This window comes from Brevibacillus sp. AG (genome assembly GCF_028369215.1).
Taxonomy (GTDB): domain Bacteria; phylum Bacillota; class Bacilli; order Brevibacillales; family Brevibacillaceae; genus Brevibacillus; species Brevibacillus porteri.
The window spans coordinates 230,687-288,357 of sequence record NZ_JAQMYO010000005.1 but is presented as its reverse complement, the minus strand read 5'-3'; the positions used below and the strand labels follow the sequence as shown (position 1 = coordinate 288,357).

General features: G+C 48.0%; 56 protein-coding genes (2 of these 56 running past the window's edge). 41 read left to right on the top strand and 15 right to left on the bottom strand.

Translation table 11 applies throughout. The annotated features are described in order from the left end of the window. Positions 1-942: the 3' portion of a DUF4179 domain-containing protein gene (locus tag POF51_RS15235; protein WP_271755677.1), read on the top strand. The gene continues 132 nt to the left of window position 1, outside the view; the window shows 942 of its 1,074 coding nt (coding positions 133-1,074); the start codon falls outside the window, past its left edge; the stop codon is at positions 940-942. Between the two features lie 65 nt (positions 943-1,007). On the opposite strand, the gene POF51_RS15230 is transcribed toward POF51_RS15235, so the two are convergent. Together POF51_RS15230 and POF51_RS15225 are read right to left on the bottom strand one after the other, a co-directional pair. Next, on the bottom strand, positions 1,008-1,238 hold the full coding sequence (locus tag POF51_RS15230; RefSeq protein ID WP_007722824.1) for a DUF1128 domain-containing protein: 231 nt from the start codon (positions 1,236-1,238) through the stop codon (positions 1,008-1,010). 31 nt (positions 1,239-1,269) lie between these two features. After that, positions 1,270-3,762, bottom strand: a complete 2,493-nt coding sequence (locus tag POF51_RS15225; RefSeq protein ID WP_069847904.1) for a DUF3656 domain-containing U32 family peptidase — start codon at positions 3,760-3,762, stop codon at positions 1,270-1,272. Positions 3,763-3,944: 182 nt separating this feature from the next. Between POF51_RS15225 and POF51_RS15220 the strand changes: the two genes are divergently transcribed. Genes POF51_RS15220 through POF51_RS15210 form a run of 3 tightly spaced genes read left to right on the top strand, consistent with a single transcriptional unit; the run spans position 3,945 to position 7,086 of the window. After that, entirely contained in the window at positions 3,945-5,273 is a 1,329-nt protein-coding gene (locus tag POF51_RS15220; RefSeq protein ID WP_271755676.1) for an ATP-binding protein, read from the top strand. Further along, the gene (locus POF51_RS15215) at positions 5,233-5,406 is read left to right on the top strand and encodes a hypothetical protein (RefSeq protein ID WP_017250660.1); all 174 of its coding nucleotides are present in this window, start codon (positions 5,233-5,235) and stop codon (positions 5,404-5,406) included. Before POF51_RS15220 ends, POF51_RS15215 begins: the two co-directional genes overlap by 41 nt. Before the next feature lie 3 nt (positions 5,407-5,409). Then, positions 5,410-7,086 (top strand): peptide ABC transporter substrate-binding protein, encoded by a 1,677-nt coding sequence (locus POF51_RS15210; RefSeq protein WP_069847902.1) that lies wholly within the window; start codon positions 5,410-5,412, stop codon positions 7,084-7,086. Positions 7,087-7,125: 39 nt separating this feature from the next. Here the strand turns inward: POF51_RS15210 and POF51_RS15205 are convergent, their stop codons facing one another. Next, positions 7,126-7,719 (bottom strand): TetR/AcrR family transcriptional regulator, encoded by a 594-nt coding sequence (locus POF51_RS15205; protein WP_017250658.1) that lies wholly within the window; start codon positions 7,717-7,719, stop codon positions 7,126-7,128. 200 nt (positions 7,720-7,919) lie between these two features. On the opposite strand from POF51_RS15205, the gene POF51_RS15200 reads away from it, so the two are divergent. The 14 genes from POF51_RS15200 (at position 7,920) to POF51_RS15140 (ending at position 22,134) form a co-directional block, all read left to right on the top strand. Then, positions 7,920-8,393 (top strand): N-acetyltransferase, encoded by a 474-nt coding sequence (locus POF51_RS15200; RefSeq protein WP_007722846.1) that lies wholly within the window; start codon positions 7,920-7,922, stop codon positions 8,391-8,393. 121 nt (positions 8,394-8,514) lie between these two features. After that, positions 8,515-10,596 (top strand): methyl-accepting chemotaxis protein, encoded by a 2,082-nt coding sequence (locus POF51_RS15195; RefSeq protein WP_069847900.1) that lies wholly within the window; start codon positions 8,515-8,517, stop codon positions 10,594-10,596. Between the two features lie 133 nt (positions 10,597-10,729). Beyond that, on the top strand, positions 10,730-11,461 hold the full coding sequence (locus POF51_RS15190; protein WP_017250656.1) for a GTP pyrophosphokinase: 732 nt from the start codon (positions 10,730-10,732) through the stop codon (positions 11,459-11,461). Then, positions 11,448-12,884 (top strand): dipeptidase PepV, encoded by a 1,437-nt coding sequence (gene pepV / locus POF51_RS15185; RefSeq protein WP_069847898.1) that lies wholly within the window; start codon positions 11,448-11,450, stop codon positions 12,882-12,884. Before POF51_RS15190 ends, pepV begins: the two co-directional genes overlap by 14 nt. Before the next feature lie 150 nt (positions 12,885-13,034). Further along, positions 13,035-13,637, top strand: a complete 603-nt coding sequence (locus tag POF51_RS15180; RefSeq protein ID WP_017250654.1) for a TetR/AcrR family transcriptional regulator — start codon at positions 13,035-13,037, stop codon at positions 13,635-13,637. 74 nt (positions 13,638-13,711) lie between these two features. Next, positions 13,712-15,013 (top strand): MFS transporter, encoded by a 1,302-nt coding sequence (locus POF51_RS15175; protein WP_069847896.1) that lies wholly within the window; start codon positions 13,712-13,714, stop codon positions 15,011-15,013. 141 nt (positions 15,014-15,154) lie between these two features. Next, positions 15,155-16,231 (top strand): M42 family metallopeptidase, encoded by a 1,077-nt coding sequence (locus POF51_RS15170; protein WP_069847894.1) that lies wholly within the window; start codon positions 15,155-15,157, stop codon positions 16,229-16,231. A gap of 284 nt (positions 16,232-16,515) precedes the next feature. Beyond that, a complete protein-coding gene (locus POF51_RS15165) occupies positions 16,516-18,006 on the top strand; it encodes a DEAD/DEAH box helicase (protein WP_069847892.1) in 1,491 nt (496 codons plus the stop codon). Between the two features lie 63 nt (positions 18,007-18,069). After that, entirely contained in the window at positions 18,070-18,216 is a 147-nt protein-coding gene (locus POF51_RS32190; protein WP_083261642.1) for a PadR family transcriptional regulator, read from the top strand. 250 nt (positions 18,217-18,466) lie between these two features. Further along, the gene (locus POF51_RS15160; protein WP_083261641.1) at positions 18,467-19,039 is read left to right on the top strand and encodes an SDR family NAD(P)-dependent oxidoreductase; all 573 of its coding nucleotides are present in this window, start codon (positions 18,467-18,469) and stop codon (positions 19,037-19,039) included. Between the two features lie 215 nt (positions 19,040-19,254). After that, positions 19,255-20,424 carry a hypothetical protein gene (locus tag POF51_RS15155; RefSeq protein ID WP_271755675.1) on the top strand — a complete coding sequence of 390 codons (1,170 nt, stop codon included), beginning with the start codon at positions 19,255-19,257 and terminating at the stop codon, positions 20,422-20,424. A gap of 232 nt (positions 20,425-20,656) precedes the next feature. Beyond that, the gene (locus POF51_RS15150) at positions 20,657-21,091 is read left to right on the top strand and encodes an Lrp/AsnC family transcriptional regulator (protein ID WP_069847884.1); all 435 of its coding nucleotides are present in this window, start codon (positions 20,657-20,659) and stop codon (positions 21,089-21,091) included. 5 nt (positions 21,092-21,096) lie between these two features. Beyond that, positions 21,097-21,735, top strand: coding sequence for a LysE family translocator (locus tag POF51_RS15145; RefSeq protein WP_069847882.1), 639 nt, complete (start codon positions 21,097-21,099; stop codon positions 21,733-21,735). Between the two features lie 153 nt (positions 21,736-21,888). Next, positions 21,889-22,134 carry a hypothetical protein gene (locus tag POF51_RS15140; RefSeq protein WP_017250648.1) on the top strand — a complete coding sequence of 82 codons (246 nt, stop codon included), beginning with the start codon at positions 21,889-21,891 and terminating at the stop codon, positions 22,132-22,134. Positions 22,135-22,211: 77 nt separating this feature from the next. Here the strand turns inward: POF51_RS15140 and POF51_RS15135 are convergent, their stop codons facing one another. Then, positions 22,212-23,624, bottom strand: coding sequence for an RsmF rRNA methyltransferase first C-terminal domain-containing protein (locus tag POF51_RS15135; protein WP_069847880.1), 1,413 nt, complete (start codon positions 23,622-23,624; stop codon positions 22,212-22,214). A gap of 84 nt (positions 23,625-23,708) precedes the next feature. Between POF51_RS15135 and POF51_RS15130 the strand changes: the two genes are divergently transcribed. Together POF51_RS15130 and POF51_RS15125 are read left to right on the top strand one after the other, a co-directional pair. Further along, the gene (locus POF51_RS15130; RefSeq protein ID WP_069847878.1) at positions 23,709-24,464 is read left to right on the top strand and encodes a hypothetical protein; all 756 of its coding nucleotides are present in this window, start codon (positions 23,709-23,711) and stop codon (positions 24,462-24,464) included. A 24-nt stretch (positions 24,465-24,488) separates the two neighbouring features. Beyond that, on the top strand, positions 24,489-25,433 hold the full coding sequence (locus POF51_RS15125; protein WP_069847876.1) for a methyl-accepting chemotaxis protein: 945 nt from the start codon (positions 24,489-24,491) through the stop codon (positions 25,431-25,433). A 221-nt stretch (positions 25,434-25,654) separates the two neighbouring features. Here the strand turns inward: POF51_RS15125 and POF51_RS15120 are convergent, their stop codons facing one another. After that, the gene (locus POF51_RS15120) at positions 25,655-27,328 is read right to left on the bottom strand and encodes a M14 family metallopeptidase (protein WP_069847874.1); all 1,674 of its coding nucleotides are present in this window, start codon (positions 27,326-27,328) and stop codon (positions 25,655-25,657) included. A 133-nt stretch (positions 27,329-27,461) separates the two neighbouring features. On the opposite strand from POF51_RS15120, the gene POF51_RS15115 reads away from it, so the two are divergent. The 6 genes from POF51_RS15115 (at position 27,462) to POF51_RS15090 (ending at position 34,353) form a co-directional block, all read left to right on the top strand. Next, positions 27,462-28,880: a hypothetical protein gene (locus POF51_RS15115; protein ID WP_271755674.1), complete on the top strand. Its 1,419-nt coding sequence runs from the start codon at positions 27,462-27,464 to the stop codon at positions 28,878-28,880. Positions 28,881-29,037: 157 nt separating this feature from the next. Continuing rightward, positions 29,038-29,697, top strand: coding sequence for a response regulator transcription factor (locus POF51_RS15110; protein WP_069847872.1), 660 nt, complete (start codon positions 29,038-29,040; stop codon positions 29,695-29,697). A 1-nt stretch (position 29,698) separates the two neighbouring features. Further along, entirely contained in the window at positions 29,699-31,141 is a 1,443-nt protein-coding gene (locus tag POF51_RS15105; RefSeq protein WP_271755673.1) for a sensor histidine kinase, read from the top strand. Between the two features lie 15 nt (positions 31,142-31,156). Beyond that, positions 31,157-31,690 carry a hypothetical protein gene (locus POF51_RS15100; protein ID WP_271755672.1) on the top strand — a complete coding sequence of 178 codons (534 nt, stop codon included), beginning with the start codon at positions 31,157-31,159 and terminating at the stop codon, positions 31,688-31,690. A gap of 28 nt (positions 31,691-31,718) precedes the next feature. Beyond that, the gene (locus tag POF51_RS15095; protein ID WP_271755671.1) at positions 31,719-32,909 is read left to right on the top strand and encodes a hypothetical protein; all 1,191 of its coding nucleotides are present in this window, start codon (positions 31,719-31,721) and stop codon (positions 32,907-32,909) included. A gap of 169 nt (positions 32,910-33,078) precedes the next feature. Continuing rightward, on the top strand, positions 33,079-34,353 hold the full coding sequence (locus POF51_RS15090; RefSeq protein WP_271755670.1) for a hypothetical protein: 1,275 nt from the start codon (positions 33,079-33,081) through the stop codon (positions 34,351-34,353). Between the two features lie 60 nt (positions 34,354-34,413). Here the strand turns inward: POF51_RS15090 and POF51_RS15085 are convergent, their stop codons facing one another. Next, a complete protein-coding gene (locus tag POF51_RS15085; protein ID WP_271755733.1) occupies positions 34,414-35,094 on the bottom strand; it encodes a class I SAM-dependent methyltransferase in 681 nt (226 codons plus the stop codon). A gap of 89 nt (positions 35,095-35,183) precedes the next feature. Continuing rightward, positions 35,184-35,600 (bottom strand): RrF2 family transcriptional regulator, encoded by a 417-nt coding sequence (locus POF51_RS15080; protein ID WP_069847860.1) that lies wholly within the window; start codon positions 35,598-35,600, stop codon positions 35,184-35,186. A gap of 290 nt (positions 35,601-35,890) precedes the next feature. On the opposite strand from POF51_RS15080, the gene trxA reads away from it, so the two are divergent. The 6 genes from trxA to POF51_RS15050 all read left to right on the top strand — a co-directional run bounded on the left by trxA (position 35,891) and on the right by POF51_RS15050 (position 41,811). Further along, positions 35,891-36,208 carry a thioredoxin gene (trxA, locus tag POF51_RS15075; protein WP_069847856.1) on the top strand — a complete coding sequence of 106 codons (318 nt, stop codon included), beginning with the start codon at positions 35,891-35,893 and terminating at the stop codon, positions 36,206-36,208. Positions 36,209-36,433: 225 nt separating this feature from the next. Then, complete coding sequence (gene hppD, locus POF51_RS15070; RefSeq protein ID WP_017250633.1) at positions 36,434-37,525, top strand: 4-hydroxyphenylpyruvate dioxygenase; 1,092 nt, start codon at positions 36,434-36,436, stop codon at positions 37,523-37,525. Positions 37,526-37,693: 168 nt separating this feature from the next. Continuing rightward, positions 37,694-38,296 (top strand): RNA polymerase sigma factor, encoded by a 603-nt coding sequence (locus POF51_RS15065; RefSeq protein WP_069847854.1) that lies wholly within the window; start codon positions 37,694-37,696, stop codon positions 38,294-38,296. Positions 38,297-38,338: 42 nt separating this feature from the next. Continuing rightward, positions 38,339-39,166 carry a GNAT family N-acetyltransferase gene (locus POF51_RS15060; RefSeq protein WP_069847851.1) on the top strand — a complete coding sequence of 276 codons (828 nt, stop codon included), beginning with the start codon at positions 38,339-38,341 and terminating at the stop codon, positions 39,164-39,166. Positions 39,167-39,326: 160 nt separating this feature from the next. Beyond that, positions 39,327-41,054 carry a sensor histidine kinase gene (locus tag POF51_RS15055; protein ID WP_017250630.1) on the top strand — a complete coding sequence of 576 codons (1,728 nt, stop codon included), beginning with the start codon at positions 39,327-39,329 and terminating at the stop codon, positions 41,052-41,054. Then, on the top strand, positions 41,029-41,811 hold the full coding sequence (locus POF51_RS15050) for a LytR/AlgR family response regulator transcription factor (RefSeq protein ID WP_069847848.1): 783 nt from the start codon (positions 41,029-41,031) through the stop codon (positions 41,809-41,811). Before POF51_RS15055 ends, POF51_RS15050 begins: the two co-directional genes overlap by 26 nt. Positions 41,812-41,874: 63 nt before the next feature. Here POF51_RS15050 and POF51_RS15045 read toward each other — a convergent pair whose 3' ends face one another. Next, positions 41,875-42,360 (bottom strand): LPXTG cell wall anchor domain-containing protein, encoded by a 486-nt coding sequence (locus tag POF51_RS15045; protein WP_069847846.1) that lies wholly within the window; start codon positions 42,358-42,360, stop codon positions 41,875-41,877. Positions 42,361-42,617: 257 nt separating this feature from the next. On the opposite strand from POF51_RS15045, the gene POF51_RS15040 reads away from it, so the two are divergent. From POF51_RS15040 to POF51_RS15025, 4 genes are all read left to right on the top strand, one after another. Then, on the top strand, positions 42,618-44,708 hold the full coding sequence (locus POF51_RS15040; protein ID WP_069847844.1) for a carbon starvation CstA family protein: 2,091 nt from the start codon (positions 42,618-42,620) through the stop codon (positions 44,706-44,708). Beyond that, positions 44,705-44,917, top strand: a complete 213-nt coding sequence (locus POF51_RS15035) for a CstA-like transporter-associated (seleno)protein (protein WP_017250626.1) — start codon at positions 44,705-44,707, stop codon at positions 44,915-44,917. The genes POF51_RS15040 and POF51_RS15035 overlap by 4 nt, the downstream gene beginning before the upstream one ends. A 268-nt stretch (positions 44,918-45,185) precedes the next feature. Continuing rightward, positions 45,186-46,010, top strand: coding sequence for an inositol monophosphatase family protein (locus POF51_RS15030; RefSeq protein ID WP_017250625.1), 825 nt, complete (start codon positions 45,186-45,188; stop codon positions 46,008-46,010). 167 nt (positions 46,011-46,177) lie between these two features. Then, a complete protein-coding gene (locus tag POF51_RS15025; protein ID WP_069847842.1) occupies positions 46,178-47,260 on the top strand; it encodes a glycoside hydrolase family 15 protein in 1,083 nt (360 codons plus the stop codon). Positions 47,261-47,362: 102 nt separating this feature from the next. Here POF51_RS15025 and POF51_RS15020 read toward each other — a convergent pair whose 3' ends face one another. Further along, complete coding sequence (locus POF51_RS15020) at positions 47,363-48,265, bottom strand: DMT family transporter (protein ID WP_069847839.1); 903 nt, start codon at positions 48,263-48,265, stop codon at positions 47,363-47,365. Between the two features lie 165 nt (positions 48,266-48,430). Here POF51_RS15020 and POF51_RS15015 point away from each other — a divergent pair, with 165 nt between their 5' ends. Then, on the top strand, positions 48,431-49,876 hold the full coding sequence (locus POF51_RS15015; protein ID WP_271755669.1) for an aminotransferase-like domain-containing protein: 1,446 nt from the start codon (positions 48,431-48,433) through the stop codon (positions 49,874-49,876). A gap of 48 nt (positions 49,877-49,924) precedes the next feature. Here the strand turns inward: POF51_RS15015 and POF51_RS15010 are convergent, their stop codons facing one another. Beyond that, complete coding sequence (locus POF51_RS15010) at positions 49,925-50,806, bottom strand: LysR family transcriptional regulator (RefSeq protein WP_069847834.1); 882 nt, start codon at positions 50,804-50,806, stop codon at positions 49,925-49,927. Between the two features lie 125 nt (positions 50,807-50,931). On the opposite strand from POF51_RS15010, the gene POF51_RS15005 reads away from it, so the two are divergent. After that, on the top strand, positions 50,932-51,714 hold the full coding sequence (locus POF51_RS15005) for a SagB/ThcOx family dehydrogenase (protein ID WP_271755668.1): 783 nt from the start codon (positions 50,932-50,934) through the stop codon (positions 51,712-51,714). 45 nt (positions 51,715-51,759) lie between these two features. Here POF51_RS15005 and POF51_RS15000 read toward each other — a convergent pair whose 3' ends face one another. Then, complete coding sequence (locus POF51_RS15000; protein ID WP_069847830.1) at positions 51,760-52,476, bottom strand: GDSL-type esterase/lipase family protein; 717 nt, start codon at positions 52,474-52,476, stop codon at positions 51,760-51,762. 157 nt (positions 52,477-52,633) lie between these two features. On the opposite strand from POF51_RS15000, the gene POF51_RS14995 reads away from it, so the two are divergent. Beyond that, positions 52,634-53,185 carry a nitroreductase family protein gene (locus POF51_RS14995; RefSeq protein WP_170831592.1) on the top strand — a complete coding sequence of 184 codons (552 nt, stop codon included), beginning with the start codon at positions 52,634-52,636 and terminating at the stop codon, positions 53,183-53,185. Between the two features lie 42 nt (positions 53,186-53,227). Here the strand turns inward: POF51_RS14995 and POF51_RS14990 are convergent, their stop codons facing one another. After that, positions 53,228-53,710, bottom strand: coding sequence for a DinB family protein (locus POF51_RS14990; RefSeq protein ID WP_271755667.1), 483 nt, complete (start codon positions 53,708-53,710; stop codon positions 53,228-53,230). A 144-nt stretch (positions 53,711-53,854) separates the two neighbouring features. Here POF51_RS14990 and POF51_RS14985 point away from each other — a divergent pair, with 144 nt between their 5' ends. Then, positions 53,855-54,778, top strand: a complete 924-nt coding sequence (locus POF51_RS14985) for a LysR family transcriptional regulator (RefSeq protein ID WP_271755666.1) — start codon at positions 53,855-53,857, stop codon at positions 54,776-54,778. A 162-nt stretch (positions 54,779-54,940) separates the two neighbouring features. Further along, complete coding sequence (locus POF51_RS14980) at positions 54,941-55,711, top strand: ANT(4')-I family aminoglycoside nucleotidyltransferase (protein WP_271755665.1); 771 nt, start codon at positions 54,941-54,943, stop codon at positions 55,709-55,711. A gap of 89 nt (positions 55,712-55,800) precedes the next feature. On the opposite strand, the gene POF51_RS14975 is transcribed toward POF51_RS14980, so the two are convergent. From POF51_RS14975 to POF51_RS14965, 3 genes are all read right to left on the bottom strand, one after another. Then, on the bottom strand, positions 55,801-56,175 hold the full coding sequence (locus tag POF51_RS14975) for a YybH family protein (RefSeq protein ID WP_069847820.1): 375 nt from the start codon (positions 56,173-56,175) through the stop codon (positions 55,801-55,803). A gap of 531 nt (positions 56,176-56,706) precedes the next feature. Then, positions 56,707-57,441, bottom strand: coding sequence for an amino acid ABC transporter ATP-binding protein (locus POF51_RS14970; protein ID WP_069847817.1), 735 nt, complete (start codon positions 57,439-57,441; stop codon positions 56,707-56,709). 17 nt (positions 57,442-57,458) lie between these two features. Continuing rightward, positions 57,459-57,671 carry the end of an amino acid ABC transporter permease gene (locus POF51_RS14965; protein ID WP_017250607.1) on the bottom strand. It continues 483 nt past the right edge of the window, so 213 of the gene's 696 nt are visible here — the last part of the coding sequence; its start codon lies beyond the right edge, outside the window; the stop codon is at positions 57,459-57,461.

Sequence of the window (57,671 nt, the reverse complement as noted above, 5' to 3'; positions counted from 1 at the left end):
CTGGTGTATAGCACAGGGGCTGCAGTCGTTGCTCTAGGTATCTTGTTTAGCTCAGCGGCTGTCTCGCCCGCGATGGCAAACCTAGTCTCCAAGGTGCCATTGATCGGATCGATATTCGCGACTTACGGTGACAGCGGATTGAAGCAAGCGAGTGAAAAAGGCTTAACGACTGTCATCGGCGAGTCGCAGGACGTGGGTGGCAATGCGATAACCGTCAATGAAGTCTACTATGATGGGACACGCTTTACGATTGGGTACACATTGGAAACGAAGGAGGCAGTCGGAGAGCATTATTTAGGCTCCTCACCAGATTTGACAGTGAACGGGGAAGCGTTTGGATACGCAGGAAGCAACAAGCAAACACAAATCACACCGACACTTGCGACCGGAATTGTCGATATCGACGCAATGAATGACTTGCCTCAGGAGTTCAAGCTAGGGTTGAGCTTCCAGGGGGAGGACGGCAAGAAGTGGAGCTTCTCCCTACCAATCAGTGAACGTACAGATACGAAACGCATTCCGATTAATCACCAGCAACAAGCTGGAGGCATTGACCTGACCGTTTCGGATGTCACACTGGGTCCAGCAGGGCTGGTTGTGAGCTTCCAGGCAGTAACCGAGGAAATTGGGTATTTATCGAGCTATTTGGAATTCAAGGTGGTTGATGAAAAAGGGAACGAGCTGGGAGCGTACTCAGGCGGTAGCCAAGGCAAAAAGTCCGACGGCAAAGAGTATCTCACGGGTACAAGACGTTTCGACCCAGTGACAGCAGATGTAAAAGAATTAACGATCACGCCATATATGTCATTTCCTACGAACGGTGGTGGTGTCGAAATGGATGGCAAAGGGAAAGAAACACTGATCCAATCAGCAATCGAGACGATACAAAAGCATGGAAAGGACATCAAGTTCCATACGTTTACCATTTCCTTGCAAAAATAAAACCACACAAAAAAGCGTCCCTCCACATACTGGAGCGACGCTTCTTTACTTGATCAGGGCAAAAACTAGGATTGCTTTCTCATCGCACCTAGCTCTTCAACGATGGCGGTCATTTCATTGATACCAAACGCCGCTTTTTTCTGCACCATATTGTACAGGTACAGCAAATCCTCGTAATGAACGAGATCGAAATCCTCCGGGCGCATCACCGCCGTATTCGCCATGTTCAGCTTTGCTTTGATGCCCTCGATAATAACGGCCAGGTTTTCTACAGTAGGTTGATTCAGGTCAGCCATACTTTCTCTCTCCTCTCATCAAAGCTGGTATTTATTTCGTCAGTTGCCCACGTGTGACGCCCAACTGGTTGGTTGCCTTCAGGGTACGCCATACGTGTGTACCGCTAACTTCTCCGCGCAATGCCTTGCGATACAGACTGATTACTTCTTTCACGCGCTCTGGCTCTTCTTCCAAAAACTCGATGCGGTAGCTGCCGACATTCAGGGAGCGGAACTCGCTCAAGTACTCAGCACCGGACTGGTCAATCGCATTATAAACGGTATTGCGGCAACCGGTATCCACACGTATAGGGTGAGAGAAACCGACGCGGTCTTTCAAAGAAATGCGGGAGGTCTCACATGGAGTTCCGCAGTTTGTATGGTCAGTACCTTCACTCATGAATGTGCAGTATACGCAGTGCTCGGTGTGGAACATCGGCATGTGCTGGTGGATAACCAGCTCCATGTTCGCAGCGTTCGAGCGGCTGAGCAGATCGACCATCTGCTGGATGTTCAGATCGTACGATGGCGTAACGCGGTCAAGACCTGTTGCGAAGAACAGCTCAACTGCCTTGTGGTTCGCGACATTCAAGGAGAAATCGCCAATGAGCGGAATGTCGATTTCTTCACGGCGAGACAAGTAGTAATAGAGTGCTCCCGTGTTGCGCACCAAAATAGCGTCTGGCTTGCTTTTTGCGATCAGGGCAAGGACACCGTTTTCATCCGGCATATGAATGCGCATTGTAGCAATCCCGATCTTTTTCCCGTACTTATGGGCCAGCTTGACACCCTCTGGATATTGCTTGACGAATTCAAAGTCAGCGTAGAGGAAGTCCACATCTGTTTGCGCAGCTGCTTCCAATTGCTCAAGCGAGCGGCACAGAGCTGTCAGGAGTGGTTTTTCCACTGGTTTGCTCGTTGGTACGTCCGCGTATACATTGATATCGTGATGGTGGTAAATCGGCGGCTTGGAACGCAGGAACACGAGCTGCTCGACTGCGTCACGGCGCATCCGGTTCAACTCACTGACAGGTACGATGAGATCCCCTTCGAGATCGACAGTCAGATCGTGAGCTTCCAGGTGGAAAATAGTTCCGCCTAGACGGCTGAGTTGATCGTGCAGCAATTCCTTCGTCAGAGGACGCTTCAAAGCAGTCTCCAGCAGCACGTCGGAAGGAACACTGACAGCGTGATTCTCCTGTTTATCCACCCAAGTGACGCTGAGCTTTTCACCCAGCTTGCCGCTTACGTGAACGGACAGCGGGAAGGTGCGATAAGGCTTTTCCGTCTCAAACGTTTTGCGCAGGCGACGATCCAGCTCAGGATCGCTTGTCTTCCATACGCGATCACCGACGTGAAGACGTTTCAGATTTACGTCATTGCGTCCCATGACGATTTCGTACATGCCTTTGGAAACTTCGCCTTCTACTTTTTTACTGCGGCTCAAAATATCGTAGATGCGACCGCCTTCTTCTTTTTGCGTGGGGTCACCCGCGTCGAACACGATTCCGTCTCCGCGTTTGACAGGAGCAGTGATGTCCACCAGTACGCCTGTAGGAAGCAGTTTTTTCACGGTTCCCAAAAACACACCGCGGCTTTTCGGGAACGATCCATCTACGAGCTGCTTGTTGTTTGTCCCGGTCAAAAATCCGTGTGTAAACCCGCGAGAGAAGCTTTGTTGCAGCTCGCGTACTTCTACCTCGGATGGTCCTGTATCTTGTCCGGCAAAATAACGCTCGATGGCAGCGTTGTATTTACTCACGACGTTTGCAACGTATTCAGGTGTTTTTAGACGACCTTCAATTTTAAAGGAAGTCACGCCAGCTTCGATCAGCTCAGGAACCAAATCGATGGCAGCCAAGTCCTTCGGGGACAGCACATAAGCGATATTTCCCATATCCTTTTGCACACCATCTACCATCAGGTCATACGGCAAGCGACAGGCTTGGGCACACTCTCCGCGGTTTGCCGAGCGTCCACCCCACATTTCCGAGGTCAGGCATTGTCCGGAATAAGAAACGCACAAGGCGCCGTGGACGAATACTTCCATCGGCAGCTTTGCTTTTTCCCCGATTTTTTTGATCTCTTTTAATGAATTTTCACGACCAAGTACGACGCGTTCCATATCAAACGGCTTCGTGAACTCCACCGCTTCCGGAGAAGTAATCGTCATTTGCGTAGAGCCGTGAATCGGGAAGTCTGGAGAAATCTCGCGGATCATCTTTACAAGACCGAGGTCTTGTACGATCACAGCATCTACTCCAGCGTGAATACAGGCGTCTATCAACTCGCGTGCATCTTCTAGTTCATTTTCAAAAACGAGAATATTAAAGGTAAGGAAGCCCTTTACCCCGTACATGTGCAAATAAGCCATAATCTCAGGCAGTTCAGCCATTTGGAAGTTCTCAGCACGAGCACGCGCGTTGAACTTTTCTACCCCAAAAAAGATGGCATTGGCTCCGTTGGCCACGGCTGCCTTCAAACAGTCCCAGTTACCAGCAGGTGCCAACAGCTCGATATCTTCACGCTTTATACCATTTCGCATTTGTATGTCATTACCTCCAAGGTCTTCAAACAAGCTCTTCTTCATCATAGGGAAATGTGCTGGTCACCGCAACAAAAACATCCTTTCTGCCAGATGTTGAAAATGTGCCTTCCAGAAAGATACCTAGAGATGGTATTCTGTAAGAAAAATCGAAATATTCTAAGAGCCAGGGGAACCGATATATGTTAATCATCAAAGACATTTTGCTGCAGTTACTGTTCGTTATCGTCCCTGTTTTGCTGTATAGAAATGTTTGGCTGGGGCGATCAACCTCGAACAAGATGAGCGTCAAGTCATCAATGGTTATCGTTTGTAGCTCGATCAGCGTCATTTTTGCCATGAGCTTTCCAGTACAACTCAGTAATGGTATGGCGTACGATTTACGCTCGATACCAATCATTATTACCATTTTATACGCTGGGTATATCCCGGGCATTTTGACGATTTTGGTGATGTTTGTCGTAAGGATCGTTCTGGGTGGCGATGGCGTTCTCATAACGATTCTTGGAACGATGGTCTACGCGATCATACCGTTTTTGTTGGTCAATCGTTGGTATGGCTACTCTTTGCGAAAAAAACTAGCGGTCGTTCTCTTAATCGGATGTTTGAAGCAGCTATCCATCATCGGTGGCGGGATGGTTGTTTTGATCTGGAGAGGGTTCCCGTTGTCCATCATTAACGATTATCTGGAGCCGCTAGTGGAAATCGGCTACCTCGCTTTGATCATACTAGGTGGAGCCGTTTATTTCATCGAGTTTATTCGAGAATCTCATATTATCCGCAAGCAAGTCGAACGTTCAGAAAAGCTGAACCTGATTAGCGAGCTGGCAGCCAGTGTCGCCCATGAAGTGCGCAATCCACTCACAGTGGTACGAGGCTTTGTCCAATTGCTGCGTGAGGAGTCGAATCCGAAAAACATTGAATACATCCGATTGGTCTTAAATGAACTCGATCGGGCTGAATTTATTATTTCCGACTATTTGAATCTGGCCAAGCCTCATTCTGAGACGCTGGAGCGACTGGAGATTTCGCATACCGTGAAAGAAGTGACGGCCATCATGTCCTCTTACAGCGTCATGAACCGAGTGGAAATCGCCTGTGAGACCGAACCGGGCCTATTCGTTGAGAGCAACGCCGTTAAGCTCAAGCAAGCATTGATGAATCTGATGAAAAACGGTATCGAATCGATGGGGCAAGGTGGCGTACTGCACGTCACCGTACAAGCAGCCGGGAACTATCATGTGATTTCCATTAAGGATGAGGGAGAGGGGATGACGCTGGAGCAGATTGAACAGATTGGGCTTCCTTTTTATTCGACAAAGGAAAAAGGGACAGGTCTCGGATTAATGGTAACTTGCCGGATCATCGAGGCGATGCAAGGGACGATCCACTTTCAGAGTGAACGAGGACACGGAACGCAGGTGACAATTGAACTGCCTGCCGTGTATACGACCGAAAAAGGAGGCGAACATGGACAAAGATCAAGAGGTGTGGGAGCGACTCTTTCATGAGTTGGCTGTAATCAGAAGCGAATTAAAAGCGTTCAAGCTCGAAACACGTGCAGAGCTCTATCAAATCAAAAGCGAGCTGAAAGAATGGCAGCAGAGAGAAGAACAGCGAAGGCTCCCGAGCGAAGGGGAATAAACCATGCGACGTTCCATAAACCGATGGTGGCAACAAACAGGAAAAGCTGTTTTCGCAGCAGGCTTGGCTTTAGCTCTAGCTGCATGCGGACAACCACAGGAAGCAGCAAAGCCTGCCACACAACCAACGACAGAAGCTACGCCAGCTATTGCATCTGTGCAACCCGAACAAATACTTAAACTGAATAACTTTACAGAACCGCTTTCTCTTCATCCCGGACTCATTTCGGATGTTTGGTCATCCAATGTTATTTTTCAGACGTTTGAGGGGCTGACTCGCATTGACGACAAGGGCGTTCCACAGCCCGCCATGGCGCAGGAAATCAAGGCATCAGACGATTTGTTGACGTACACCTTCACGATTCGCGACAATGCGAAGTGGTCGAACGGCGACCCCGTAACCGCGCATGATTTTGAGAACGCCTGGAAATGGGCACTCGATTCCAAAAACGGTTCAGAGTATGCCTATCAGCTGTTTTATGTAAAAAATGCAGAGGCGGCCTTTGCTGGCAAAGCGAAGCCCGAAGAGATCGGGGTCAAGGCAACAGATGACAAGACACTTGTCGTCCAACTGGAAAATCCGACGCCGTTTTTCTTGGAGCTCACGGCTTTTTACAGCTACTTCCCGCTGAATACCAAAGTGGTGAAAGACAAACCGGACTGGGCGAAGGAAGCAGGACCAGCCTACACCTCGAATGGACCGTTCAAACTCGATACGTGGGAGCATAAAACCAAGCTGACGCTTACGAAAAATGAGCATTACTGGGAAGCAGACGCTGTTAAGCTGACCAAAATCGAAATGAATATGATCAATGACGCAAATACAGAGCTGTCGATGCTGGAGGGCGGCGATCTCGATTGGGCAGGTGCCCCAACTGGCAATCTACCACTCGACGCGATGCCGACTCTGAAGGAAAAAGGATTGCTGGTGATCACGCCAAAAGCCGGGACGTATTGGTATGAATTCAACACAGAGCAAAAGCCTTTCCACAACAAAAAAATTCGCCAAGCCTTTTCCTACGCGATTAACCGGAAAGACATCGTGGAGAACATCACGCAAGGAGGGGAATTGGTTGCGACAGCCGTAGTGCCGCCTACGATGTTTGCTGAGAACGAGCAAGGCTTGTTTCCAGGCAACGACATAGAAAAAGCCAAGCAGCTGTTGGCGGAAGGCATGAAGGAAGAAGGGTACGCTAGCGTCGACCAGCTCCCGCCGATTACACTGTCCTATAATACAGAGGAAGCACAGACCAAAATAGCGCAAGCCGTACAGGACATGTGGCAAAAAAACTTGGGTGTGCATGTCAAGCTGGAGAATCAGGAATGGAATGTCTACTATGAAAACGTGAAAAACGGGAAGTACCAAGTAGCGCGGATGGGGTGGACAGGGGATTTCAACGATCCGATCAACTTCCTAGAAATATTCCGAACGAAGGAAGGCAACAACCATACTCGTTGGGAGAATCGTCAATATGCCGATCTATTGGCGGCTTCTGCCAAGGAGAAGGATGCTGCCAAACGAAAAGCGATCTTGCAAGAGGCTGAGAAAATCTTGGTGGACGAAATGCCAGTCATTCCGTTTTATTTCAAGTCTACGGTGTATGCACAGAACCCCAAGTTGAAAGGCGTAGTCATTTCAGGTTTGGGATATGCACAGTACAAATGGGCGTATTTCGAATAAATCATACAGTAGTCACATTCGAAGGGCTGGTCAGTCGGATTATTCCACGACCAGCCCTTCGAATACGATAGAGACCTTCTCTTCCATGATTTCTTCGAGTGCCCAGGCGCCTTCGCTGCGTACCCAATCATAAAGAGCGTTATAGTAAATGTTTTCCAACATATTCGCAGCGACAAGAGGGTTGAATTTGCTTTTCAATTGATTCTTTTCTTGCGCTTCTTCAATCAGGTCAGCGAAAAGTTGACGCAATTCAAAGTACATGTTCTTTTCATTCTCAAGTACTTTCCGATGTTTCATCGAGGATTCTACGACGACTTTGATGAAATCGAAATTGGTGATGGTGACTTCATTCATGATCTTGTAGATCCGGAGCACCTTCGATTTGCATTCGTTACCATAATCCCACTCTTCCCGGCGCTCCTCGATTTCATGCAGACGCTCATATCCCCAGTTAGCGAGAATGGCTTCCTTTGAAGTGAAATGCAGAAAGATCGTACCGCGTGCAACATCGGCTTCTTCGGAAATCATGTCGATTGTGGTTGCTTCAAAGCCGTGCGTTTTGAAAAGCTTGATGGCAGCATTGAAGATTTTTTCGCGTGTTTCGCGTTTTTTCCGTTCCCGTCTCGTCGTCAAGTATGTAGCACCTCCTTATGAACTCGTACGCTTGATTATAACACAACCGTTACCTAACAAAAGAATAGTTCATGCAATTGAGCATAAATTAGGTGAAAAAAGGATAGACTTCTGCGCAGATCGAATGTATATTTATATACTATAATGAATAAATATTAAATCATGCCAGGCTCGAAATGCATGGGGTGGAGGAGAGTAGAATGGGTGTTGCAAAGGCACTGGCAGTACGTCAGGCTACGATGAAAGACGTGGATGCCATGTTGGAGATTGTTAATGAATATGCACAACAAGGCTTGATGCTACCACGTACGAAGCTGTCTTTCTTAGAAAACTTGCAATCCTTTATTGTCGCTCATGATGGAGATTCGGTCGTAGGTGTCGCAGGCCTACATATTTTGTGGGAGGATCTGGCTGAGATCCGCTCCTTGGCTATCTCGGAAAAAGCGAAGGGGATGGGCGTAGGGAAACATCTGGTTCTTCATTTGGTTGAGCAATGCCGCCTTCTGGGAATTAAGCGTGTACTGGCGCTGACCTATCAACAAGTGTTTTTTGAAAAGTGCGGGTTTTGGGTGGTTGCCAAGGAAACACTGCCGCAAAAAGCTTGGAAGGATTGTATTAATTGCTCCAAGCTGCCGATGTGCGACGAAATTGCTATGATTTTCGAAACAGCCTGATACTTTGGTCTAGCTTTCCTTTTTCCTTTTCTGGTACTATATTCATATGAATAGTAGAAATATAAATAATATTCTATAAGTATACCAGAAAATGAGATTGGAAAAAATGGGGGTCTTTTCCATGAAGTTGGGCGCTCGTATACTGCTCGTACTACTACTGGCAGGAAGTGTACCGCTGACGGCAGCGGGAGTGTTTGCTTATCAGGAATCCAAGCAGGAATTGTTGAACGGAAGCGCCGCTACACTGGAAGCGCTGCGTCACAGCAACAAGGAACAGGTGGAAAATTACTTTCGTGAGCGAGCCAGGAACGTGGATACGCTGGCTGCATCGGGAACAGTAATGTCTGCCCTTTCTTCGTTTGAGGACGTGTGGCGGCAAGGACGAGAATCGCCTACCTATGAAGAAGTGCAAGCGAGATATACCAACGAATTGAAAATGGAGGTCGCTCGCTACGGCTTCGTAAATGCTTTTCTGTTGAATGCACAAGGGGACATCGTGTACGAGACAAAGCCGCAGGCCGATTTTGGTACCAATCTCCTGACAGGCCCACACGCTGACTCTGTACTTGGCCAGACTGTGCAGCAAGTCAAGAAAACCCAAAGCGCAGAAATGTCAGATCTAGGCATTTACGAGCCATCTGGAGGAGCGCCAGGGGTATACATGGCAGCGCCGATCTACGAGCGAGGCTACATCATCGGGCAAATAGCAGTCGAAGTATCCATGGATTATATTTCTAGAATATTCAATCAACGAGAGGGGCTTGGGGAAACCGGGAAGATTTACTTGGTGGGTGGTCCGGACAAGCTCATGCGCTCACAACTGGGCAGTGAGCCAAATACGTTGTTACAGCAAAAAGTAGATACGCCCATCGTTGATCAAGTCTTGCTCACCCAACAATCCGAAGGAACGGTCGAAAGCATGGATTACTTAGGACAGCAAGTGCTCGTGTCCTATGATCAGGTCAAAGTGGGGAAGAAGACGTGGGCGATTTTGGCAGAGATGAATATGACTGAAATACTGGAGGGCCCAACCCGCATTCGGGATGCCATGATTGCCTTTAATGGTGCCGTCCTCTTGCTAATCGTCATCATCTCGCTATTTACAGCAAATTGGCTTCGCCGCTCGTTTCGCGGCATGCTTTCCGTGGCAGAGCGGATCGGACATGGGGATTTTTCGCGTGAGATTCCTGACAAACTATTAAAACGAAAAGATGAACTGGGGGAGCTTGCAGGGTCTCTCGTTACGATGCAGAAGCAACTGCGCAAAATTTTGTTTCAGATTCAGCAGGCAGCCGCTTCCGTTTCCGGTGCGGTGCGAAATATCCAGGGAAACACCAGTGAGATTGCCGCTTCCAGTCAGCAAATTGTCCTCGTCGTCGATCAAGTGGCTGCATCTGCTGACAGTCAGGTAGAAAAAATGGGACAAACCTTGAATCTAGCTGTTGATTTGACGAAAGATGTGGCGGTCGTAACGGAAAATGTAGAACGGGTGACTGTATCTGCGGAAGAAATGAAGCAGCATGCACACGCAGGCAGACACGCGATCGCAGATGTGATGGACAGCATGGACGAAATCAATCGTTCGGTAGAAGCTGCAACGGATGTCATTCATGTATTGGAAGGGCGATCGAAGGACATTTCGAGAATTATCTCCGTCATTACAGAAATTGCCCGACAGACCAATCTGCTAGCCTTGAATGCTGCGATCGAAGCAGCCAGAGCAGGAGAGCATGGCAAGGGATTTGCCGTCGTCGCTGGGGAAGTGCGCAAGCTGGCAGAAGATACCAACAGCGCTGCCCAGCAGATCGTAGGCATGATTGGAGACGTACAAAAGGATACGAGAGAAGCAGTCGCCAGGATGGTCGAGGGTGCCCAAACGACCGCCCGCGGCATAAAAACAGCACACCAATCGCAAGAGATGTTCCAGCACATCGAGGAAAACATCCTCGGGGTGTCGCAAGAAATTAATGGTGTCAGTGAAGCATTCAAGCGTATGGCGCCAGATGCCCAGCAGGTAGCCGTTGTCGCTGGTGAAGTATCGTCCGCATCGATGCAAGCGGCTGCCGGTGTCCAAAGCATCTCGGCTGCGGTAGAGGAGCAGAGTGCAGCGATGGAGCTTATCGCAGATGCTGCGAATCAGCTGGCCATTCTAGCAGAAGAGCTGAGAAGCTCACTTGCAACCTTTGTTTCGCGCGAAAATTAAGAAAAGAGGGACGGAGCAAAAGCCAGTGACAACTGCCTTTTCTCCCGTCTCTTTTTGTATTTTGGAAGGATATCTCACACAAAATGTTGAATGATAAGGACGATGGAGAGTTTCAAGCCGGAGGGACGTAAGCGTGCACAAACTAGATTGGGAACTATATCTGCTACCGTTCGAACAAGCTGTAGAAGAAATCAAAGTCAAAATTAAAAATATCCGTAACGAGCTGCGCAAACGCAAGGAGCATTCACCGATTGAGTTTGCGGTGGGCAGGGTCAAATCGATCCCGAGTATTTACAACAAGGCAAACCGCTTGCAGTTTCCGATTGATGAGAATATCTGCTGGGAAATTCGCGATATCGCAGGCATCCGCGTCATTTGCCAGTTTATTGATGATATACCTGCAGTCGTTGAGATGATCCGCAACCGCGGAGACATGCGTGTGTATTTGGAGAAGGATTATGTCTCTACCCCAAAAGAAAGCGGCTATCGCGGCTATCACCTTGCCGTGGAGTATCCGATCATGATGGCGGGTGGGCAAGTGACCATTCCGGTAGAAATTCAGATTCGCACATTGGGAATGAATTTTTGGGCGACGATTGAGCACTCGCTGAATTATAAATACGAGGGAATTATCCCATCCGATATACGGCAAAGATTGTTCGAGGCTGCCAAGGCGTCCTACAAGCTTGATAGCGAAATGAACAACATCCGGGACGAAATTAAAGACGCCCAAGCAGAATTTACGAAAAAAGAAGTGCCGATGGAGTCATTGTTATCGTTGGTGGAGCTGGATCTCGACGTCGATGCGGCAATGGACGAAGGAAGTATGAATGAGAGGACTGGAGAAGAGAATGACAAGCGTTAATTGGCTGGAAGAAACAAAAAAACGCAAGGACGAACTGATTGCGACGACACAACAGTTTTTGCAGATTAAAAGTGTATTGGACCCCGAGTCAGCACGGGAAGGTGCCCCTTTTGGAGAAGGGATTCGGCAAGCGCTTGACTTTGCTCTAGGCGTGTGTGAAAAAGCAGGCATGACAACCAAAGACGTCCGCGGGTATGCAGGGCACGCTGAATTCGGACAAGGTGAGGAATTGATCGGCATTCTGAGCCATGTCGATGTCGTACCGGAAGGCGATGGCTGGAGTACGCCTCCGTATGCAGCCGAGATCGTGGATGGACGCATGGTGGCCCGTGGTGCGATTGACGACAAGGGACCGACGATGGCGGCCATTTTCGCAGCGAAGATCGTGATGGAGTTGGGATTGCCGCTGTCGAAGCGCGTGCGCTTTATTTTCGGTACGGATGAAGAATCGAGCTGGCAGTGTGTGAACACGTATTTTGAAACGGAAGAAATGCCGACGATGGGCTTTACACCAGATGCAGACTTCCCGCTGATCTATGCGGAAAAAGGCTTGACCGATCTGTCATTACGGCAGACGCTTGCATCCTTCCAAAGCCTTGGAATACCTGCTGCGGATAATGTGGCGGCAAAGCTCGTTTCCTTACAGGCTGGCTTGCGGATGAACATGGTTCCAGACAAGGCTGTAGCAACGCTTGCGCCAATCGGCTTGAATAGTGAGGCGATTGCACAAAGTTATCGCCAGCACTTGGAAGCGACTGGCTTGAAAGGAAAAGTGGAGGAGCAGGACGGTCTCGTAGTGCTGCACATGGAGGGCGTTTCGGTTCACGGAATGGACCCGAGCAAAGGTGTCAACGCGGGTACTGAGCTCATTCACTTTTTGCGCACCTTGTCCTTGGATGAACGCGGAGCAGTATTTGTAAGCTTGGCTGATCGTTATTTGCACAAGCAGCATTACGGTGAAGCGCTTGGCATCGCGCATGATGATGAAGAAATGGGTGCGCTCACACTGAACACAGGTGTGATCGAGTATGACGAAAAGCAGGATGCGCTTTTCCGTCTGAATATCCGTTACCCACATTCTGTTGCCTTCGAAAAATGGTCGGCCGTTCTTGCTGAACGATTCAGTGAAGGGGCATACACGCTCGAAGTGGCTGAGCATCTGACACCGCACCGCGTCGACCCGAATCACCCTTTGGTGACGACACTGCAACGCGTGTATACGGAACAAACAGGCGAGGAAGCAGGTATCATTGCAATTGGCGGCGCTACCTACGGCCGTTCGCTGGATGTTGGGGTAGCATTCGGACCGCTTTTCCCAGGTCGTCCTGACAGTGCCCACCAGCGAGATGAATATATTTTCGTGGATGATCTGATCAAAGCGACAGCGATTTACGCGCAAGCGATCTATGAATTAGCGAAGTAGGAATAGCAAGCGGCTGGACACAAGTGCCAGCCGTTTTTATTTTTTGCTGAATCAGGAGAGACAAAACTCTTTGCAAATGCTGGAAGTCAGTACTATAATGCAAGTAACGATTGATCGATTAATCATTCATCAGCAAGGAGCCTGTACAGCATGCCACTTTCAGAAGAACAAGTGCTAAAAATGAAGCAAAAGCGGGAAACGATTCTTCAGCAGGCCGTTCTCTTGTTTGCCGAGCGCGGCTATGATGATACCACCATTGCAAAAGTCGCAAAGGCATCTGGAGTGAGCTTTGGCAGTGTTTTCACGTACTTTGAAAACAAGGATCAGCTCTTTCATGCTGCCGTCACGGAGCCATTACAAGAGCATTCGGTCAAACTGCTTGACTTTGATCCCCAAGCATCTGAGCCATTACTGGAATTAGAGAGAATGGTGACCAATCACATCAAGCTTTTCGCCGCGTTTGATTCGTACTTGCGTCTGGTCGTCCAAGTAGTTGGCTACTACAATCGTTTTGCCCATTCATTTGCTGAGTTAGATGCGTTTCACAACACATTTCGTACGAAAATTGCGGAGCTCTTGATCAATGGACAAGAGAAAGGACTCTTGCATGTCCAAGACCCCAAATACGTGGCGACAGCGTACATGAGTCTGTTAATTGGTCTGCGTGTGAATTTGACCGATGAGCCACAAAGCAACATGTGGGAAAAATTCGTTCCGTTTGCCATGCAGCTTTTTGGACCGAAGAATCGCTAGCATTCTCCATCGGTCTTTTTTTTGGAATATAAATGATTGATTAATCAATCGTTGAGAAAAGAGGAATGGTCACGATGAGTTTTTGGAAGTTCGACAGCAACATTCAGATCAGGCTGATGTTACAATTTTTGACGACGATGGCGAGCATGACTGTGACCCCGTACTTGATTGTTTTTTTCTCCAAGCAATTGGGGACGGTTGTAACGGGCTTCATGTTTTTAGGTGTGATGGCAGCGAGTGTCGCAGGCTCTTTTGCAGGGGGATATGTGGCAGACAGGATCGGGCGAAAAAAAGTCATCGTTGTGTGTGAGGCGGTCATCTTTCTCAGTTTTCTTGGTGTAGCCTTTGTCAACTCGCCCTGGATTCAGCTGCCTTACGTGACATTTATTTTGTTTCTGTTCAATAACTTTTGTTTGGGGGCGTCAGGTCCTGCATACCAAGCACTCATCATTGATGTGAGTCAGCCTGAGAACAGGCGAGCGATTTTTACGGCTTCCTATTGGTTGAATAATCTGGCGGTAGCTATAGGAGGATTGGTGGGGGCTTTTTTGTTCGACAAGCATTACTTTGCCCTATTTCTCGGTGTGGCTGTAAGCATCGCTATTTCGCTCGCTATTACGATCCTGTTTATCAAGGAAACGTATGAGCCAGAAAAAGGTGCACGCTCAGCGTCTGGCAAACAAAGACAAAAAGATTCGAGTTTTATGGCAGATGTCATGGGAGCTTATAAAGAAGTGCTCAAGCATCGGATTTTTCTGCTGTTTACCATAGCGAATCTGCTCATTATAGCTGTAGAGGAGCAATTGACCAATGTCATAGGCCTTCGTTTAGTGCAAGAAATCCCGGAGCCTGAGCAGTTATTTTCGTTTCTTGCTATTCAGGTGGATGGGATGAATTTGTTAGGCCTTTTAAAAACAGAAAACACGTTGCTGGTTGTTTGCTTGACCGTTTTGCTCTCCTATGTGGTGAAGGGCTTGAGAGATAGGGCCGTGCTCCTGTCAGGCCTGGTCCTGTACTTTTGCGGGTATGCCTGGATTAGCTTCAGCAGCTCTCCCGCTGTCTTACTCATTGCCATGTTCTTCGCGACGTTGGGTGAAGTGATGCACATTCCGGTAAAACAAGCGTTACTCGCCAATATGGTGCCGGATCATGCGCGGAGCACGTATATGGCTATACATTCCCTATTTAGCATTGTAGGGGTCAGTAGTGCTGGTGTGTTTATTCTTGTCAGTGCGTGGGTTCCCAACGTTGCGATCACCGGAATTTTTGCAGGGATGGGACTGATTTGTCTCGTGCTATTTCATCGGATTACGAAAAGGGTTGGGCAAGAACAAGAAGCTGCTACGAAGGCCACCCAATCAAATGCGACAGCATGAAGAAGTACTCGAGCGCATTCGGGACACTGGTTGGGGAAACAATAACAAATAGGGTGTCGGAAATTTGGGAATAAAAGGGTTTTGTAAGCGGTTTCTCGAAGTCATAAAGGGAATACGTCAGTATCGAAAAGGAGATAAAGGATGGACGATCTCACGAAATTGATCAAGGATTTGACGGAAACGGACGGAGTACCTGGGCACGAGCGCGAAGTCAGGGTGAAGATGGAGGAGTACTTACAGCCTCTCAGCGACGAGTTGGTAAAGGATCGACTGGGTGGGGTACTCGGGAAGAAGACGGGGGCAGAAAACGGTCCGAAAATTTTGCTCGCGGGACATTTGGATGAAGTGGGCTTCATGGTGACACATATCACGCCAAAAGGGTACTTGCGTTTTATTCAGCTCGGCGGATGGTGGACGCACAATATCCTCTCACAACGCGTGAAGGTCAAGACACGGAAAGGTGAGTATCTCGGGCTCATTGGTTCAAAGGCACCACACGCACTGGAAAAAGAAGAGCGGGAAAAAGTCATGAAGCTCAAGGATTTGTACATTGACATCGGGGCAAAAGATGAAGCAGATGCGAAGGAAATGGGTGTTCGCCCTGGTGATTGGATTGTTCCTGACAGTGATTTTACGACGATGCGCGACGGAGAGCTGTGGGTCGCAAAGGCGCTCGATAATCGAGCGGGGTGTGCGCTGGCAATCGAGGTGCTGAAACGTTTGCAGTCGGAAGAGCATCCAAATGTGCTATACGCCGGTGCAACCGTTCAAGAAGAAGTTGGGACGCGCGGTGCTGGCACAGTAGCGACGCTTGTTGAACCGGATATTGCTTTTGCTGTCGATGTTGGACTCGCATATGACACGCCTGGAAATGAATCGTATCCGATGACCTGCAACGTGGGGGACGGTCCGCTCGTTATGTTATTTGATGCCACGATGATTCCGCATACCGGATTGCGCGATCTCGTATTCGACACAGCAGAGGAGCTCGGCATCAATATCCAGGTGGATGCCCTCGCAGGAGGCGGAACAGACGCAGCGAAATTCCATACAAGCGGCATTGGCTGCCCGTCGATTGTCGTCGGCTTTGCGACACGGTATATTCACAGCCATAATGCGATTATGGCAAAAAGTGATTTCGAGCAGGCTGCCCAGCTGCTGACAGCTGTCATCAAGAAGCTCGATAAGGAAACGGTTCAACAACTGCTCGATAGATGAGATAGGCGAAACCCTCTCCATGCATGTATCATTGCGATGGAGAGGGTGTTTTTTGTGATGATGGAGAGGTTATGAAATCACGAGCCTCGGAGAAAAATACCCGGGAGTTGAACGGTTTAGTTGTTTTTTCGAGAGTACTCCTTTAGTATAGGTAGGATAGGATTTCGCAAGGGCAACAACCTGCCTAGGATGAATTTGATTGATGAGAGCCGGTTTTATCGCATCCACTGTCCATGCAGTCATGGTGTGGCGAATCGGTTCGCTTGTGAAAGGAAGTGGAAGTTATGGCAAAATCGTTTGCGTCTTTTGGTTTTCGTCCGGAGCTGATGCAAGGGATTCAAGACCTGTATTATAAAGAACCGACACAAATTCAAGAGGAAGCTATTCCTCTCATTATGGAAGGCAAAGATCTAATCGGACAAGCTCAGACAGGTACGGGAAAAACAGCTGCATTCATGCTGCCGATCCTCAACGCTTTGGAAGAGGGAAAACGCGACATTCAAGCGCTCATTCTCACCCCGACACGTGAGCTTTCCATTCAGATTGCCAAAGAAGTAGAAAAGCTGGGTAAGCACCTGAATGTAAACGTGCTGTCTCTGCATGGTGGAACGGATATCGACAAGCAACTTAGCAAACTGAAAGAAACCGTACATGTTGTAGTCGGAACACCAGGCCGCGTGCTGGATCATATGAAGCGCGGATCGCTCCATTTCGGACGCATCTCCACATTGGTGCTGGATGAAGCTGATAAAATGATGGAAATGGGCTTCTTGGAAGATGTGGAGCAAGTGATCGTGCACACGCCTTCCCAGCGTCAGGTGCTGTTGTTCTCTGCTACGATGCCTGATTTGGTGAAAAGACTGGCGCACCGCTTCATGAAGCAGCCACCGCATATCAAGATTGAGGGTAAGCAGAAGACTGTTGAGCGCATTGAACAATTTTACTATGTAGTGAACCAAAGCGATAAGACGGACGCTCTCGTGGATGTGCTGGAGCAAGAGCAGCCGTTCTTGACCATCGTGTTTGCCAATACGCAAGTACGTGTACAGCAGCTTACAGCTCGATTGCAGGAAAATGGCCTCGCTGCGAAAGCACTGTACGGTGATTTGTCCCAAAACAAGCGGGAACAACTGATGAAGCAATTCCGTGAGATTCGTTTCCAATACTTGATCGCGACAGATATCGCGGCTCGTGGACTCGACGTAGAAGGCGTAACACATGTCATCAACTACGATTTGCCGAATGACGTGGATAGCTACATTCACCGCGTTGGACGTACGGGTCGTGCGGGACAAAAAGGTAAAGCCATCTCCCTCATTTCTCCTCGTCAGAAGAACTTGATGGGGCGTTTTGCCAAAGCCACGAAGGCATCGATCGAGGAAAGAATTTTGCAGGAAGGTCGCCATCTGGATGCGGGTCGCCGTCAACGTGCGGAAGAACGGGAAGCTCATTTCATTGAGCTGCGGGCACAACAGGCGAAAGAGCAACAGAAGGAAAAAGACAAAGAGTTCTCTCCTGTACGTGAAGCCTTGAAGAAAAAGACGAAGGTAAAACCAGGCTACAAAAGGAAAATGGCGCGTGAGCTGGGTGAATTGCAGACGCAGTATGAGAAAAATCGCAAGAAGGCAGAAGCGATTGCAGCGCGTAAAGCAGGTAAATCTGCGAAGCCAGCCGATGCCAAGAAAGCGGGAAAAGGTGGAGCCGCTCGCTCTGCTAAGGGTGGAAGACCGTTTAGTCAATCCTCATCCGCTGGGAAAACGCGTGGAAATAAATAAAGATGGTAAGAGAAACTGTCCAGATTCGAAAAGGGTCTGGGCAGTTTTTTTGATTTGGATCGAATGAAGCTCCCTTTCTCCTATTTCTTTCGATCAACTTATGGAACGATATATCCCATGCTTAATCGGATGGAGAAGGAGGGATTGATAACCAAGGAAATTGTACCTCAGGACGAGAATATTTTAACGCCTATTTACAAGGGCCCCTAGAGCGGGATAGTACAAAATCAGATTTTTTGATGAGGCTTTACTTTGGCGAATTTGTTGGGTATGACAAAGTGATTGCCTGGTTAAAGCAAGCGCAGGAGGAAGCGCAAAAGAATTTAAATGAGTTATGCGAGAAGTATTCGCTTTATAAAGATGAAATGCATCCGGCACAGATCATATGCATCCAGATTGGGATAAATGAATATAGCGCTAAACTTGAAACGATAGCCCAGGGATTGTTAAATATGGAACAATGGGGATTCTTGAAGCAGCTACCGATGAGCAAATTAGAAGACAATTTGAAGTGAATGTTTTTGGTTTGATAAACATGACGAAAGCCATCGTGCCACATTTTAGATCTAATAAAGAAGGCTTGCTGATTAATATTTCTTCTATGGGAGGAAAAGTTACCTTTCCTACAATGTCACTTTATCATTCGAATAAATTTGCGGTTGAAGGCTTTTCAGAAGCTTTATCTTATGAATTAGCATCTCAAAACATCAAAGTAAAGTTGATCGAACCAGGAGCTATTCATACAGACTTTGGCGGAAGATCAATGGAGTTCTTTTTTAATGAATCATTAACTGACTACAAGCAGTTTACTGCTGCATTCCTAGGTAAATTGGCGGAAATGGAAAAAGACCCAGCATATGCCTCGTCTCCAGAGCTTGTCGCTGAAACGATATATCAAGCGACAACAGATGGTACAAGTCAGTTACGATATGTGGTTGGTGAAGATGCAAAAACGCTCATTAAAATGAAGGATAATTTGGGTGATGAAGAGTATATGAAGAATGTAACTCAGCATTTTTCTTTATTACGGTAATGAGCTATGAACATAAATGGATTACGTAAACACTGTCGGTGGACAGAACTTGCGTACATATCCGACGTGTAAGAAACCACCTTCTAGGTGGTTTTTGTTATGGTGAGATCATATGGGACACAACAACGATGTTAAGTTGGAATATGTTCATGCTCTGTGGTAGTCTATTATGTATTGTTTCGAAAAACAAAACTTTTTTAAAGTAAGGATGAATTATGAAAAAAAGAAATAAAATTGCTCTCGTTTCTCTTTTGGCAATCGTAGGTGTAGTTTTGTTTTTCATCGTGATGAACAAAACCGTTCAAACTGAATATGAATCGCTAAATGAAACAGACAAACAGATGTTAACCGAGCTGTCGACGATTTATCAACATTTTGAGCAATCACCGGATCAGCTTTGGAACGAGGAGTATGATTTTCGAACCTTACCGCTCTTGCTTGTGCACACGAATAAAGATAGAGGGTTTTTCCGAAAAGAAGCCTTTGCAGTAAATGTGAAGCAATTCGAAAACAGTATGTTTGCTACAGAAATCAAAGTACCGGAGGCATTCGGTTTGCCTAAAGTGTATCGGGTCAGCCGTTTTGATCCGTCCACGATTTCTGCGTGGATGCCCTTTAACTTTGCGACTCTTGAGATGGATGGCACCGAAGCCATGTATTTTAAGTATCATCCCAAAATGTTTAGCGAGCCGGAGCTGTATTTTGATTTTGCTTCCTTTTTGCTCCATGAATCGTTTCACATCTTCAAGCAAAAAAATTGGACCTATGACGCTGATGGGGCAGAATTTATTGATAACTACCCCGTTACAGAAGAAAATTACGCCTTGATGGGACTCGAATTCAAGCTGCTGGATCAGGCAATGGCTGTGAATGATACCGAAACCATCAAACAGCACTTGCGTGATTGGGCGATCGTGCGCAGCTATCGTTATCAGAAATGGCCACAACTGGTGGGGGAAACCAAGACAGAGGCGATTGAGGGATCAGCCCGCTACATCGAGTATCGTTACAGCGAGCTTACAGGTGGAAAGCTGACCGTTCTTGCGACAAAAGAGGAGCCTTTTCACGTTACGTTTATGCATGTATTTGACGTGATTGCCAATGGTCAATTGTCCCCGCGTTATTTGGTAAGAAGTATTCGGTATGAGACTGGTTCTGCCCTTGAGCTGTTGATGGACAAAGCAGCTATTCCTTGGAAAGCAGCGATTGAGGATCACCCGCAGAAACCGGGCCAAACACCCTATGAAATAGTGAAAGCCTATTTCAACATACAGGATAGTGCTAGCGTGGAAAAAGAAATAGAGAGAATCAAGAGCAAGTATGGATATGAAGCTCTTCTGGAGCAAGGGGCAAAGATTGCGAACTTGAATAAAGAAGAGCAGTAAGGCTCCTAAAAAGGCTTATTCCCACTTCGATCAGGAGGAGGAATAAGCTTTTTTCGTACCTGAAATCGAAGGATGACCTAAATCTGTTAGGAATACGCTCTGAGATTACATGTCGTACAGAAAAAAATGAAGAAATACGGATAAATAGTTAAAAGTATAAGGTTATTGCACCGAATGCCTTTCTCTTTGAAAGAAGTTGTTATAATGAATAGAAAACAAGGAGGGAGATCAAATGGATCGGATTGATGAACAAATCCTCCGTTTATTGCGGGAAAATGCTCGAATCACCAGTTCAGACATCAGTAAGCAGGTTCATTTGTCCGTGCCTGCGGTCTCCGAGAGAATACGCAAGCTGGAGGATACAGGACTCATTAAGCAATTCACGGTGAAGCTGGATCGGGAACAGCTAGGGCTTCACCTGATTGCATTTGTGATGGTGGAAATCGAAAAAACGGAGCATATCGCTGGCTTCCGTGAAACGGTCTTGCAGGCAGTCTCTGTGCTGGAATGCCATCATATTGCGGGAGCTTACGATTATGTATTGAAGGTTGCCGTAAAAGGGACAGCCGATCTGGAACGATTCATCTCTGAAACATTGAAGCAAGTAGAAGGTGTAAGCAAGACGAATACGATGATCGTCCTGTCTTCCATGAAAGAGGAGATGTGAACCTGATGGCAATCTGGAACGGTCTATTATTTGGGATGATGCTCCAGCTATCCGTTGGTCCGGTTTGTCTGGGAGTATTGCATCGCTCGATGACTCGGCGATTTCGGGATGCACTCATGATGGTACTGGGGGTTGCACTCGTAGATGCGGTTTATATGGTGGGGGCGGTCGGGGGACTGTCGCTGCTGTTACAAATCCATTGGGTCAAACAGATGGTTTTGATTATGGGAGCTCTGATTTTGACTTGGTTTGGGATTCAAACCTTGCGTGCCATAAAAGGCAGAGGCGTACATGAACAAGCTCCAGTCCAGCATGCTCCATCGGGTCGAAACAGCTTTTGGCACGGCGTGCTTCTGACGCTCGCGAATCCACTGACCATTCTGTTTTGGGCGGGAGTTTTTGGCTCACTATTGGCATCTGGCACTTTTGTTCATTCAACAGAGTTGTTCTTGTTTGCTACAGGCTGTCTGTTATCGACCTTATTGTTCTTGGGGCTGGTAGCTTTGGTGGCCACGTATTTGGCTCGATTTTTTCGCCCAGGTTGGCTCAACTTTTTTCATGGACTCAGTGGTGTCTTTCTCATTGGGTTTGCGATTGTCCTTTACGCAAAAAGCTGTCTAATGCCTCCATACTGGCCTTTTTAAAGGAGTTCGGAATGACTGCATCGAATTTTAAATAGAATACAGGAATTGCGATCGAAAATAGTGTTTTCCTCCCATGTGATTTGGGTAATAGATAGGAAGATAGAACCCTTTCTTGTGAAAGTACCATAGTACAGGGTGTGAGGAGAACCAGTGATGACGACGGATACGTGCTTGAAATGCGGCAGTCCGATGGGCCGGGGAGAGTACACTTGCCAGGTTTGCGGAGAAAACGAAATACAAGACTACCAGATGATTCGCAATTACGTGAGAAGTTATCCGAATTCAAATGCGATGCAAATAGCCAATGCAACAGGGATATCTGTTTCAAAAATATTGCGTTATATAAGAAATGGCTCGTTGACGGTAGTAGACAATCCGCCCCGCAGAGGGCGATCATAAGAAAAAGAGAAAAGCGCACAAGCTGTCACGAATGCATTTCGTGTAGACTTGTGCGCTTTTTTATTTTTGATGCAAATTTACAACCAGCGTAGACCCTTTGGATAATGATTTTTGAGTTGCCCTTCAGATTGCTTGCCCCAACCGATGGGGAATCCATCTACAGTAACCAGCGTCCAGCCGCTTTCACCATCACGCGTGAGAGCTTCACCTTTTAAGTACCGCAACATCTCAGGATCGTCTGCGTCATACGGAGCGACACGGACTGCCTCCGCAGGAGAGAGGGAGAGTGCCAAGGCGTGTGCAGGTTCAAATCTGTTCTTTTTTACAGTTCCTAGGTGCAGACCGACGCGCGCGACCTTGAGCTTGTCCCAGTCGAGCTCGGGAGCAGGTGAGTAGTAGAGCTGTTCGCCGAACAAAAGAAAAGCTGATTCATCATCGAATGGTTTGGAGAGCGCCGGGAGTGCTTCATCCGCGAACGTACGCCAAGCTGCCATGGCTTCTTTACGACCTGCCGGAGCCGATTTTGCCACACGCTTTTCTTTACGCTTCCCGGCAGGTTCATGAACTTCAGCGGTATCACTCTTTTGCAGCTTGGCGAGGTAATGACCTTCTCCCTGTAAACGATGCGGCCACAGTCTCGCTGTCTGGGTGAGTTGCTCGTTATACGGCGATGCCCACTCTGGTTGGCCAGCAGAAAAGCAATCTACATGTGGCAGCGAGACGATCTCAAATTCCGGATGACGTCCCATGAAGTTTACGAGTGACTGCTCATTTTCCAACGGAGCGAATGTGCAGGTGGAGTAGACCAACGTCCCGCCTGGCTTCAGCATCGCAGCGGCCGCTTCAAGAATATCGCCTTGCATGAGATGGCACTCGGTTACTTTTGCAGGGCTCCAGTCTTCGATTGCTTCGGGTAGCTTGCGGAACATTCCTTCGCCAGAGCATGGAGCGTCTACTAAAATTCGGTCAAAAAACTGGGGGAATCGCTCCTGTAAGCGTTCAGGCGTTTCGTTGGTCACGACGGCATTGGTCACGCCGCAGCGCTCCAGATTTTCTGACAAGGCTTTTGCACGAACAGGATGGATTTCATTTGCCACAAGCATTCCTTGTCCAAGCAAAAACGCTGCAAGCTGCGTCGATTTCCCTCCTGGTGCTGCACACAGGTCGAGGATGCGCTCACCAGGTTGTGCACCGAGTGCTTCGGCAGCGGACATCGCGCTTGGCTCCTGCAAATAGTACATGCCAGCGGAGTGAAAAGGATGCTTGCCGGGACGATCTGGTTCTTTGTAGCGAAAACCGTTTTCGCACCAAGGGACTGCTTCCAGAGCAAACGGCGAGATTTTCAAAAAATCGTCACGCCCCACCTTCAACGGATTGACCCGCAAGCCGTGTGCCACTGGCTGATCATACGAGGAAACGAATGCCTCATAATCGTGTCCGAGCAAGGTTTGCATGCGCTCGGTAAATGATGTTGGTAAATTTTTTGTCATAACAGCCTCCGTGTCAGATTTTGGCCCCATGTGAAAGGAAAAGATAGAATCATGGCGAATCATAGAGAATGAGGTGAGAGCATTATGGAAGGATCCCGTGCAAAACGCTACCGCTCCCGGCGGAGAAATGACTCGGAAGTAAGCCGGTTTTGGATCATGGGGTTGCTGTTCTCACTGCTGGTGCTCGCTTTTGAATTCTTTATCGAAATACCCGCCGATGCAGATTGGCTGATCGATATGGAGATGGCTTTGTTTTCTGCCAGCTTTACGTTACTTGCCTTTTATCTGCTCGGACTTACCTTTGCCTTTTCACGCCACCAAAAGGCAGGGAAGATCAATCACCAAATCATCATCTATGTATGGTTGGGTGCGATCTTGTTTCACTTGTTCCTGCTCATCAGCAATTTGTCCAATCAGCATGTGTACAAAGCAGGGATCATTCTATTTTTAGGACCATTGTTTTTAACTGTCTACCATTTTATCACGTACTTGGGAGCTTTGCGCGAGGAGCGTGAGGAACAGGAGGCAGCTACGACAGCTACGCTCGAGCGTACGGCCTACCAGATGATTCTGGAGGGTGGACGTGTATACAGTGAGCTGAGTCGCCTGAAAACAGAATATCCAGAAGTGGAGCAAATGCTTCGTGCCAACGATTTTCACGATAAACTGGAGCGCTATGCTTTGGAAATGCAGCAGTATTTGCAGGCGAAGCATTTTGAGCGTAAAGACGTGGAGCTCTTGGAGGGTCACTATTATTTCTTGGAAAACTTGCTGAGCTTGGCGAAACAACATCCGGGAATAATCGAGTCCCGCGTATATAGCCGCCGAGGTGACAATTGATGGGTACAAAGGAGAGGGAAGCGGATGTTTTGGAAAAAAGACAAAGGCCTAGCAGTAAAAGAGACAGTAGCGACGACAGTGGCAACTCCCACAACCACAATGGCAGGACAGCAAGACGCTTGGAATCATGAGCTTCGCGGTATTTACGAACAGATGGGTGCGATCCTCACTTCGAACCAAGCGATGAACGCCGAATCCGATCAAATGGTGCGATTGGTGACGAGGATGAAGCGTGTCGTAGATAATATCCAGGGTATTAACGAGCGGGATGATGAATCTGCGAGTCAGTTGTCGGTTCGAGGAGAGCGCCTGACAGACATCTGTAAACAATCGGTAGCGCGTGCAGATGAAGGCAAGAAGGCCATGACCGACGTTGTAGAAGTCATGAGCCTGCTCGACAAAGAATCGGTCCATACGTCCAAATCCATGAGCCGCTTGGGAGAGCGCTCTTCGGAAATTACGAGCATCGTCAAGGTAATCAGCGATATTGCCAATCAGACCAACCTTCTCGCTTTGAATGCTGCGATAGAAGCAGCACGTGCGGGTGAACAGGGCCGAGGCTTTGCTGTAGTAGCGGATGAAGTACGGAAGCTAGCCGAGATGACCGCGAACTCGACCAAGACGATTGCAGAATTGATCGGCAAGATTCAGGAAGAAACAAAAGAAGCGTTGTCCAACAGTGAAAAAAGCAGCAGTGCGATCAAAAATGGGCTTTCTATCAGCAAGGATGCTGCGGAGAAGACGGATCAGATCGTGAACGCTTTCCAGGTACTGAACGGCGAAGTGTCAGGTGTGATGGAAATCATCGCGCACCAAAAGCGATTTGCTGACGATGTGTCCCAACAGGTAAGTGATGCGAAGGGCTTGCTGGACGAGCTGAATGAAGGCTTGACCAAGCACGTGAGGGACGCCAACGCAGTAGAGCAAATGCTCGCGTCGAGCGTAAAGGATGTCAAAAAGGTATTGTGATCATAAGGAAAAAGAATCAGGAGTCCGTATCCAAGCGATGCGGACTTTTTGGTATTTGTTCACTTTGTTTCACTTCCGTTTTCACCGACAATGGTCGAAGTGAGCGACAATACGCAAAAGCTGGCAGGGCTTGCCCAAGAAGTGTTTGAAATAAAGTAAGCCTATACATGTAACAAAAATCCCCTCTCAGGAGTCTAACTTTAGAGAGGGGATTTTTTCCTTTAGTTTTTTGGTGTGGTGGGTAGCGATTGCTCCAGCATATAGCGATATACCGGGACTTCATCGCCCTTTTCAACGGGCAAGAAGTTAAACGTCACGTAGCTGTCTACTGATTCCGGTTCCAAGGCTAAAGCAATGAAGTTGGCGTTTGGCTGGGCCATGCTGAACACGTAGCTACCCGCAGGAAAGGTTTTCGTTGTTTCTGTTACATTTGCAGTCACTTGGTTGGTGAAATGCCCATTCTCGTATATCGGATTCACCTTGTTTTCCAAAATGGTGTAGCTTTCTACCGCTATGGTCGTTTCTTTTGATAGCTTGCTTACCGAAATACCGAGCAGTTCCAGCTTGGCTGCAACGTCATGGTAGCCAGGAGGCATAAGATAAGCAGTGGGGCGCTCGCGTTCGAGTACGGGATAGGCATCCGTGGAGCTTACCCAGTCGATGGGGGTAGACACTTTTTTTGCCGTGGCTAGATCGACCACTTCGAGAGATTGACCCGGTACTCGCTTATTCTCACTCAGGATGACGAGTTTGTCGTTGTCGTTTGCTTTTTTGCCTTTTTCCGTGATTTCTGCGCGTGCCTGCGTCACGGAGGACTTGATTGCTTTGGCGTTGGCCGCTGTTGATTGGATGACAGCAGCGTGAGTCATGGCCTGACTGTATACACGGCGCTCAAAATCGGCGCGTCCAATGCCGATGCCGCGTGTTTCCACCAAAAACGTCAACGTGTTTTTCAAGCCCAAGGCATTGCGGCCGATTCTCGTCTCTGTGCTGCCTTCTGTTGCGGTCACTTTTCCGTCCTTGCCTTTTGCCAGCGTATAGTATGCGTGATGAGAAAGTTGCTCCTTGTCGAGTGCTTTTTGAACGTCAGCCAAGAGCAGGTTGTCTGACATTTTACGAAGGTTGGCGGGGATATTCAAGTTTTTCGCGGAAGAGATCAGAACGTCGTAGGAAGAGATCGCGCCTTTTTCCCCTACATCGCGAAGCTGGCTGGAAGAGACGCCGTATTCATGGGCGTCAAGCACCACATCAGGTTGATAGGTATTGATCGCCTGGTGAACCGATTGCACCTCTGGATATTCTACCTTCATGTAGTCACGGTTGGCATCCAGCTCTGTCGCGATGTAGCGTTTAAACTGGAAGGAGCCGTCCGGGTTGATGCGAGGAACAATCGCGACGTTTACTTGATCCAGGAGGTCGGGGCCAAGCTTTCCTTCTGCCAGCCATTTGGCGATCACGAGAGCAGATTCACCAGAGGCGGGTTCATTTCCGTGGATTTGTGCCTGTAGCCAGATGAGTGGTTTCTCCTTGTTTTGTTTGAGCTTGCTGTGGTCTTTGCTGAATAGCAGCAGGGGGATGTCGCGACCTTCCAATGATGTACCGATGGATAGCAGCTTGATTTCCTTGTTGCCTGTAGCTAACTTGCTTATGTAAGCCATCATTTCTTCCTGGGATGTAAAAGCTTCTTTTCCTTCTTGGAAGCCGGGTGTCCCAAACTGGATAGTGGGCTTGGGGAACAAGCTCTCAATCTGTGCAGGCTGTACATAGGTTGGCCCTATTCCGTAATAAGGAATGTGGGGTTGTGGTTCAGCTTGGGTGGCATGGATGATTGAGGGGCTGGTGAACAGAGATATTACGAGTGCTGTAGAAACAACGTAGCGTACTTTCTTGTCCATAAATTCCCTCCTGAGAAATAAAATAAGACACCTATGATTAATTTATCAGATTATTATAAAAATAATAATCGCTACGAAATATTCATTTTAAAGTAGGACTTTCGGTTCTCCTTTAATAAAATAGGGGGATGACATGGTCAGAAAAATCAGCAGAATGCTCCTTTTGATGACGGCCATCGCCGTAAGTAGTTTCTTTCCGAGCCATATTTCTGCAAACGAATGGAAAAAACCAACAGAATCGGAGAATGTTAACCACCTGAATGGCGCGATTCACCAAAAACAAGAATTTCGATTCCCAGATGGTGTCACGTATTGGGCCCATAAAATGACAGGTCAGCGCAATATGATGCCCTACGTTTTCACCATTCCGATTCAGGGTAACAGTCAGAACATGATGTTCCGCTATCGAGCCTATGATGAGTCGAAGAAACCGTATTGGAAGGTCGTCACGCTTGATCAAGTCCAGACTCTTCCGCTTGCCTCTGGTTTTGTAGAGACAGAGGGCAGGTATATTTGGTTAGGCAAGCCCATTACCTACGTGGATAAAGGCAGAGCCACGATTGAAGAAAAGCCGGCATTGGCGCTACCAGTTGAAGTAAAACAGACGTCTTCTGGTGTCGAGCTTGTGATCAAGCTGCCGATGAAAGCCGGCTTTATCAGCGAAATGTGGGCGCTCGATTCGAGAGATCCGCTCGTTCCTTGGGGAGAACAATCGATTGACAGCGTCTGGCTTAACTTAGACGTTACGGAAAAGGCAAAATGGCTGTACGATGGGTATTACTATCAAAGCCCTTCCACGTACGAGCCGACTTCGGAGTCCTCCTTTTGGCGAATTCCTGAAAATTATGTCCTTCGCTCCTTTTTATATACAGGTGGAAGCAAGGCTGCCCGGGATATGGGCTATGTAATGTTGAAAGCGAGCCTGAAGCAGCAGGAGCCTGAGGGGTACTGGAAGACACAGCCGCGCTCCTTGTGGTTAAGCGGCGATTACGGGATACCAGAGGGCTTTTACGATACGAGGTTCAACACTGGAGCGGCTGATCTGATGCTGCGGGGCTGTGATCAGTATCAAGAAAAGGACTTTTGCCAATCTGCGAAAAAATATGCTTCTTACTTTCACAATCACGCAGCCACGAACCGTTTTGTCATCGCTGGTGTACAGCAAGGGTGGCTGGTTGCCGACTATGCGACTGCAACGAATCCAATGATTCAGACACATGTTTCTTTGAATCATCAGTTGGCGGAAATCAATTTTCTCTACAAAAGCTACATGCAATTCGGCGATCGTACTGACAAAGATTTAGCGGATATGATGCTCTACGGTGTCGTAAACCTCGGATCGCAGTGGATTCTCGGAAATGGCGATTTGCATTACGCTTATTTTCCGGACGGGACATTCGGCAGACCAGACTATCCGTTCTTGACCTATAATGACTTGGTCGAAACCCAGCGTCTGTACCGTCAACTGCATGGAATGGATGAGATGACGCTTGCCATGTTGATTGATAGTAAATTGATGTGGATGCAACTAAATAATATTCAGTACCGTTAAGTAAAAAAGGCGGTAGTCTATATTGAATGTGACCCGTACGATCACTTTATAAAATAGTGATCGTACGGGTCTTTTTGTTTACGTGTGGACCTGTACTTTTACATTTTGTTGACAAGAAAACATCGGGAATGTGTAATGATGGTGGAGGTGTAAGTAAATGGCATATTCTATCCTAATCGCTGAAGATGATCCATCCATATCCGAACTAATCAAAATGACATTAGGCGCCTCGGGCTATGACTGTAAAGTTTCATCCGACGGTAATACGGCATTGAACGATCTCGAAGAAAAGGAGTATCACTTGGCGCTCCTTGACATCATGCTGCCTGGAGTTGACGGGTTCACACTGTTGGAATCCTTTAAGCAGAAGAATATCCCGGTCATTTTTGTTACAGCCAAGACAAGTGTTATGGACAAAGTACAAGGTTTGCGTCTTGGTGCTGAGGATTATATTACAAAACCTTTTGATTTGTTGGAGTTGTTGGCACGAGTGGAAGTCGCTCTGAGAAGGAGCCATCAGGTTGTAGTGGAAACATTGACCGTAGGCAATGTGACAGTGGATTACCATAGCCGCAAAGTATTCAAGAATAATCAGCTCGTCACGTTAACCCCCAAGGAATATGAGCTGCTAGAATTTTTGCTGCATAATCCGAATATTGCTTTTTCTCGTGAAAGTTTGCTGAATCAGGTCTGGGGCTATGACTTTTATGGTAGCACCCGAACAATTGATACACATATCTTGAATCTGCGAACAAAACTAGGTTTGTCCGATCATATTCATACGGTGCACAAAATCGGTTATCGAATGGAGCTGTAAGATGCGTGAGAGGATGAAGAAAATTCCTCTTTGGATGCGAATCTATCTCATGGTGTTCGGATTGGTGACAGTGGTCATCGTCTTTGTTTCCTACCGGATCATAGAGGTTTCCATTGAGTACAATCTTCAAAGGGAAATCAGCAGTTCTCTTGAGAACCATATTATGATCGGGAACTCACTGAAAATGTATGAAAGCACGATTGATGATTACTATCCGACGTTGCTGAAAGACATTTTGGCGAAATCTTTTCAAAATTATGGGCAGTATTTTACTGATCAGAGAAGCCATCTTGCCATAACGGGTGAATCTGGTGAAAAGCATTTTAGCAGTATATCGGATGAAGAAGAGAAGGTAATGAGTCTTGTCCCACCCAAAGATGGGAGAAGAAGCTATGTGATTCGCAACATAGATGCGCGTACCGTACTGTTTGTTTCGAGCTGGATGAAAATGAATGACGAACTGCTTCGATTGGATTACGCCCATGACATAACAAGCCTGATCGATGACCAGAAGTCACTCTCCTTACAAATCTCCTTTTGGGTATTGGTTGGCTTGACCGTCTTTGCGGTAGGCTTGTATGTCCTGATCAGACAAGCCTTGCGTCCACTCGGTTTATTAAGCACACAGGCTCAAGAGATTGCAAAAGGAAGCTATCAGCACCGCATATCAGTTCAGCGTGCCGATGAGATTGGCCAGCTCGCGATTGACTTTAATTATATGGTGGAGGCGATCCAATCCAACATGGAGCTTCTCCAGAGGGGTGTAATGGAAAGAGAGGCGTTTATCGCAAGTCTGGCCCATGAATTCAAAACGCCGCTTACATCCATTATGGGCTATGCCAGCTTGCTCCAGAATTATCACCTGGATGAAAAAGACGTCGAGCAGGCTCTTCGTTTCATTCACTCGGAAAGCAAGCGGCTGGACGGGATGTCAAAAAAGCTGTTGGAGCTTTTCCGCCTTGGAAATGGAGAGCCACCGAATAAGCAGCAAGTTGATGTTTTTTCCCTCATGCAGCAGTTGAAAATTATTTCCCAGTTTACATTGGACAGAAGGGGGCAAACGCTGGAAATAGCGTATTCTGTCTCTACCGTTACTGTTGATCCGGAGCTTTTTTTGGTGTTGTTAAGCAATTTGGTAGAGAATGCCTCCAAAGCGTCTGAAAACGATACGGTCATACGACTTGCTGTTTATACAGAAGACTCTTTTGTTGTTTTTTGCATGGAAGACCATGGCTGTGGGGTGCCGGAAGAGCATTTGGCGAATGTGTTTCAACCATTTTTTATGCTGGATAGTTCGAGGGATCGAAAAAAGAACGGACACGGTTTAGGGCTGTCTCTGTGCAAAGCTATTGCCACGGCACACCATGGAAGTATTGATATGAAAAGCCGATTAAACGGGGGAACATCGGTTTACACAAGGGTTCCCGTACAAACTTCGACGTGACGGTGGAGGCATCTATTGCGAAATTTCAAGAAAATAAAGATAAAGTCCCACGGCTTCATGCTTAGTCTTGTTGTTATCGGCATACTAGGTGTGGCTGCCTTTTTTTCTCCGGCTGCTTTCGGCCCGGCTGTCCTGGACAGCAAAAAGGATGTCATTATGACGGAAGCTTCTCCACCAGCAAACGTGGAAAACGAAGAAACCACTCTGAAGCAAAATGATGAGAAGAATAAAAACTTCTTTGATCCGTTGACAAAGGAACAGGCAGCTCCCTTTATTCGGATGGCAAGAGAAGCGTTCGTAGCGCAAGGCATGGCCCCCCCTGAAACTGGTTATTGGATCAGCAGCACGGTGACGGAAGGCAAAAATCATGTAGATATCATCTGGTATCCCGATGGCGTCGTTTTTGGCGAAGAGAACAAAATCAAGGAAAAAGTTTACTACGCATTGTTTTTCAACGCCGATGTGGAAAAAGGCGTAGGGAAAATGGTTGAACTTGAAGTTATTTGGAATTACGGTGAAACCCATTGGTATGGCGAAAACGCAGAATAAGAAGCAGGGACTGTGAGGAGAAAAAATCGTGAAAAAAGGGACACAAACAAAAATAAAGCTGGGAGTATGGCTAAGTATTGGAGTGATTGGCACGTTAGCCCTCGCTTTGAGCTACTCCCCGACGACGTTTGGCTTGGCTGAAATCAATAAAAGCAAAGATGTCATTAAGACGGAAACAACAGCGTCAAACACTTTTCAACCGAAAGAGGATGAAGAGCAGCAGGAAAAGAAGAAAAACGATAATCCGAAACCCACCAAAGAAAGTTCAGTGAGTTTAAGTCTTAATGACTTTAGTAAAGAACAGCGAGAGCCCTTCGTCAAGTTGGCAACTGATGCATTTATCGCCAATCATATCGACCTACCTGATAATAATTACGAGCTTGATATTTTCGGTGACATAAGCGAGGAAACAACGACCGCTGAGATATGGTGGCATCCAAAAGTAAAGGCAGGAGCCGAACGACCTTTCAGAGGACTTCAGGAAAGCTATTTTGTCAATTTGACCGATGTGGATTTGGAGAAAGGAACGGGCACAATTAAAGAGATCGAGATTTGTATACGCAGGGACATTGCATCGTTCAAACCAAATACGATGTTCGCCCCATATATTGACCAAGCAAAAAAAGTTTGGAAAGACAAGAATATCAAAATTCCGCAAAGCGGCTACGATCTGGCGGGATGCTTGCTCATAAAACCCATCACGGAGAAAGAGACGATAGCGCTTGTCGATCTTTACTGGTACCCAATATATACGAGAAGCAATAATGTTTATCAAGCTGTTCATGACAAGCTTTATTACGTGCAATTTTCAGATGTTGATTTAAAAAAAGGAACAGGTACAGTTGAGAACGTAGAAACAGACGAAGAAGAAACGAGAATCGTGCAAGAAAAAGCACCAGAGCCGATTATCAGGCGTGTAAAACTGACACCATCACAGGTAGCCCCTTATATCCAGATGGCAAAAGACGCTTTTCAAGCGAAGCAGGTAAAACTTCCTGAAAGTGGCTATTGGATTAGCAGCACGATTTCGTACTACGATGATCAACCGAAACGACCACCAGAGGTGGATATACGCTGGTATCCCGACGGCGTTGCTGAAGGGACTGATCATGCTTTTATAAAGGATAGGGTTTATATTGCTTCGTTTGATGACGTTGATTTGGACAAAGGAATAGGTGAATTAATGCACCTTGAAGTTAGGAGAAACGATCCTTCGTAACAAGCTCCTCCTAGCATGTGGACGAAGAACATGGAGAGTCGCGTATAGCGGCTCTTTTGTTTTGACAAAACCTTGACAACCTACCGATTAAACCATGACATTCAGCAGCTATTCTATGGATGACGAGTAGAAACACTCGATCCAAAGTAAAAACCTTGGAGGTAGTATGATGAAAAAGTCCAAAACGAAAAAAACGGCTGCATGGTTAAATCTCTCTGTGATGAGCGCATTGACAGTGACAGCCATGTTCTCCCCTGTAGCTGCCAGCGCCGCACTCAACGATACGAAGGATAACGTTGCAGCCGAGGCAGCAGACGAGGAATTCGATCTCTTGAAACTGACAGATCAACAGGCGGCTCCGTTTCTTGCAAAAGCAAAAGAAGCATTTCAAGCGAAAAATATTTCTCTCCCAGAAAGTGGTTACAAGGCTCGGAATTATGGTAGCAAAAAGGACAATACCTTGACCGTCGTATGGCGATCTGAAACCAACATGAAGGACAAGGCGTATGTCGCCGAATTCGAGGGTATCGATGCAGAGAAAGGGACAGGGACTCTCAAAACGGTAAAGGTCATTAATCGGCCAGGTTCCTTCGAAGAGGAGCTGACAGAAAAACAGGCAGGTCCGTTTATTGAACAAGCAAAAGAGGCTTTGAAAGCAAAAAATATAGCTCTGCCAGCGAGCGGGTACAAGATGTCAAGCAGCAGCCGTACTTATGACGATGTGCTGGAAAGCGTTCAAATTACCTGGCGTCCTGATGCGGGGCAAAAGGAAGGAAAGTATTACTCCGTGCGATTTGCAGATGTCGATCTGGAGAAAGGAACGGGGAAAATCGATGACGTATATGTAGACATTTATGATGAACTCATCGCTTTGGAAGAGGAGGATGAAAAGGATAAACAGGAGGCTAGGGAACAAGAAAAGGACCTCTTGAAATTGACAGATAAGCAGGCAGCTCCGTTTCTTGCAAAAGCAAAAGAGGCTTTGCAAGTAGAGAAGATTGAACTTCCAAAAAGTGGATATAAGGTGACGCATTCCGGGAGCAAGAAAGACAAGACCTTACAGGTTCTATGGAGTGCTGAAGAACAATCGAAAGGGTATGTTGTCCATTTTGTTGATGTCGATGTCGAGAAAGGCACAGCGACAGTAAAAAGTGCAAAAGTGATCAATGAGCTTGGCGTCGTTATGAGAGATCTTCCACAAGAACAAACTGCCCCTTTTATTGAAAAAGCAAAAGAGGCTATGAAAGCGAAAAATTTTACCCCATCTGAAAGTGCATACGAAATTTCCGCTACGGGTGTGACAGTTGACGATGTATTGCAATTCATTGACGTATACTGGTATCCAAATGGAAATCCGTCGGCGAAATATAAGGTGAACTTTACCGACGTCAATTTGGAGAAAGGAACAGGCACAGTCGAAGATGTCATTGAATATAAGCGCTAATGATCTGTAAAGGGAGCTTCACTAAAATGATCAAGTAGGAGTCGCGTATGCGGCTCTTTTTTATTTCTGCAAAGCAAACAAGGTCAAAAAGCTGACAGCCTCCCGCAGCTCTACGCTTAAGCGACCTGCGATATCTGGCGTAATTCCTTCTTTGTATACTGGTTCTTCACCCAACAGTGTGAAGCCATTTTCGCTCGCCAACTGCTTGGCTTCCCAAGGCATCATCGTATTTTGGATGGTTGCCTCTTCATAGAGTCTGCGATAGCTATGAGCGCGTGGGCCCGCTGTAGGACCGAGGATACCCAAGACGAGAATTCCTCCGAGAGCGAGCACGCGGTGAAGCTCCTTGAGTGCCTGGAGCGGAGACGGTGTGAATTCCACTACGTTAATCGAGAGCACACCGGAGAATGAATCATTGGCAAAAGGAAGCTCACTGATGTCTCCTGACTGAAAATGAACAGAGCCTGGGAAGGAAATGACCCGGTCATGAGCGAGACGAATCATTTCCCCGGCAATGTCGATGCCCTCCACCTGATAGCCATGCTCTGCAAGCTTGCAACTGGCATAGCCGTCACCACAGCCTGCATCGAGAACAGGTCCCGATCCGACAGGTACATGTTTCATAAAAAAGGGGAGGATGGTGCTGCGGCTACCTTTTTCCCACATGTGCTCACTTCGTTTTCGCCAGTCTTCTGCAAATTGATCCCATTGCTTGGCGGCTTGCTCCGTCCATTGGCTCATCATTGTTCACGCCTTTCTCATTGAATGAACGATACCATTATGAAGAAAAACTCCGGTCGAGGCGGCCGGAGCTTTTCAGGGAAGTTGTTTTACGTCAAACGCTCATGAGGTTGTTTGGGGATATGTGCGACCAAGTCAGCAATTTTTTTACTCTTCAGCGTCTGCATCATTTGCTGCTCAGCGTCTGCCACAACCTGTTGAATCAGACAGGCACTATCATGATGGAAGCTGCATTCAAACAAGGAGGTTGTCCCTTCAATGGCTTGGATAACATCCAAAAACGATATATCATCCTGGTTGCGTTTGAGCTTGTATCCGCCATTTGCGCCAGAGACCGAATGGATCAACCCAGCCTTAACCAGTTTCGTCAGCATTTTGGATAGGTACGTTTGTGAAACGCCTAGCTTCTCTGCCAAAAGCTGGACACTAACGGGTTTATCAGGCGTTTCTGCCACCAGATAGAGCATCGCATGGAGGGCATAGTCTGTTGCCTGTGAATACTTCATAAGACACCTCAATCATGGACTTAATACATCCATCATAAAGTGAATCGGAAGCATGAGCAAGGGGAAGAGTGATTCGTGCTATCATCTGCACTTTCGATGCCCATTTTAGGAAGGTGCAACTTGACACAAAAAATCTTTGAAGGATATTATAGATACGATAAGTCTGTGAATGAGTTATTTGAAATGATCCAAGTACAGCGAGTTATTTTTTTGTCTCTATTGAGGATATTACAGGTCTGTAATGGTCGTTTCGAAAAACTGTTCAACATAAAAAGGGGAGGAAAGTACAAATGAGCATTTGCCACACGACAGACACTACCTTTCAACATGATGTAAAAAGCGAAGGCTATACACTCGTCAATTTTTGGGCACCTTGGTGCGGGCCATGCCGCTTTTTTGGGCCGATACTCGAATCGTTTGATGGGGAGCATAGCAGCGAAGTGAGAGTCCTAAAGGTCAATGTCGATGAACAAACGGAGATCGCCAATCAGTATGGCATAATGAGTTTGCCAACGACCATCTTGCTCAAAAACGGGGAATTGATCGACAAAGTCGTAGGAGCGGCCCCTCTAGCGGAACTGAAACGATTTGTTTTCAAACATAGGTAATAGGAAAACGCAGCGAAAGCCATCGGTCAACTTGATCGGTGGCTTTTTGGTATCCAGTTGTTACTCGCATGCGTACTTTAATAAATGAAAGCGTTTGAGCGTTTTCGCGTTGTTCCGTGCTCTTGCACGAGGAAGCGCTTCCAATGTACTCTCAAGATAACGACAAAATAATCCCAATTAACAAAATAATGTCAATAATTGAAAAAGAAAGCGGAGGGGTAGGCAATGAGCAATACCGATTTTTTCCCGATTCAGGACTGGGACTACCTAGAGTTTTATACAGGGAATGCCAAGCAAGCGATGCACTATTTCACAAATGCGTTTGGATTTGAAGCAGTAGCCTATGCAGGCTTGGAGACAGGTTCTCGGGAAAAGGTTTCCTACGTCTTGAAGCAGAAGCATATGACGTTCGTGATCAGTGGAGCGCTTACGCCTGACAGCCCGATCGCGGAATTTGTGAAAAAGCATGGGGACGGAGTCAAAGACGTTGCCCTGCGTGTAGAGGATTGTGAGCAGGCTTACCGGGAGGCCGTTTCTCGCGGAGCCATTCCGATCATGGAACCGACTGAGTATACCGATGAATTCGGGACAGTCAAAAAAGCGATTATCGGTACGTACGGCGAAAACATTCACTCCTTTATCGAACGAAAAAATTACAACGGACCATTCTTCCCAGGCTTTAAAGCTTACCAATCACAAGTCAAAGGTGAGGGTACAGGTATCATCGGCATCGATCACATCGTTGGTAACGTTGAGGTCATGGATGAGTGGGTGGAATATTACCAAAAGGTCATGGGCTTTACAGCCGTACAAAATTTCAGTGAGGACGACATCTCAACGGAGTATTCTGCACTCATGTCCAAAGTGATGCAAAGTGGAACGGGACGCATCAAGTTCCCGATCAATGAGCCAGCAGAAGGACGCCGCAAGTCGCAGATTCAGGAGTTTTTGGAGTTCTACAAAGGGCCAGGCGTACAGCATATTGCCATCCTGACCAACGATATCATCGACACTGTATCGAAGCTGCGTGATAACGGTGTAGATTTCCTCATGGTGCCAGATGCGTACTACGAAGATTTGAAAGAGCGTGTAGGGGAAATTGATGAAGATATCGAGGCGCTGAGAAAGCTGGGTGTCTTGGTCGACAGAGACGACGAAGGCTATCTCTTGCAGCTGTTCAGCAAGCCGATTGTAGACCGCCCGACGTTGTTCATCGAGATTATCCAGCGCAAAGGAGCACGCGGCTTCGGGAATGGCAACTTCAAGGCACTGTTCGAGGCGCTGGAGCGCGAACAGGAGCGCAGAGGTAACCTGTAATTTAGATGTAACGAGCATGACAAGACCATCTCAAGCTGAAAAAGCTAAAGGGATGGTCTTTGTCTATTTGCGAAGCAGAAAAAATAAAATCTTATGAACCATATGACCGCCTCTATCATCTATACTAATAGGAACCAAATATTGGAGATAAAAGGAGGTTTATGCAATGTGAGCGTCAAGATGGAAGTTCAGCAAGACATTCAGCTAGCGCAGGACGGTAGCGTAGAAGCTTTTGCCAGAGTCATTCAATTGTACGAGCGTACCTTGTATGGTGTGGCCCGAACCTATGTCGGGCGGGATGAGGATTGTGCCGATGTGGTGCAGGATACGGTGATGAAAGCATTCAGAGCCATCCGAACGCTGCGAGAGCCTGCTTATTTTAAAACATGGATGATCCAAATTCTCATAAACGAATGCAGACAATGGCAGCGAAAAAAGAAACGAAGTCCAACCGTAGAGCTGTCTCCACTACAAATAGAGGAAAAATCGATACAGGCTCCCTACGAAGCTATTGAACTAACAGAGGCAGTAAGGAAGCTGGAGCATGAGCTGCGCATCGCCGTTTGGCTTCACTATTACGAGGATTTGCCGATCAAGCAAGTCGCCTTGCGAGTAGGTGTCCCAGAAGGCACAGTGAAATCCCGGCTGCACCGGGCTCGTGTGCTGCTTGCAGAAGAGCTGGAATCCTCCCAGGAAAGGAACGTGGACGATGACCCGACTTTCGTGCGGAAGCTGAGTCTGGATGACTTCGCTCCGCTATTAGCCGCATAAGTACACAGATGACCAAAAGAGAGAGAAAGGGCCGAAATTGCGATGATTCGTCGATTGGAACCAAAGGAATATGCAAAAATCAAGACGTTGCTATCACCTGATAACGTAAACAACTTGACCATCCATGCGATTATCAATGGGACAAATCGAGGAGCGATTTACGTAGATGATGTGGAGCAGCCCCGGACAGCATTGGTCGATCAAACCGGCGTGATCAGTATCTTCGTAGGGGATGCTGCCAATGAAGCGTTCACAGTGGACCTGGGTACCTTTATTGAGGGAGAATTGCGCAGATATACGACTGAATCGTGCGGGGGCACTCATTTTCTGGCAGTTGTGCCTGATGAAGCGTGGGAGGAGGCAGTAACCAAAGCGATCTCGCATCGAGAGATAGAAACGGATTGGGAGTATTACTACCAGTTCAATCCCGAGCAATTCCAAGCGCGAAAGATCAGCTACCGCCCTCTGCCTGAAGGATACACTTTGAAAAGAATCGATGCAGGTGTCATTGAAAACGACCCTGACAACATCTTGATAGAGGTTGTAGAAGAATTCTATCATTCGGTGGATGATTTTTTGCAGTGGGGTGTAGGATTCTGCGTATGTAAAGGAAATAGGATTGTGAGTGCTTGCCTGTCTTGCTGTGTCCATGAGCGTGACCATGAAATTAGCGTGGAAACGTACGAGGAAGCCGACATGAACAAAGGCTTTGCTACGCTTGCTTGCGCGGCGTACATGGAGCATTGCATGGAACATGGACTGACACCGCACTGGACCACTCTGGAAACCAACGAGGAATCGGTACGTCTGGGGACAAAGCTAGGGTTTGCGCCTAAGGAAAAGTGTAAAATACTGGAGTTCGAATATTAAAACGATACGCGTATCTATGGGTTGTCGAAATCACTTCGGCAACCTTTTTTGCTAGGAAAGAAGGAGAATCTAAAGGGAAATACGATGTGAAAAGTGAATATTTTGATTAGTTATAGAAACGAACAGGAATCATCGGGCAGCGATTGAGAGGGATCAACCAATGAATATGGCATTAATGGTTCCATTGACGGAGCGGACGGCTGTTTTGATCGTGGTGGCCTTGCTGTTTACACGTGTACGTGCATTCCGCAGCATATTGAACCAGCAAGCGACGTGGCGAGAAAAAGCACTAATGGTCGTCATTTTTTCCGCTATTTCCATACTGGGTACATACAATGGCATCTGGTATCAGGATGCGATTGCGAATTCACGTGTGATCGGGACCGTTGTGGCAGGCTTGCTGGCTGGTCCTTGGGTAGGGCTAATGACGGGGCTGATTGCCGGGATACATCGCTATTCTTTGGGGGGCTTTACGGACTTGGCATGTGCCATCTCGACGATAAGCGAGGGCTTGTTTGCGGGATTAATCTATCAGTTCCGCCGTAACCGCAGCAAAAAAATCGGGTGGACGACAGCACTCGTTGTTGGTTTCTTGGCGGAGTGGCTGCAAATGGGAATTGTTTTGCTCATCGCACGTCCTTACGCTGACGCTTTGGCATTGGTGCAGGCTATTAGTGTACCGATGTCTGTCGTCAACTCAGTCGGGATTGCTATTTTGATCATTATTATTGATTTAGCCAAAAAGGAAGAAGATCGGATTGGCGCGCTCCAAGCCCAGCGAACGCTGCAAGTAGCGGACAAAACGCTGTCTTACTTGCGCCAAGGACTGACGTACGACTCAGCTCAAAAGGTAGCGGAGGAAATATTGCGCACGACGCGTGTAGCTGCGGTTGCGATTACCGATACGCGCTCTGTGCTTGCGCATGTTGGCGCAGGCTCGTCCCATCACGTAGTGGGAGAAGGCATAACGACCAAGGCGACCCGTGAAGTTTTATCGACCAAAGAAGTGAAGATTGCGCAGACGAAGGAAGAGATTGGGTGCAGGGAGACGAATTGTTCCTTGCGCTATGCGATCCTTGTCCCCCTGATGCGAAGACGTGAAGTGGCGGGTGTACTCAAGCTGTATCAGGATCGCTCACGCAAATTGTCAGCAGTGGACTTGGAACTCGTACGCGGATTGGGGAACCTGATATCGAGTCAGCTCGAACTGGCTGAGCTGGAAAAGCAGTCCCGCCTGTTGGCAGATGCAGAAATCAGAGCCTTGCATGCGCAGATCAATCCGCATTTCTTGTTCAATGCGCTCAATACGATCGTTTCATTTATTCGCTTCCGTCCCGAACAGGCGCGCGAACTGTTGATTCATTTGGGGGAGTACTTCCGGCGAAATTTGCATGACTCTGGCGGATATGTCAGTCTGGCGCGTGAGCTGGAGCATATCGAAGCGTATCTGGCCATCGAACGTGCGAGGTTCGGAGACAAGCTCCATGTAGAGTACGACATCGAGGATGGTGTAGAGCGGTTTACCGTACCAGGACTGATTTTGCAGCCCCTGGTAGAAAATGCGGTCAAGCACGGGCTGTTGCCCAAGCGTGAAGGGGGAACCGTAGTGATTCGTGCACGGCGCAAAGAAAAGCAAATCGTCGAACTGACAGTGGCAGATAATGGAGTCGGAATGGAAGTGGACCCATTCAAGCCAGCCTTAGCTGAGAAGAGTGCAGGGCGGCAATTATCTGGGATCGGTCTTGCCAATGTAAAAAGCCGTCTCCAGTCGATCTACGGAGAACCGTATGGAATCGTGATCGAGAGCAAAAGCGGGAGCGGCACAACATGCACCATACAATTACCGATAGGGGTGAACGTCAGTGCTCAAAGTGTTCATCGTCGATGATGAGACGCCAGCCAGAGAAGAACTGCGGTATTTGCTGGAGCAGTTCTCGGAAGTGTCCGTAGTAGGAGAGGCGGGCAGCGGGGAAGAGGCGTTGGAAGCGGTTCTTCAGACTGAGCCGGATGCGGTTTTTTTAGACATCCATTTGCAGGACAGGGATGGCGTCGATGTGGGGCAGGAGCTTCTGGAATCCATGGTCAATCCACCTGTCATCATCTTTGCAAGTGCGTATGAATTTCATGCGGTTCGAGCATTTGAGGCGGAAGCCGTTGATTATATTGTCAAGCCGTTCAGCGAAATGCGTCTGGAAAAGACGATGAATCGGGTACGAAAAATGAGGCGGAAAAGTGAGCCTGCATTGGACGCGTCACCACTGCTGGAGGAAAGGCTACAGTCTCTTCTGCAAAATGTGCTGGTCGATACTCAGCCGCGTCGGGTCCCGGTGGAAAAAAACGGAAAGATCATGCTGATTGATCCAAACGAAATCGTCTATGCCACCTTGGAAGGAAGGTATGCGAGCATTTATACAGCTGGTGAGCAATATGCGACCACGTTTACGTTGCAGGAGCTGGAGAACAGGCTGTCACGCCAGCAGTTTTTTCGGACGCATCGCGCTTTTATTGTCAATTTATCCAAAACGGCAGAGCTCGTTCCTTGGTTCAAAGGATCGATTCATCTAGTCATGGAAGATCATCGCAAAACAGAAGTGCCTGTTAGCCGCAATGTCGTGAAGGAATTGAAGAAACGACTGGGGTTTTAAAGGAAACAGACCAATCCTGCGTCCCGTTTGGGAGGGGAGGATTGGTCTGTTTTTTTCGACTGCTTACATGGGATAGTGATCGTTTTTCTTACGCGTCACCATAATTCCGCCCAATACGATCAGGAGCAAGCCAAGGATGCCGCCTACTTGGGTGGACGCCAGATTCGCGATCAAAAACACGATGGCAATGACGGTGAGGATACCAATAGGGATCAAAAGAGCGGGTTTGCGATTGCCGAATATGTACAGCTCGGTAAGCCCAACGGCAGGACCAATGAGGAAAAAGGGCCACGTTGTGCTCATATCACCGCCCAAAAATAGCTGACTGAAAAAGAAGAGCGGAGCGTAGACGAGCAAGATCCCGCCAGGAACGAGTAATCCAGCTCGATTTGGCTGCGGATTCATAAAGAAGAAAATATGAAACCCGATTGCTGGAATGAGAAGAAAGACTGGCCATAGCAAATCTATCGCGAGCGGAATGTTCAGGTAGGTTGCCAGAACAAAAATCGCTCCGATTCCGATAATGATGTAACCCCCGATTCGTCGCATGTGCGTATTCTCCTTTTTGATTTCCATACCAATTTATGTATAACTTTAACATATTGTGGAGGAGTTTGGATCAGACTCGGGGCGGAGACTTTCTACGTCCCAAAATTGAACACGCTTACACTCAAACGAGGATGGTGCAGCTTGTGCTTGTTTTTGTACGGTTCAGCCATTTTTTATGTTGGGATCTCGTCCGATGTGATACGTTTTTTTAAGGTTTTATTGCCTGAATATTACATAAATAGAAAGGGGCGATTCGAATGAAAAAATGGCTTCTTTCCCTCCTGATCTGGGGCGGGATAGCCGCATTGGGTGCTGTCGGATTCGGAATGATAGCGCTCTGGCAAGGGGAATCTGTCAACTCGTTCTGGTTATTGACCGCTGCGTTCTGCACTTATGCTGTAGCTTATCGTTTTTACAGCAAATTCATTGCTCGTAAAATCATGTCGCTCGACGACAATCGCGCCACTCCGGCGGAAGTGAACAACGATGGCAAAGACTTTGTGCCAACGAACAAATGGGTGTTGTTCGGGCACCATTTTGCTGCGATTGCAGGTGCAGGTCCGCTTGTAGGTCCTACGCTGGCTGCGCAAATGGGATATTTGCCGGGAACGATCTGGATTATCGTCGGGGTTGTGATCGGTGGAGCGGTGCAGGACTTCATTATTTTGTTCGGATCGATGCGTCGCAACGGTAAATCTCTTGGTCAAATTGCCAAGGAAGAGATCGGTCCAGTAGGCGGAGCACTCGCGCTGATTGGTATCATTGCCATTATGATTATCCTGATTGCTGTTTTGGCGATGGTTGTTGTGAACGCTCTTGCTGAATCGCCGTGGGCTACCTTCACGATATTCATGACGCTACCCATTGCTATATTGATGGGATTGTATATGCGGTATATACGACCTGGGCAGGTATTAGAGGGCTCGATCATCGGGCTGGCGTTGCTGTTCTTTTCCCTGTGGCTCGGTCAAATCGTTGCTGCATCGCTAACATGGGGACCAGCCTTCACTTTTTCCAAGGTACAGCTTGCTTGGATGATTATTGTGTACGGCTTCATTGCCTCAGTTTTGCCTGTGTGGCTGCTCTTGGCACCGCGCGATTATCTCAGCTCATTCTTGAAGGTAGGGACGATTGCGGTATTGGCGGTGGGAATCGTGCTGACACTGCCGCCGTTGCAAATGCCTGCACTGACGAAGTTCATTGATGGAACTGGCCCTGTTTTCGCAGGAAATCTGTTCCCCTTCTTGTTTATTACCATCGCGTGCGGAGCCGTATCGGGATTCCATTCTCTCGTATCATCCGGAACGACGCCGAAGATGATCGCGAAGGAATCGCATGCGCCACTGATTGGTTACGGTGGAATGTTGATGGAGTCTGGCGTTGCGGTTATGGCGATGATTGCAGCGTGCGTGCTGACTCCTGGTGTCTATTTTGCGATCAACTCACCGGCCGCAGCAATTGGCGTGGATGCAGTCCAGGTTGCGACGACGATAACGGGCTGGGGCTATACCGTAACCCCTGACCAATTAACAACGCTTGCCAACGACATTCAGGAAAAGACGATCCTTTCCCGGACGGGCGGAGCGCCGTCACTAGCAATCGGGATGGCGACGATTTTCTCGGGTGTATTGGGTGGCAAGGCATTAATGGCATTCTGGTATCACTTTGCGATCTTGTTTGAGGCAGTCTTTATTTTGACGACGATCGATGCGGGAACGCGTGTCGGCCGATTTATGGTACAAGACATGCTCGGAAACGTCATTCCGAAAATGAAGGAAGTCAACTGGCTGCCGGGTAATCTGATTGGTTCTGGGATCATTACCATCGGATGGGGATACTTCCTGCTCCAAGGTGTCATGGACCCGTTGGGAGGCATTTACACCCTGTGGCCGCTCTTTGGTATCGCCAACCAGATGCTCGCCGCGATTGCGTTTACGGTGGGAACGACGATTATTTTCAAAATGGGCAAAGCCGCCTACTCATGGATCACACTCGTACCGATGGCTTGGCTGACGACGGCTACGTTGACAGCGGGCTGGCAAAAGCTGTTCCATTCTGATCCAAAAATCGGGTTCCTCTCGCATGCAGAAGCATTCCAAAAGGCACTGGATGCCGGTACGCTTCCAAAAGGGGTAAAAACGGTGGAAGCAGCACAAAAAATGATCTTCAACGACCAGATCGATGCTGTGGTATGTGCGATCTTCATGGTCATTACGATTGGGATCATTCTTGACGGAGCGCGGGTATGGATCAATATTCTCCGTGGCAAACACTATCCGTTGCAGGAGTCGCCGTACATCAAGTCCAAAGGAAATGTATTTGACGGGAAAGGGCATCACGTAGCATGAGGCGCAAGCTAAGAGCCATGCGAAAGGCAATGCGCAAAGTGAGCTCTGCTATTAAAACGATTTTCGGAATGCCCGACTATGATCGCTATCTCGCCCATTGGTACGAGACGCATGGGGCACCGGGTATCTTTCCGATGACAGAGCGTGAGTACTACATGTACGCCTTGACTGAACGCTTTGAAAAAGGCGGCGTAACGCGCTGCTGCTAAAGTAGTCATGTAAAAAAGGGTGTCTCCACAGTCAGATAATGACGAGGGAGAGACCCTTTTTCAATCATTCGGGCGTTTTCAGGCGCATTCCTCATGGCTAACGTGTGGTGTAACAGCAGGTAAAGTATGGTACACTAAATAATATAGCATGGCCGTTTTTTAGCACGAGCAGTCTCATCATTTTTAAATAAAACGTCGAAGCCTCTCTTTCTAGGTGAAAGGGGCGTGCTTTGCGAAAAAATAAGTCAAGTTTTAGGTGGCGATACGTGTGCAAGCATCAACACTGGCGGCTCTCAAGGAGCTCGCTTTGCAATGCGCCCGTTCAGCGGGTGAGCTGAGTCTGAAGCGAATGAAGGAGCCTTTTACCGTCGAGTATAAAACATCAGCCTCCGATCTTGTTACAGCCGTAGATAAAGAAGTGGAGAATCACGTCATTCAAATGATTCTTGCACGCTTCCCTGATCACGGCATTCTTGGAGAAGAGAGTGCACATGCGGAGGATTACAAGCAGTATGACACGCTTTGGGTCATCGACCCGATTGATGGCACGACCAATTTTGTTCATCAGCAAATCAATTTTTCCGTTTCCATTGCCGTTTACCATAAAGGAGAGGGAATGGTCGGAGCGGTTTACGATCCTTCCAGAGACGAGTTATTTTATGCGGTAAAAGGGGAAGGGGCTTTTCTCAATGATCGTCCCTTGCAGGTGAATCGAGCAGTAAGCCTGGAACAAGCTTTGTTATGCACGAGTGTATTTTGGAACAAGCGTGCTGAGCAGATCGGCATCGACTTGATCGTGAAAAAGCTTGCTGGGAAGGTTCGCGGAATGCGCCTGCTAGGAAGCGCCGCTCTGGAGATGGCGTATGTGGCTGCGGGTAGACTGGATGGCTACGTCAGTATGCAGCTCAATGCGTGGGATTTCGGGGCAGCTCGCATTATTGTAGAGGAAGCGGGTGGCCGGGTGACGACCATGATGGGGACACCACTGCCGTACGACCAAAAAAGCAGCGTGATGGCTTGCAACCCGACTTTTTATGAGGAGCTGCAGCATTACTTGAAATCCGAACAGACGGATGTACCTTCACAAAATTAAATGTCACAAGAACCCGCTGGATATACGCATCCAGTGGGTTTTCTTTTGCTATGCATATTGGGTTTTCGTTTGGACGTCGGTTGCATATGCTATAAAAGCATAGCCGGAAGACGAGCAGCGACTGTATTTGTTACGAAGTCGGCTTGTCCGAATAAGGGGGGATAACCATGACCCTGATTGAGGAAAGTGTAAAGTTGATCCTTCAGCATCAAGCGAGTACGGGGGCGTATCTCGCTTCACCCGCATTTATTCACTATCAGTATGCATGGCTCCGCGATGGAACATTTACGGCCTACGCGATGAACCGTACTGGCAACCATGAGAGCGCCCGCAAGTTTTACCAATGGTGCGATGATGTGATCCGAAAGCATGAGGCAAAGGCAAGAGCAGCCATTTCGGCAGTAAAAAAAGGATTAGACAAAAATGATGCGGGGAACGACCGCTTTTTGCATACGCGCTATACAGCGGACGGTGAAGAAGTAGCAGGCGAATGGGGCAGCTTTCAGCTCGATGGCTACGGGACATGGCTGTGGGGGCTGGCTGAGCATGTGCGGATGAGTGGGGAGAATGACTTGATTCACGAGCTGAAGTCATCTATTGAACTGACGATTGACTATGTAGTGGCGTGCTGGCAGCTCCCTAACTTTGATTGCTGGGAAGAGGGAGGAGACCGAATCCACCCAGTAACGCTAGGAGCTATTTATGCCGGGATCAAGGCGATGGAGCCTTATTTGTCCGACCGAGCTTTCGAACTCGCTCAGCAAGGAGAGCCCATTCGCCAATTCATACGCGAGCATGGAACAGCCAACGGGCGATTGATAAAGTCCGTTGGGGATCATTCGGTGGATGCGAGTCTTCTCTGGCTGGCCCTGCCGTATGGGATCGTCGACGTGGATGATCCGCTCATGATCCGAACCGTGCAGGCCATAGAAGAGGAGCTGCGCGCAGGATACGGCGTGCATCGCTACCCGACCGATACGTATTATGGCGGGGGGCAGTGGCTGCTGTTATCTGCGTGGTTGGGCTGGTATTACGTGAAAACGGGCAGGCGTGAAGAAGCGGAAAAGATAGCAGCGTGGATTGTTTCCCAGCAGCAAGCGAGCGGACTGCCTGAACAAGTGCAGGAGCATTTGTTTTCTCCGGCTCATTATGAGAGGTGGGTGGAGAGGGCAGGCCATCCTGCTGTGCCGCTCCTTTGGTCGCATGCGATGTTTCTCGTGTTGGCGGCAGAGCTCGGCATGCAGTACTAGCCAGGAAGAGAGTCTTCCTGGCTTTTCTTATTACTGACATCGATTGACACCATTTGTTGCATCGATGCGCCAATAGCGACAAGCATGGAAATACTTGCGTTTCTAAAAGGCTTGGTGCTTGACAGTCCTTCTGGATAACCGAGGCTTCATCGTTGCGAGCAGGACACCGATAAGCGTCACAACGCCACCAGCCATCGTCACAAGCGTAGGATCTTCACCCAGCCACACCCAAGCAATCAGTAAAGCGAGCACTGGCGTCATGTAAAGGGAGGTAGTAGCCTCCGAGGTGCCAACGACAGAAGTCACATAGGCGAGGGACAAATAAGCAACAACGCTAGGGAAAATGCCCAAATACACAACACTGAGTGTCACATCCCAAGGCGCTTGGGCTATCGCTATGCCAAGCCCGGGCAAAAAGAAGAGCATACATAAGGTACCTGCCCATAAGGTGTAGGTGGTAAACGCGAAAACGCCATATTTTTCTATGAATGGCTTCTGAAACGCAAAGTAAATGCTTTCGCTAATGGCTGCCAATAATATCAAGAATATTCCGTCTGTTATTTGGAGGGTCTCCCCTGTGCCAATCGTGCAGATGGCGACTCCGAGAAAACTGATCAGTGCACCTAACCAGCCTCTCGCACCGAAATGCTCCCGGAAAAATAGGAGAGCGAGGAGAGCGGAAAAGATTGGCGTCGTCGTGACCAAAAGGCTGGCTACCCCTGCACCTACAGTCATCTCCCCGTAGTTGAGCGCTGTATGGTAAACGGCGAAACCCAAGCCCCCAAGCATAAGGATACCTGGGACATCCTTTAACTCCGGCAGACGGATACGGAAAAAGAGTGCGAGTATCCCGAGAAAAAGAGAGCCGATAAGAAAGCGAAGCAGCGAGAGATGCTCCGGCGAGTAAGCTTGCAGCCCAACGCGAATACCAGCAAAGGCCGAGGCCCATAACAAAATGCTGATAGCATGTGCAGCGAAAATACGACTTCTGACATGATGCAACAAGATAACTTCCCTCCTTTGAATGAAAAAACCAACCACCTATTCACTGTTTCTTCCTTCTTTTCTATGGTAATCAAGAAGTGGTAAAATATCTGCAACCACTCGGCTATCAAAAAAAACAACCACTTTTACCTATTAAGATGAGGAAGATGAAGGGGATCGATCAGGTTGCACAGAGAGAAACGGTTGCCGAAATATCGGAAAATTATTGATTTTATCAAAGGAAAAATTTCGACAGGAGAATGGCCGATTGGCAGCAAAATCCCCAGCCAACGCGACTTGGCACAATCGTTCGAAGTCAATCGGAGCACGGTCATTGCAGCATTGGAGGAATTGACCGCAGACGGGTTGATCGAGGGAAAGCTGGGGATGGGCACTGTCGTCGTCAATAACACCTGGACGCTGTTGGCTACGACACGACCTCCGGATTGGAGTGAGTACGTCAGATCTGGATTGCACAAGCCAAGCATGACGGCGGTTCAAGAAATCAATACGCGTGAATTCCAGGCAGACCTGATTCAGTTGAGCAAAGGAGAGCTCTCCCCAGACATGTTTCCAGTCGAAGCGATGAAGCAAGTCATGGAGCGAGTGACGAGGAACCTAAGCGGATTTGGATATGAAGAGCCGAGAGGGTACCTTCCGCTGCGCCAAGCGGTCAGTGATTATGTCGGACGACAAGGAATTACAGCTTCGCCGTCTTCTGTCTTAATCGTGTCTGGTGCATTGCAGGCACTCCAATTAATTTCGGTCGGGTTATTGCATCGAGGTTCAACCGTGTTTTTGGAACAGCCTTCGTATCTCAATTCTTTGCATGTGTTCCAGTCGGCGGGGATGGAGCTTGCGGGATTGCCGATGGATCGTCAGGGGATGATTGCGCAGGCGATCTATGCGAGGCGAAAACAGGAGCAAGGGGCGATTCTGTACACCAATCCGTGCTTTCATAATCCAACAGGCATCCTGATGACAGAGAAACGCCGGCTGGAGCTGCTGCGTGTATGTGAAGAAGAGCGACTGCCGGTTATCGAGGATGACATTTACCGCGAACTGTGGACGAAAGAGCCTCCACCGCTGCCGCTCAAGGCAAGAGATAAACACGGACATGTCCTGTACATCGGGAGCCTGTCCAAGACACTGACCCCCGGCTTGCGGATTGGATGGGTAGTGGGGCCTGAGCCAGTTATCGAACGCCTGGCAGATATCAAGATGCAGACGGATTACGGAGCCAGCTCGCTTTCGCAGCGAGTGGCGGAGGAGTGGCTTGCGAGTGGTTGGTATGAGAAGCATATGCAGCAGGTGAGAGAGCAGCTCGTCCAGAGACAAGAGGCTGCTATCCAGGCACTCAAGAAGCACATGACGGATCTCGCGACATGGGATGTCCCTTTGGGAGGATTTTTCATCTGGCTGAAAATGAATGGAAAGCTCTCGATGATGGAGCTATTTACAGCAGCTATGCATCAGGGGATATTGCTGAATCCAGGAAACATTTACGGAGTGACGCAAGAAGGATATGTGCGGCTGTCGTATGGATATGCGCCGATCGCCGATTTGGAGACAGGAATTGAGCGACTGAGTCAAATCATCCGTCACTTGTTAAAAAAACACGAAAGAGCTTGAAGGTACAAAGGCCTCTCCATCATATGTGGCGAAGCCTTTTTGTGTACCTTAATGGGTCTGGCGCGTAAGTTCCATGCCTTTTACATATTGCTGGCTGTGAACGGCGAACTCTGCCGTGAGTGGGGAGATCGACTGCCAGTTGCGCACCGCGAGCACCACTTCCCTTGTAATCGGGGGCGACAGAGGGATCGCGACGACTTTGGGGATGACAGGTGGCATGTACAGCTCAGGCATGATGGTGACGCCGATATACTCCTGCACCATGGTCAAAATTGTATACACCTCACGTACTTCAAACGTAACCGTTGGGGTAATGTGATGCTCTTGCAGCATTTTTCGGATGCAGCCATCCTTTGGCATGATAAAACAACGCTCCGCAATTTCGGAAAAACGAAGGGTCTGACTGTCTTTCAGTGGATGGGTATCTGGTAAAATGACCATCATTTCGTCTTGCAAGAGCGGCAACGTTTGCATTTCCTTATCAGGCATTACGGTAAAGGCAATGTCGACAACCGAGCTGTGAAGCCAGTTGCTAATTTCATCACTATCGCCTTCCAAAAGCAGGATGTCCACGGCCGGAAACCGCTTGCGAAAGCTGCCCAAAAGTCCGGGCAAGAAGCGGGAGGCGACGCTGGGGATCGAGGCAATACGCAGGGTACCGGACGAAATCCCGCGGGCTACGTTTGCTTCCTCCGTCATGCAGGATGTGATGTTCAAAATGTCGCGAGCGTGCGCAAGCATTCGCTCTCCTATACTCGTCGGAGTGATCCCGCTGCGACTTCGCTGAAAAAGACTGACGCCGAGCTCTTTTTCCAGGGACTGAATCATTTGCGAGACGGCGGATTGCGTAAAGCCGATTTCTTCTGCTGCCCGCGTGAAGCTTCCAGCTTTTGCTGCGGCGACAAACACTTGCAGTTGGGTAAGCGTCATGTCTCCTCGTTCCTTTTCATTAGTTTTTTCTTATGAAAAATATTATAAATCATTGTTTTACTAATGGAAAAGAGCTTCGTATAGTAAAAGGCATCACCAGTAAGAAAATACGAGGAGGAACATAGATGCATCCCGAATGGCAGCGAATTGCAAATGAATTTATCGAGGCGACCTCTTACCGAGTGGGCGAGCTGGAAAAAGGCTGGGCCTCTCGTTACGATTTTTCCAAAAGACCTGCGACGTATTTGCGTTGTGAAGAGGTATTTGCCCGCATTGATTTGGGCAAGCCACAGTTTCCAGCGTCCGTCGATTTGTGGGAGGTCCTCGCTAATCGAAGATCCAAGCGTAATTTCTTGAAGCAGTCTATGACGCTTAACGAATTGAATCTCCTGCTTTGGGGTACACAGGGCATCACAGATGATATGGGAGACTATCAATTACGCACGACGCCGTCTGCCGGTGCCCTGTATCCGATTGAGACGTATCTGATGATTAACAACGTGGAGGGACTGGAGAAAGGCCTGTATCATCTGGATGTACAGAATTGGTGCTTGGAAGGACTGAAGAGAGAAGACACGTCAGAGATCGCCTATATGTTCACGGAAGAACAAGAGGTAACGAGACGGGCTGCTGTCAATTTCGTTTGGACAGCGATGGTGGATCGCACGAAAGACAAATACAAAGAGCGTGCGTACCGCTATATTTGGTGGGATTCCGGGCACGTGTCGCAGAACCTGCATTTGGTAGCAAACGGACTGGGGCTTGGGGTAACGACAATTGGTCACTGGATGGATCATGACATGAACGAATATTTAGGCATCGATGGCAAGTCCCATTTGTCTATTTTGATGGCATCAGTGGGCAAAATCGCAGGTGGGCATTGGCTGACGGATCGTCGACCGGAATAAGCAGCAAAAAAGGATGGGCATAAGTAGCCGCATCCTTTTTTTCATTCATGAAGGTGTGCCAAGTGCGATGTCATGTGCAGAAAGTGTATCGCGCAGAACGGTCGCCATGAGTTGGTAGCCGAGGACATGCGGATGAAGTCCGTCATCAGCCAATTCCATGCGCAGTGTGATACCATCTGCGTCCGTCATGCGGGAGTGATAATCGACATAGAGACAGTCTGTTTGTTCAGCAATCGCTTGAAAACGTTCATTGATCGTGATGACGAGTTGGTTTCGCTCATGGTTGCGTGCGTATCGGTCCATGCATGTAGGCAAAAGGGAACAAAGAATGGGCTGAATGCCTTGCTCGAGAGCCGCATGCACCATTGCTTCTACATCACTGGTCACCTGCTGGTTAATCTCTTGAGGTGTCAGTCGGTCGGAAGGCAAGAATGTATCCAACGCCCACGTATTGTTAATCCCGATCATGATCACCACGTAACGTGGCTTCAATTGAAGGACATCTGCGGCAAAACGTCTGCGGGCCTGTTCAGTTGTGTCACCGCCGATTCCACGATTCACGATCGTCTGACCCGACCGACCAAAAAAGGTAGCGAGATCCCACCAATGCGTGATGGAATCGCCGAAAAAAACAAAATCGACGGGCTGCTGGTGGAAGAGCAGCGCTTCATTATGAAAGTCAAATTCGTTGCGTCGTCTGTCTGCTGGCGCATCGATACTGAAAAATCCGGGCTTTATGAGAGCTGGGCGCTGTTCGTCCAAGCTACATCCCTCCTCGTCCAAAAGTTTACCATATCCCTGTAAGCGTGGTGTGCAGTTTCGTTTACTTCTTACTTGATTTTGCCGAGTGTACACGATAACATATGTTCTGAATAAGATTGATAACCATTATCAAAGTGTGGGAGTCTAAGAGAAGAGGGTGACCGTTGTGTCCATTGCCAAAATCATTCGAGAGCGCCGCTCTATTAAAAAAGACTATAAACCAGATACTGTGTCCGAAGAACTTGTTTTGGAGCTATTGAATGACGCTGTGTACGCGCCGAACCATGGTATTCGTGAGCCTTGGAGATTTCTGTTTGTATCTTCAGAGAAAAAAGAAGCGTTTGTAGAGAAGTTGATCACCTGCTATCCCCCAGAAGCCCATCAGGCGCGCAGAGACATGTACAACCAACCGGCAGCCTATTTGGTCGTCATCATGAAAGAAGATCCGCGCCAAAAACAATGGGAAGAAGATTTCAGTGCGACGGCAGCTCTCATTCAAAACTTCCAGTTGCTCGCATGGGAGCGTGGATTAGGCGTAGTCTGGAAAACAAACGCGCACAACTGGGACCCGAAGGCACACGCCATCCTGGGTGTTGCGCCAGGAGAGAAAATCGTTGGTTTCCTGCACCTCGGTTTTTTCGATCAGGAAAATGTACCAGCAGCACGCACACGCACATCTGCTGAAGAAAAGTTCACTCGGTTCGAATAAACGAAAAAACGAGACCATTCGAAGGTCTCGTTTTTTTTGCAATTACTTTGCTGCTGCTTCCTGCGCTACGACTTTTACCATGCTTGAAATGATCCCCAGATGGATGGACTCGTGCATGACGGCAAAGTTAAAGACTTCTCCTACCGTCGTAAACTGGAAGGGACCCATTGTAATGGGGGCTGGCAATGCTGCCTCTAGCTCGTCAGGGGTGACGGAGGACAACCGTTCAAGCTGTATGGACAAGTAGTGAATCAGCTCATCTTTCGAGGGTGGTGCAGTTGTCCAGTCAGAAGGCTTCGTTCCCGTCTGAAAATGAGTAGCGTAGGAAGCGGGCAGGTCAGATTGGTAAGGCAAGCCGATGGACAGAAAATGCTGAAAACAAAAGACGATATGCCCGATATTCCAGCGAAGTGTATTTGAAAAAGCGGGGGATTGCACATCCAATAGCTCCTCAGGAATCAACGGAATCTGTTGCAGGCCAATTTGACGAACGGATGTGGCTGTAGTGATCATGCTTTGAGACATGAGACAAACCTCCCTATCATTTTCCTATGATTGACAGCGATCTTACCGTCAACTAAAGTGTACGTCGTAGGGGAAAACGCAACAATCATGCTTTTCCGATTAGAATGATTAGTAAAAATGATAATGGGCACAAGAGGTGAAGCAATGGAGCTCAGGCAATTGGAGTATTTTATGGCAATATGTGAGGAAATGCATTTTTCCCGGGCCTCAGAAAAGCTGTGTACCTCGCAGTCCAATCTCAGTCAGCAAATCAAGTTTTTAGAGAGTGAGCTGGGTGTCCCGCTGTTTGACCGCTTAGGTAAGCGAATTGCGCTGACAGAAGCAGGAAAGGTATTGCTGGAACAGAGTCGGCATGTTTTTTCCCATATCGACTACGCACGCGAAGCGATTGCTGCCATGAAAAACAACGAAGGGGGCACGCTCACGATCGGTGTCCTGCCTGGCGATGCCGATTTGTTGTTTGATGCTCTTCTTGTAGAATTCCACCGCTTGTATCCCAAAACATCCTTATCCGTCATTGAGTCTACAAGAATCGTGGAGCAAATCACATCCGGCGAGATTGATTTGGGCGTGACTGTGCTACCTGAGCCGGATGAGAGAATCACTGTCGTTCCGCTATTTCACGAAGAGTTCGCGCTTGCGGTTCATACCGCACATCCACTTGCCAAGGAAAAGGCAATCAAGTTTGAGCAGCTTCAAGATGTAAAAATGGTGATGTTTCCGTCGGATCATCAAGCGAGACAGCTCATCAATCGCTATTGCATACAGGAAGGCTTTCGCTTGCAGGCTCATATCGAAACAACCACACTCCTGTCTCTATTGACTCTTGTAAAAAAGGGGATCGGGGGCTGCATTCTGCCTAGCTTATTGCTGCAAAACATGAACGACGACGAGATTGCGATCATCAACCTCTTGCATCCGACACCCAGCCAAGACATCTGTTTGGTTTATCGCAGGGACAAATATATGGGGTTTGCCGCTCGTACCTTCATCGATACGCTACAAGCGTATATTCAATCGGCCATCGACAACACTCATGCTCCCACCACGAATAAAAACCGCTCGTAAGATTTTCCTTTCCTTGGTAAAATGCATATCATTACGAACCACGATCTGGTCGATGGGAGGAAGTTCACATGCATCCAAAAAAAGTCCCCCGTTAATCCCGAGGTCCTCCATTCATGTATTTGTGTCAGCTACCCCAAAATAGATCAAGGGAGATGTACGTAAATGAACATGAATGGACCTGTAAAAATATCTCGAAGTGAACGATTTCAAACCTGCCAAGAAATAGCTGCGAGATTACATGAAGTGTACAAAGAAAAAGTTCTCGCCATTGGGGTGTATGGTTCCATTTCTCGAGGGACAGACGGCCCTTATTCGGATATCGAGATGTTTTGTGTATTAGAAGAATCAGGGGAAGAAATAGAATTTAGCTACGAATGGTCAGCGGGACCTTGGAAGGCTGAAGTAAATGTGTGCAGTGCAGATGTTTTGCTGAACACTGCCGCTACTGTCGAAGATGATTGGCCGCTGACACATGGCCCATTCTTTTCTCCACTGAGTCTGTACGATCCGAAGGACTTTTTTGAAACGCTCAAAAAAGCAGCAGAATCACCAGCGCAGGAAGAGTTCACAGAGGGAATCAACGGTATTCTCGTAGGGGAAATGTACGAGTTTATTGGCAAGTTGCGAAACGTAAATCTAAACGGCCCACATACCTATCTGCCCTACTTGGCTATGGAGTTTGCCCAATACGGTGCGATGTTGATCGGGCTGCACAACCGAAAGCTTTACTCGACAGGGGCCAAGGTTTTGCCGGAAGCGCTGGAATTGCCGCATCGTCCGGCTGGATTCGATCAGGTAGCCAGATTGGTGATGGCGGGGGATCTGACTGATCCAGCAAAAATCGTTAGCGCTTGCGAAGCATTCTGGGATGGTCTCCAAGAGTGGGCTGCACAGCATCAGTATGTGATTCATTCAGAGCGAATCCCTTTTTAGTGGATAAATAACAAACGAGACCCCTTGAACGAGGGGTCTCGACTTACCAAGAAAGCCTTGCTTCCTAGCGAGGCTTTTACTTTTGGGGCTTACTCCACTTTGCCGCTCAGATGCTCATGAATGAGCTTCCATTCCTCTGTCTCTGTTTTCGTAAAAATATTCGTAGCTCTGCCACTTCCCGTGACGAATTCCCCGTTGTAATAGCCTTGATATTGATACGTATATACACAGCTAGCGGAACTTTGATCGACAGCAATCCACTGGACATCCGTAGCTGCATAGACTTCATCCTTGATCAGATGCCATGCATTTTCAAAGTAAGCGCCGATCTCACTCATGGATGTACAGGTCTTGTCGGAAAACCAGTAAATGGCGTTCGGATGAAGCATTTTTTCTACATTGGCAAAGTCATGTGTATTGGTAGCGTCAATATATTGCGCTAACGCCTGTTTATACCCTTCCACAAATGATCCCTCTCTCTGCTAAAAATGGTCTATATATCCATATTTTATAGGTTTGCGGCAAAGAAAAAAAGCCCGCCCGATGTAGAAGGGGGCTATTCGGGCGGAAATGGAGGACGTAATGTCCATCGTAGGGTCTGACACATTCATGATAGTTGTCTGATGTTAAGGAAGAGTAGAGAGAACATGAAGCATTTGTTAATTTTAGGTTTTGTATAAATGCGGAGGGCAAGCACCCGTTTTTTTCTTTTTAATCACTGGGATAGACAGGCATCCATACAGGAGAGATGCGGTTGTCATAAGCTGAATGGAGTACCGATCCTTGCCAGCAGAATCGGTGCTTCCATCTGATTTCAATGAGAGGAGAGGTAAATTATGGGTTGCGATCGCGGTGGTTTCGGCTTTTTTGGTGGCGGGTTCATTTGGATTCTCATTATTATTTTTCTCGTGATTTGCTTCATTGATGACTAAGGTAATCTTGCAAAGAAAAGACTCTGTGCTCTCATACAAGAGACAGAGTCTTTTTTCTGGTCCTTACTTCAAATGCTGCAAAAACTGACGTGTGCGCTCCTCACGCGGCTTTGCGAACAAATGGGAAGGTGTATCTCGTTCCACGATGACACCTTGGTCCATGAAAATAACCTCGTCGGCAACTTCCCGGGCAAACCCCATCTCGTGCGTGACGACAATCATCGTCATCCCTTCTTGGGCAAGCTCCTTCATCACCTTCAACACTTCGCCAACGAGCTCCGGGTCGAGAGCGGAGGTAGGCTCGTCAAATAGCATGACTTGCGGGTCCATCGCGAGTGCCCGAGCAATCCCTACACGCTGCTGCTGTCCACCAGACAACTGTGCAGGATAATGGTCCAGCTTGTCACCGAGACCTACTTTTGTCAGGAGAGCAGCGGCTTTCGCACGTGCTTTTTCTTTGTCTACTTTTTTGACAGTGACGGGTCCCTCCATCACATTTTCAAGGGCTGTCATGTGCGGGAACAGATTGTAGTTTTGAAACACCATCCCGGTCTGCTTTCGCAGCTTCGGAATACTTGTTCTCTCTACTTTTTTGGAAAAGTCCAGCTTGACGTCGCCGATTTGGACGCTACCGCTGGTCGGAACCTCAAGTGCATTCAGGCAGCGAAGCAAGGTTGTTTTCCCGGAGCCAGAAGGACCGATGATAACGACTACCTTTCCTTTTTCCACCGAGAGAGAAATGCCTTTGAGTACATGTAAGGTATTGAATTGTTTATGCACATCCGTGATCGTAATCATGCGTTTTCACCTGCTTTTTAGACATAACGGTCCAGCTTGTTTTCGATGCGATCCTGGATAATAGAGAGTATGAAGCAAATCACCCAGTAGATAAGGGCTGCTTCCGCATAGACGAGCAGCGGCTCATATGTCGCAGCGACGACTTCTTGGGCTTTGCGAAACATCTCTGGTACCAGAACGACCGAAGCCAGCGAAGTATCCTTGACCAAACTAATAAACGAGTTGGACAA

Bases quoted from the DNA above. Each gene is read 5' to 3' on its own strand.
- POF51_RS15230 (WP_007722824.1), bottom strand. From the start codon at position 1,238: ATGGCTGACCTGAATCAACCTACTGTAGAAAACCTGGCCGTTATTATC.
- POF51_RS15225 (WP_069847904.1), bottom strand. From the start codon at position 3,762: ATGCGAAATGGTATAAAGCGTGAAGATATCGAGCTGTTGGCACCTGCT.
- POF51_RS15220 (WP_271755676.1), top strand. From the start codon at position 3,945: ATGTTAATCATCAAAGACATTTTGCTGCAGTTACTGTTCGTTATCGTC.
- POF51_RS15215 (WP_017250660.1), top strand. From the start codon at position 5,233: ATGGACAAAGATCAAGAGGTGTGGGAGCGACTCTTTCATGAGTTGGCT.
- POF51_RS15210 (WP_069847902.1), top strand. From the start codon at position 5,410: ATGCGACGTTCCATAAACCGATGGTGGCAACAAACAGGAAAAGCTGTT.
- POF51_RS15200 (WP_007722846.1), top strand. From the start codon at position 7,920: ATGGGTGTTGCAAAGGCACTGGCAGTACGTCAGGCTACGATGAAAGAC.
- POF51_RS15195 (WP_069847900.1), top strand. From the start codon at position 8,515: ATGAAGTTGGGCGCTCGTATACTGCTCGTACTACTACTGGCAGGAAGT.
- pepV (WP_069847898.1), top strand. From the start codon at position 11,448: ATGACAAGCGTTAATTGGCTGGAAGAAACAAAAAAACGCAAGGACGAA.
- POF51_RS15180 (WP_017250654.1), top strand. From the start codon at position 13,035: ATGCCACTTTCAGAAGAACAAGTGCTAAAAATGAAGCAAAAGCGGGAA.
- POF51_RS15175 (WP_069847896.1), top strand. From the start codon at position 13,712: ATGAGTTTTTGGAAGTTCGACAGCAACATTCAGATCAGGCTGATGTTA.
- POF51_RS15170 (WP_069847894.1), top strand. From the start codon at position 15,155: ATGGACGATCTCACGAAATTGATCAAGGATTTGACGGAAACGGACGGA.
- POF51_RS15165 (WP_069847892.1), top strand. From the start codon at position 16,516: ATGGCAAAATCGTTTGCGTCTTTTGGTTTTCGTCCGGAGCTGATGCAA.
- POF51_RS32190 (WP_083261642.1), top strand. From the start codon at position 18,070: ATGAAGCTCCCTTTCTCCTATTTCTTTCGATCAACTTATGGAACGATA.
- POF51_RS15160 (WP_083261641.1), top strand. From the start codon at position 18,467: ATGGGGATTCTTGAAGCAGCTACCGATGAGCAAATTAGAAGACAATTT.
- POF51_RS15155 (WP_271755675.1), top strand. From the start codon at position 19,255: ATGAAAAAAAGAAATAAAATTGCTCTCGTTTCTCTTTTGGCAATCGTA.
- POF51_RS15150 (WP_069847884.1), top strand. From the start codon at position 20,657: ATGGATCGGATTGATGAACAAATCCTCCGTTTATTGCGGGAAAATGCT.
- POF51_RS15145 (WP_069847882.1), top strand. From the start codon at position 21,097: ATGGCAATCTGGAACGGTCTATTATTTGGGATGATGCTCCAGCTATCC.
- POF51_RS15140 (WP_017250648.1), top strand. From the start codon at position 21,889: ATGACGACGGATACGTGCTTGAAATGCGGCAGTCCGATGGGCCGGGGA.
- POF51_RS15135 (WP_069847880.1), bottom strand. From the start codon at position 23,624: ATGACAAAAAATTTACCAACATCATTTACCGAGCGCATGCAAACCTTG.
- POF51_RS15130 (WP_069847878.1), top strand. From the start codon at position 23,709: ATGGAAGGATCCCGTGCAAAACGCTACCGCTCCCGGCGGAGAAATGAC.
- POF51_RS15125 (WP_069847876.1), top strand. From the start codon at position 24,489: ATGTTTTGGAAAAAAGACAAAGGCCTAGCAGTAAAAGAGACAGTAGCG.
- POF51_RS15120 (WP_069847874.1), bottom strand. From the start codon at position 27,328: ATGGACAAGAAAGTACGCTACGTTGTTTCTACAGCACTCGTAATATCT.
- POF51_RS15115 (WP_271755674.1), top strand. From the start codon at position 27,462: ATGGTCAGAAAAATCAGCAGAATGCTCCTTTTGATGACGGCCATCGCC.
- POF51_RS15110 (WP_069847872.1), top strand. From the start codon at position 29,038: ATGGCATATTCTATCCTAATCGCTGAAGATGATCCATCCATATCCGAA.
- POF51_RS15105 (WP_271755673.1), top strand. From the start codon at position 29,699: ATGCGTGAGAGGATGAAGAAAATTCCTCTTTGGATGCGAATCTATCTC.
- POF51_RS15090 (WP_271755670.1), top strand. From the start codon at position 33,079: ATGAAAAAGTCCAAAACGAAAAAAACGGCTGCATGGTTAAATCTCTCT.
- POF51_RS15085 (WP_271755733.1), bottom strand. From the start codon at position 35,094: ATGAGCCAATGGACGGAGCAAGCCGCCAAGCAATGGGATCAATTTGCA.
- POF51_RS15080 (WP_069847860.1), bottom strand. From the start codon at position 35,600: ATGAAGTATTCACAGGCAACAGACTATGCCCTCCATGCGATGCTCTAT.
- trxA (WP_069847856.1), top strand. From the start codon at position 35,891: ATGAGCATTTGCCACACGACAGACACTACCTTTCAACATGATGTAAAA.
- hppD (WP_017250633.1), top strand. From the start codon at position 36,434: ATGAGCAATACCGATTTTTTCCCGATTCAGGACTGGGACTACCTAGAG.
- POF51_RS15060 (WP_069847851.1), top strand. From the start codon at position 38,339: ATGATTCGTCGATTGGAACCAAAGGAATATGCAAAAATCAAGACGTTG.
- POF51_RS15055 (WP_017250630.1), top strand. From the start codon at position 39,327: ATGAATATGGCATTAATGGTTCCATTGACGGAGCGGACGGCTGTTTTG.
- POF51_RS15045 (WP_069847846.1), bottom strand. From the start codon at position 42,360: ATGCGACGAATCGGGGGTTACATCATTATCGGAATCGGAGCGATTTTT.
- POF51_RS15040 (WP_069847844.1), top strand. From the start codon at position 42,618: ATGAAAAAATGGCTTCTTTCCCTCCTGATCTGGGGCGGGATAGCCGCA.
- POF51_RS15035 (WP_017250626.1), top strand. From the start codon at position 44,705: ATGAGGCGCAAGCTAAGAGCCATGCGAAAGGCAATGCGCAAAGTGAGC.
- POF51_RS15025 (WP_069847842.1), top strand. From the start codon at position 46,178: ATGACCCTGATTGAGGAAAGTGTAAAGTTGATCCTTCAGCATCAAGCG.
- POF51_RS15010 (WP_069847834.1), bottom strand. From the start codon at position 50,806: ATGACGCTTACCCAACTGCAAGTGTTTGTCGCCGCAGCAAAAGCTGGA.
- POF51_RS15005 (WP_271755668.1), top strand. From the start codon at position 50,932: ATGCATCCCGAATGGCAGCGAATTGCAAATGAATTTATCGAGGCGACC.
- POF51_RS14990 (WP_271755667.1), bottom strand. From the start codon at position 53,710: ATGTCTCAAAGCATGATCACTACAGCCACATCCGTTCGTCAAATTGGC.
- POF51_RS14985 (WP_271755666.1), top strand. From the start codon at position 53,855: ATGGAGCTCAGGCAATTGGAGTATTTTATGGCAATATGTGAGGAAATG.
- POF51_RS14980 (WP_271755665.1), top strand. From the start codon at position 54,941: ATGAACATGAATGGACCTGTAAAAATATCTCGAAGTGAACGATTTCAA.
- POF51_RS14970 (WP_069847817.1), bottom strand. From the start codon at position 57,441: ATGATTACGATCACGGATGTGCATAAACAATTCAATACCTTACATGTA.